The organism is uncultured Arthrobacter sp. (assembly GCF_947495145.1).
Lineage (GTDB): Bacteria > Actinomycetota > Actinomycetes > Actinomycetales > Micrococcaceae > Arthrobacter_D.
This window is the reverse complement of the sequence record NZ_CANLXP010000001.1, coordinates 1-57,671: the sequence shown is the minus strand read 5'-3', so window position 1 is coordinate 57,671 and position 57,671 is coordinate 1. Positions and strand designations below refer to the sequence as shown.

General features: G+C 63.6%; 52 protein-coding genes and 1 tRNA gene (1 of these 53 running past the window's edge). 18 read left to right on the top strand and 35 right to left on the bottom strand.

Going from position 1 to position 57,671, the window contains the following annotated elements; all coding sequences use genetic code 11:
• The 9 genes from mraY to dinB all read right to left on the bottom strand — a co-directional run.
• Positions 1-659 carry the 5' portion of a phospho-N-acetylmuramoyl-pentapeptide-transferase gene (gene mraY, locus Q0877_RS00265; protein WP_299164980.1) on the bottom strand. 445 nt of this gene lie to the left of the window's left edge, so 659 of the gene's 1,104 nt are visible here — the first part of the coding sequence; its start codon is at positions 657-659; its stop codon lies off the left edge, out of view.
• Positions 656-2,179, bottom strand: coding sequence for a UDP-N-acetylmuramoyl-tripeptide--D-alanyl-D-alanine ligase (gene murF, locus Q0877_RS00260; protein WP_299164978.1), 1,524 nt, complete (start codon positions 2,177-2,179; stop codon positions 656-658). The genes mraY and murF overlap by 4 nt, the downstream gene beginning before the upstream one ends.
• A gap of 6 nt (positions 2,180-2,185) precedes the next feature.
• Complete coding sequence (locus Q0877_RS00255) at positions 2,186-3,787, bottom strand: UDP-N-acetylmuramoyl-L-alanyl-D-glutamate--2,6-diaminopimelate ligase (protein WP_299165247.1); 1,602 nt, start codon at positions 3,785-3,787, stop codon at positions 2,186-2,188.
• A gap of 56 nt (positions 3,788-3,843) precedes the next feature.
• Positions 3,844-5,634, bottom strand: coding sequence for a penicillin-binding protein 2 (locus Q0877_RS00250; RefSeq protein WP_299164976.1), 1,791 nt, complete (start codon positions 5,632-5,634; stop codon positions 3,844-3,846).
• 34 nt (positions 5,635-5,668) lie between these two features.
• Positions 5,669-6,415, bottom strand: a complete 747-nt coding sequence (locus tag Q0877_RS00245; protein ID WP_299164975.1) for a hypothetical protein — start codon at positions 6,413-6,415, stop codon at positions 5,669-5,671.
• Positions 6,412-7,416, bottom strand: a complete 1,005-nt coding sequence (gene rsmH, locus Q0877_RS00240; RefSeq protein WP_299164974.1) for a 16S rRNA (cytosine(1402)-N(4))-methyltransferase RsmH — start codon at positions 7,414-7,416, stop codon at positions 6,412-6,414. The genes Q0877_RS00245 and rsmH overlap by 4 nt, the downstream gene beginning before the upstream one ends.
• Before the next feature lie 224 nt (positions 7,417-7,640).
• Complete coding sequence (gene mraZ / locus Q0877_RS00235) at positions 7,641-8,072, bottom strand: division/cell wall cluster transcriptional repressor MraZ (RefSeq protein WP_299164973.1); 432 nt, start codon at positions 8,070-8,072, stop codon at positions 7,641-7,643.
• Between the two features lie 292 nt (positions 8,073-8,364).
• Complete coding sequence (locus tag Q0877_RS00230; protein WP_299165246.1) at positions 8,365-8,742, bottom strand: DUF3040 domain-containing protein; 378 nt, start codon at positions 8,740-8,742, stop codon at positions 8,365-8,367.
• 210 nt (positions 8,743-8,952) lie between these two features.
• Positions 8,953-10,197 carry a DNA polymerase IV gene (gene dinB / locus Q0877_RS00225; protein WP_299164972.1) on the bottom strand — a complete coding sequence of 415 codons (1,245 nt, stop codon included), beginning with the start codon at positions 10,195-10,197 and terminating at the stop codon, positions 8,953-8,955.
• Positions 10,198-10,289: 92 nt separating this feature from the next.
• Between dinB and Q0877_RS00220 the strand changes: the two genes are divergently transcribed.
• On the top strand, positions 10,290-11,399 hold the full coding sequence (locus tag Q0877_RS00220) for a polyprenyl synthetase family protein (RefSeq protein ID WP_299164971.1): 1,110 nt from the start codon (positions 10,290-10,292) through the stop codon (positions 11,397-11,399).
• Positions 11,400-11,407: 8 nt separating this feature from the next.
• Here Q0877_RS00220 and Q0877_RS00215 read toward each other — a convergent pair whose 3' ends face one another.
• Entirely contained in the window at positions 11,408-11,761 is a 354-nt protein-coding gene (locus Q0877_RS00215) for an Rv2175c family DNA-binding protein (protein WP_299164970.1), read from the bottom strand.
• Positions 11,762-12,031: 270 nt separating this feature from the next.
• On the opposite strand from Q0877_RS00215, the gene Q0877_RS00210 reads away from it, so the two are divergent.
• Positions 12,032-13,396 (top strand): LysM peptidoglycan-binding domain-containing protein, encoded by a 1,365-nt coding sequence (locus Q0877_RS00210; protein WP_299164969.1) that lies wholly within the window; start codon positions 12,032-12,034, stop codon positions 13,394-13,396.
• 93 nt (positions 13,397-13,489) lie between these two features.
• On the top strand, positions 13,490-15,601 hold the full coding sequence (gene pknB / locus Q0877_RS00205; protein WP_299164968.1) for a Stk1 family PASTA domain-containing Ser/Thr kinase: 2,112 nt from the start codon (positions 13,490-13,492) through the stop codon (positions 15,599-15,601).
• A gap of 66 nt (positions 15,602-15,667) precedes the next feature.
• Here pknB and Q0877_RS00200 read toward each other — a convergent pair whose 3' ends face one another.
• Both Q0877_RS00200 and Q0877_RS00195 read right to left on the bottom strand, forming a co-directional pair.
• On the bottom strand, positions 15,668-17,038 hold the full coding sequence (locus Q0877_RS00200; protein ID WP_299164966.1) for a class II 3-deoxy-7-phosphoheptulonate synthase: 1,371 nt from the start codon (positions 17,036-17,038) through the stop codon (positions 15,668-15,670).
• 67 nt (positions 17,039-17,105) lie between these two features.
• Entirely contained in the window at positions 17,106-18,074 is a 969-nt protein-coding gene (locus Q0877_RS00195) for a 1-acyl-sn-glycerol-3-phosphate acyltransferase (RefSeq protein WP_299164965.1), read from the bottom strand.
• 153 nt (positions 18,075-18,227) lie between these two features.
• On the opposite strand from Q0877_RS00195, the gene Q0877_RS00190 reads away from it, so the two are divergent.
• Positions 18,228-18,992, top strand: a complete 765-nt coding sequence (locus Q0877_RS00190) for a carboxylesterase (RefSeq protein ID WP_299164964.1) — start codon at positions 18,228-18,230, stop codon at positions 18,990-18,992.
• Positions 18,989-19,447 carry a hypothetical protein gene (locus tag Q0877_RS00185; protein WP_299164962.1) on the top strand — a complete coding sequence of 153 codons (459 nt, stop codon included), beginning with the start codon at positions 18,989-18,991 and terminating at the stop codon, positions 19,445-19,447. The genes Q0877_RS00190 and Q0877_RS00185 overlap by 4 nt, the downstream gene beginning before the upstream one ends.
• Here the strand turns inward: Q0877_RS00185 and Q0877_RS00180 are convergent.
• Positions 19,444-20,664, bottom strand: a complete 1,221-nt coding sequence (locus Q0877_RS00180; protein WP_299164960.1) for an ROK family glucokinase — start codon at positions 20,662-20,664, stop codon at positions 19,444-19,446. The two genes, Q0877_RS00185 and Q0877_RS00180, sit on opposite strands and share 4 nt — an antisense overlap.
• 80 nt (positions 20,665-20,744) lie before the next feature.
• Between Q0877_RS00180 and Q0877_RS00175 the strand changes: the two genes are divergently transcribed.
• Entirely contained in the window at positions 20,745-22,565 is a 1,821-nt protein-coding gene (locus Q0877_RS00175) for a long-chain fatty acid--CoA ligase (RefSeq protein ID WP_299164959.1), read from the top strand.
• Positions 22,566-22,634: 69 nt separating this feature from the next.
• Here the strand turns inward: Q0877_RS00175 and Q0877_RS00170 are convergent, their stop codons facing one another.
• From Q0877_RS00170 to Q0877_RS00160, 3 genes are all read right to left on the bottom strand, one after another.
• Entirely contained in the window at positions 22,635-24,047 is a 1,413-nt protein-coding gene (locus Q0877_RS00170) for a mycothione reductase (RefSeq protein WP_299164958.1), read from the bottom strand.
• 3 nt (positions 24,048-24,050) lie between these two features.
• Positions 24,051-25,490, bottom strand: a complete 1,440-nt coding sequence (locus Q0877_RS00165; protein WP_299164957.1) for a hypothetical protein — start codon at positions 25,488-25,490, stop codon at positions 24,051-24,053.
• 74 nt (positions 25,491-25,564) lie between these two features.
• Positions 25,565-28,978, bottom strand: coding sequence for a pyruvate carboxylase (locus Q0877_RS00160; RefSeq protein ID WP_299164956.1), 3,414 nt, complete (start codon positions 28,976-28,978; stop codon positions 25,565-25,567).
• A 232-nt stretch (positions 28,979-29,210) separates the two neighbouring features.
• On the opposite strand from Q0877_RS00160, the gene Q0877_RS00155 reads away from it, so the two are divergent.
• A complete protein-coding gene (locus Q0877_RS00155) occupies positions 29,211-30,038 on the top strand; it encodes a ParA family protein (RefSeq protein ID WP_299164955.1) in 828 nt (275 codons plus the stop codon).
• 94 nt (positions 30,039-30,132) lie between these two features.
• Here Q0877_RS00155 and Q0877_RS00150 read toward each other — a convergent pair whose 3' ends face one another.
• The 5 genes from Q0877_RS00150 to gcvH form a co-directional block, all read right to left on the bottom strand.
• Positions 30,133-30,726: a MerR family transcriptional regulator gene (locus Q0877_RS00150; RefSeq protein ID WP_299164954.1), complete on the bottom strand. Its 594-nt coding sequence runs from the start codon at positions 30,724-30,726 to the stop codon at positions 30,133-30,135.
• Positions 30,727-30,908: 182 nt separating this feature from the next.
• Entirely contained in the window at positions 30,909-31,412 is a 504-nt protein-coding gene (locus Q0877_RS00145; protein ID WP_299164953.1) for a bifunctional nuclease family protein, read from the bottom strand.
• Between the two features lie 9 nt (positions 31,413-31,421).
• A complete protein-coding gene (locus tag Q0877_RS00140) occupies positions 31,422-32,171 on the bottom strand; it encodes a MerR family transcriptional regulator (RefSeq protein ID WP_299164952.1) in 750 nt (249 codons plus the stop codon).
• An 8-nt stretch (positions 32,172-32,179) separates the two neighbouring features.
• Entirely contained in the window at positions 32,180-32,656 is a 477-nt protein-coding gene (locus Q0877_RS00135; RefSeq protein ID WP_299164951.1) for an FHA domain-containing protein, read from the bottom strand.
• A 76-nt stretch (positions 32,657-32,732) separates the two neighbouring features.
• Positions 32,733-33,119, bottom strand: a complete 387-nt coding sequence (gene gcvH, locus Q0877_RS00130; RefSeq protein ID WP_299164949.1) for a glycine cleavage system protein GcvH — start codon at positions 33,117-33,119, stop codon at positions 32,733-32,735.
• A 214-nt stretch (positions 33,120-33,333) separates the two neighbouring features.
• Between gcvH and Q0877_RS00125 the strand changes: the two genes are divergently transcribed.
• The 3 genes from Q0877_RS00125 to Q0877_RS00115 all read left to right on the top strand — a co-directional run bounded on the left by Q0877_RS00125 (position 33,334) and on the right by Q0877_RS00115 (position 36,094).
• Positions 33,334-34,383: an ATP-dependent DNA ligase gene (locus Q0877_RS00125; RefSeq protein WP_299164948.1), complete on the top strand. Its 1,050-nt coding sequence runs from the start codon at positions 33,334-33,336 to the stop codon at positions 34,381-34,383.
• Between the two features lie 83 nt (positions 34,384-34,466).
• Positions 34,467-35,132: a DUF6318 family protein gene (locus Q0877_RS00120; protein ID WP_367182098.1), complete on the top strand. Its 666-nt coding sequence runs from the start codon at positions 34,467-34,469 to the stop codon at positions 35,130-35,132.
• 5 nt (positions 35,133-35,137) lie between these two features.
• Complete coding sequence (locus tag Q0877_RS00115) at positions 35,138-36,094, top strand: hypothetical protein (protein ID WP_299164946.1); 957 nt, start codon at positions 35,138-35,140, stop codon at positions 36,092-36,094.
• A gap of 3 nt (positions 36,095-36,097) precedes the next feature.
• Here the strand turns inward: Q0877_RS00115 and ligD are convergent, their stop codons facing one another.
• From ligD to Q0877_RS00060, 11 genes are all read right to left on the bottom strand, one after another.
• Entirely contained in the window at positions 36,098-37,120 is a 1,023-nt protein-coding gene (gene ligD / locus Q0877_RS00110; protein ID WP_299164945.1) for a non-homologous end-joining DNA ligase, read from the bottom strand.
• A gap of 61 nt (positions 37,121-37,181) precedes the next feature.
• A complete protein-coding gene (locus Q0877_RS00105; RefSeq protein ID WP_299164944.1) occupies positions 37,182-38,021 on the bottom strand; it encodes a siderophore-interacting protein in 840 nt (279 codons plus the stop codon).
• A gap of 93 nt (positions 38,022-38,114) precedes the next feature.
• Positions 38,115-38,188 (bottom strand) — tRNA-Pro (locus Q0877_RS00100).
• 107 nt (positions 38,189-38,295) lie between these two features.
• Positions 38,296-39,828 (bottom strand): ribosome biogenesis GTPase Der, encoded by a 1,533-nt coding sequence (der, locus tag Q0877_RS00095; RefSeq protein ID WP_299164943.1) that lies wholly within the window; start codon positions 39,826-39,828, stop codon positions 38,296-38,298.
• An 18-nt stretch (positions 39,829-39,846) separates the two neighbouring features.
• A complete protein-coding gene (gene cmk / locus Q0877_RS00090; protein WP_299164942.1) occupies positions 39,847-40,545 on the bottom strand; it encodes a (d)CMP kinase in 699 nt (232 codons plus the stop codon).
• A gap of 32 nt (positions 40,546-40,577) precedes the next feature.
• Positions 40,578-41,690: a prephenate dehydrogenase gene (locus Q0877_RS00085; protein WP_299164941.1), complete on the bottom strand. Its 1,113-nt coding sequence runs from the start codon at positions 41,688-41,690 to the stop codon at positions 40,578-40,580.
• A 3-nt stretch (positions 41,691-41,693) separates the two neighbouring features.
• Entirely contained in the window at positions 41,694-42,812 is a 1,119-nt protein-coding gene (locus tag Q0877_RS00080; RefSeq protein ID WP_299164940.1) for a pseudouridine synthase, read from the bottom strand.
• A gap of 23 nt (positions 42,813-42,835) precedes the next feature.
• Entirely contained in the window at positions 42,836-43,477 is a 642-nt protein-coding gene (gene scpB, locus Q0877_RS00075; RefSeq protein WP_299165245.1) for an SMC-Scp complex subunit ScpB, read from the bottom strand.
• A gap of 4 nt (positions 43,478-43,481) precedes the next feature.
• Positions 43,482-44,405: a ScpA family protein gene (locus tag Q0877_RS00070; RefSeq protein ID WP_299164939.1), complete on the bottom strand. Its 924-nt coding sequence runs from the start codon at positions 44,403-44,405 to the stop codon at positions 43,482-43,484.
• Positions 44,406-44,420: 15 nt separating this feature from the next.
• Positions 44,421-45,308 (bottom strand): ParA family protein, encoded by an 888-nt coding sequence (locus tag Q0877_RS00065; RefSeq protein WP_204535418.1) that lies wholly within the window; start codon positions 45,306-45,308, stop codon positions 44,421-44,423.
• Between the two features lie 231 nt (positions 45,309-45,539).
• Positions 45,540-46,958, bottom strand: a complete 1,419-nt coding sequence (locus tag Q0877_RS00060) for a cation:dicarboxylate symporter family transporter (RefSeq protein WP_299165244.1) — start codon at positions 46,956-46,958, stop codon at positions 45,540-45,542.
• A gap of 177 nt (positions 46,959-47,135) precedes the next feature.
• Between Q0877_RS00060 and Q0877_RS00055 the strand changes: the two genes are divergently transcribed.
• Together Q0877_RS00055 and Q0877_RS00050 are read left to right on the top strand one after the other, a co-directional pair.
• The gene (locus Q0877_RS00055) at positions 47,136-48,779 is read left to right on the top strand and encodes a sensor histidine kinase (RefSeq protein WP_299164938.1); all 1,644 of its coding nucleotides are present in this window, start codon (positions 47,136-47,138) and stop codon (positions 48,777-48,779) included.
• Positions 48,772-49,488 carry a response regulator gene (locus Q0877_RS00050; protein WP_299164937.1) on the top strand — a complete coding sequence of 239 codons (717 nt, stop codon included), beginning with the start codon at positions 48,772-48,774 and terminating at the stop codon, positions 49,486-49,488. Before Q0877_RS00055 ends, Q0877_RS00050 begins: the two co-directional genes overlap by 8 nt.
• 6 nt (positions 49,489-49,494) lie before the next feature.
• Here Q0877_RS00050 and Q0877_RS00045 read toward each other — a convergent pair whose 3' ends face one another.
• Positions 49,495-50,490 carry a sigma-70 family RNA polymerase sigma factor gene (locus tag Q0877_RS00045; protein WP_299164936.1) on the bottom strand — a complete coding sequence of 332 codons (996 nt, stop codon included), beginning with the start codon at positions 50,488-50,490 and terminating at the stop codon, positions 49,495-49,497.
• 159 nt (positions 50,491-50,649) lie between these two features.
• Between Q0877_RS00045 and Q0877_RS00040 the strand changes: the two genes are divergently transcribed.
• From Q0877_RS00040 to Q0877_RS00015, 6 genes are all read left to right on the top strand, one after another.
• A complete protein-coding gene (locus tag Q0877_RS00040) occupies positions 50,650-51,087 on the top strand; it encodes a VOC family protein (RefSeq protein ID WP_299164935.1) in 438 nt (145 codons plus the stop codon).
• A gap of 153 nt (positions 51,088-51,240) precedes the next feature.
• Entirely contained in the window at positions 51,241-51,918 is a 678-nt protein-coding gene (locus tag Q0877_RS00035; protein WP_299164934.1) for a GntR family transcriptional regulator, read from the top strand.
• A complete protein-coding gene (locus Q0877_RS00030) occupies positions 51,911-53,428 on the top strand; it encodes an MmgE/PrpD family protein (protein WP_299164933.1) in 1,518 nt (505 codons plus the stop codon). Before Q0877_RS00035 ends, Q0877_RS00030 begins: the two co-directional genes overlap by 8 nt.
• Positions 53,429-54,334, top strand: coding sequence for a methylisocitrate lyase (prpB, locus tag Q0877_RS00025; protein ID WP_299164932.1), 906 nt, complete (start codon positions 53,429-53,431; stop codon positions 54,332-54,334). It begins immediately after the preceding gene.
• Positions 54,335-54,399: 65 nt separating this feature from the next.
• The gene (locus Q0877_RS00020; protein ID WP_299164930.1) at positions 54,400-55,539 is read left to right on the top strand and encodes a bifunctional 2-methylcitrate synthase/citrate synthase; all 1,140 of its coding nucleotides are present in this window, start codon (positions 54,400-54,402) and stop codon (positions 55,537-55,539) included.
• Positions 55,540-55,615: 76 nt separating this feature from the next.
• Positions 55,616-56,335: an alpha/beta fold hydrolase gene (locus tag Q0877_RS00015; RefSeq protein WP_299164929.1), complete on the top strand. Its 720-nt coding sequence runs from the start codon at positions 55,616-55,618 to the stop codon at positions 56,333-56,335.
• Here the strand turns inward: Q0877_RS00015 and Q0877_RS00010 are convergent.
• Both Q0877_RS00010 and Q0877_RS00005 read right to left on the bottom strand, forming a co-directional pair.
• Positions 56,332-56,808, bottom strand: coding sequence for an 8-oxo-dGTP diphosphatase (locus Q0877_RS00010; RefSeq protein WP_299164928.1), 477 nt, complete (start codon positions 56,806-56,808; stop codon positions 56,332-56,334). The two genes, Q0877_RS00015 and Q0877_RS00010, sit on opposite strands and share 4 nt — an antisense overlap.
• Positions 56,809-56,819: 11 nt before the next feature.
• Entirely contained in the window at positions 56,820-57,563 is a 744-nt protein-coding gene (locus tag Q0877_RS00005; protein ID WP_299164927.1) for a hypothetical protein, read from the bottom strand.
• Positions 57,564-57,671: the final 108 nt, after the last annotated feature.

The window sequence follows — 57,671 nt, the reverse complement described above, 5'->3', positions numbered from 1 at the left end:
CGCTGGTTGAACTGCCAGATGCCCATGAGCATGTAGGCACCAAAGACGAAGACGGAAGCCCCGGTGGCCAAACCGTCGAGGCCGTCGGCGAGGTTCACGCCGTTGGTGGCAGCCGTGATTATCAGATTGGACCACAGCACGAAGAGGATGGCGCCGAGAATCGATCCGGCGAATGCCAGGTCGAATGCGGTGTCCCGGACAAACGAAATGGCGGTCGATGCAGGGGTACGGCCGTTTTCGTCGGGGAAGTTCAGGGCAAGGACGGCGAACAGGATACCCACCACCGTCTGCCCGATGATCTTCGCCGGTGCGCTGAGGCCGAGGCTGCGCTGCTTGGATATCTTGATGTAATCGTCGAAGAATCCCACCACGCCCATGCCGACGGTGACCAAGAGCAGAAGGAGACCGGAGACCGTCGGTCCGTCCGACGCTCCCGCGGCCATCATGATCACGTGCGTGGCGAAGTAAGCCAGGACGACCGAGCCGACAATGACGGCGCCGCCCATGGTGGGTGTTCCGCGTTTGGTGTGATGTGCTGTGGGTCCGTCATCACGGATGAACTGGCCGTAACTCTTGCGTACCAGGAGCCTGATGAACAGCGGGGTTCCGACCAGGGCGAGGAGGAGGGCGGAAGCTGAGGCAATCAGCAGCGAAATCACAGCGAGGGGCCCCCTTGGTTTTTCGGACCGGGTCCAAACGAATCAGCCTGTGACCCAGGATCAGCTACGGGCACCGCCGTGGACTTGTCTGACGCTAATGCTAACCGATCACCCAGATGCCGGAGCCCGGCGCCGTTGGAGGACTTCACCAGGACGAGATCTCCCGGCTGCAGTTCACGTTCAAGGATCCCCTCGGCCTCGGCGACGTCCTTCACGAAGATCGCTTCGTCGCCCCAGGATCCTTCCAGTACGGCGCCGGTGTGAAGCGCCTTGGCGCCGTCTCCGACGACGAGCAGTTTTGAGATGTTGAGCCGGACAGCAACTCTTCCCAGCGCGTCATGGGCAGCGATGGAGTCCTCGCCCAGCTCAAGCATCTCGCCCAGCACAGCCCAGGTGCGGCGGCCGCGGCCGAGCTCGGCGAGCGTTGCAAGCGCTGCGCGCATCGACTCGGGATTGGCGTTGTAAGCGTCGTTGATGACCGTCACCCCGTCCTGCCTGTCAGTGCGCTCCATGCGCCACCGGCTGACCGCGCGGGCACTGCAGAGCCCGGAAGCGATCCGCTCCCCGGGAATCCCGAGCGCATGGGCAGCCGAGGCCGCCGCAAGAAGGTTGGCAACGTGATGCCGCCCGATCAGCAGCGGCCGGACCTCATGACGGCCGCCGTCGGAAAGGACCAGCGAGAAACAGGGGTTGCCCTCGACGGAGAGCGCCACGTCCTCGGCCCGGACGGCGGCGCTGCCGGCGCGGTGGAAGGTCGAGTCCTCAGTGAAGAAGGTCACCCGCGCCCTGGTGTGGTCGGCCATAGCCGTCACTCGCGCATCGTCACCGTTGAGAATGGCGACACCCCCATCCTCCAGGGACCGCGGCAGTTCTCCCTTGGCCTTCGCGATCATCTCCACGCCGCCGAACTCCCCGGCATGCGCGGAGCCCACACAGAGAACAATTCCGATGTCGGGCTTCACCATCGACGCAAGGTATTCGATATGCCCGACGCCGGTGGCTCCCATCTCGATGATCAGATAACGGGTGCCGTACTCGGCTGAGAAAACAGTGAGGGGAACGCCGATCTCGCCGTTGTATGAGCCGATTGGAGCGACAGTAGGACCTTCTTGCCGCAACACTTGCGCCAGTACGTCCTTCGTCGTGGTCTTGCCGGCAGAACCGGTAATGCCGATGACCGTGAGCGGTGAATGGGCGCGGAGGCGGCGTACCACCTCACCGGCAAGCTTGCCCATAGCTTCCACAACGTCAGATACCACCACCGCAGGAAAGTCTCTTCCGCCGTCGTCGGTGACAATCCGTTCAACCAGGGCGAGAACCGCGCCGTTGGCAAAGGCGCTGCCAAGGAAGTGATGGCCGTCGGTGGACTCTCCCGGCTTGGCGATGAAGAGCCCGCCCGGGCGGCTCTCGCGGGAATCGGTGGTGGCCGAATGGACGACCAGCGACGAAGCCTGCCGGGCCGACTCCGAAAGCGTTCCGCCCGTAACTGCCGCGATGTCGGCTGCGCTGAATTCAATCATGACGATCTAGGACTCTATCCTGTTGCCGGAAAGCACAGAGAATCCATGGCGTGTCAACGCGGCGGCCAGCTCAACCCGGTCATCGAGGGGCAGATTCACACCCTTGACCTCCTGCCACACTTCGTGCCCCCGCCCCGCGACCAGCACCACATCGCCCCTGCGGGCAAGGGACACTGCACGATCGATCGCCTTTGCACGCGGAAATACCTCCATGATCTCGCACTCCAGATTTTCAGCTTCGCGTGCCGCGCGGGCACCCTCAAGCACGCTCGCCCGGATACCCGCCTCGTCCTCATCATGGGGGTCGTCATCGGTAACGATCACGACGTCGGCCCGACGTGCGGCCGTGGCGCCCATGATCGGGCGTTTGGAGACGTCCCGCTGGCCGGTGGCACCGAAGACGACAAGCACCCGGGAGTCGGTGCCCGGCACCCGAACCGAATCGAGTGTCAGGGCCAGCGCGTCCGGGTTGTGTGCGAAGTCCACGATCGCCGCCGGGCTCTCGCCGATCAACTGCATGCGTCCGGGCACCTGGGTGGTGAAAGGGTCGTGCTCGTCGGCCGCCCGCTGCAGGTCGGCCGCAGTTATACCCGAAGCGAGAACCATGACAGCGGCCAGGGCGGCGTTGGCCACATTGAAGGTGCCCGGGAGGCCGCAACGGAGGCGCAACTGTTCGTGCTCCGGACCTGTAAGCGTGAAGGTGTGCCCAAGACCGGTCCGCTCGACCTGCGAGACGCGCCAGTGCGCCCCAGCCAGGCCCGATGCCGACACCGTGATGGTTTCCACCCCGGCTTCATCGGCCATTCGGCGGCCCCACTCATCATCCACCATGAGCACCGCGCGGGAGGTACGTTCCGGCCGGAAGAGCGCGGCCTTGGCAGCAAAGTATTCCTCCATACTCCCGTGGAGGTCCAGATGATCCTGGGTCAGGTTGGTGAAGCCCGCAACGTCGAAACGGACTCCGTCGACACGGCGGTACTCGATTGCGTGTGAGGAGACCTCCATCGCGGCCGCATCGATGCCGTGCTCCCGCATGAGAGCGAGGATGCCGTGCACCTGCGGAGATTCCGGCGTGGTCAGCGTGGACGGAATGGCCGTCTCGCCGGCCCGAATCTCGATTGTTCCGATCAAACCGGTGCTCTTCCCCAGCGCGGATTCCAGTGCATTGAGGAAGTAGGTGGTTGTCGTCTTTCCGTTGGTGCCGGTCACGCCATAGAGGACCGGACGATCAGCAGCGGGCTGGCTGTTGAAAACGACGGCGGCGAGCGGCCCCACATAATCCCGCACCGGAGTTGCGAGGAAGAGCGGGACGTCAGAGCCGTCCAGCGCCGTCGTCGCGGCTTTGAGGCCCGATTCGTCAGTGAGCACGGCCGCCGCTCCGCGAGTCACAGCCTGGCCGGTGAAGTCGGCTCCATGACGGCCCGTACCCGGGACAGCGATGTACAGGTCCCCGGTGCGGACCTGCCGTGAATCGATGGTGACGCCCGTGATCGCTGCCTGGCTGCCGCCGTCGTTCCCCAGGTCCACCTGCTGCACGGGGGGCAGATCGGAACCCAGCGCGGCGAGCACCTGGCTCATTGTCCGTGGAAGGACGAAGGCCGGCCGCATGCGGGCGCCGACAGCTGAATGTTCATTTGTGGACACGTTGGGCCTGCTAACGCGGATCAGTACACGACCGGGTAAGTTTCGGGCTTACCGGTCGAGGGCGGGACGCTGTTCGAGTTGAGAACGTACTTCATGACCTTCTGGAAGGACTCCCCCGGAACCAGATAGTACAGGTCTCCCTGGGGCCGCTGCAGGGTCACCACAACGATGTACTGCGGATCCTCCATCGGCGCCATGCCGGCATAGGAAAGCGTGTAGCCGTCGTAACCGCCCTGCGGACTGGGCGCTTCAGCGGTGCCGGTCTTGGAACCTACCCGGTACTCCTCAAGCGCTCCGGATGCACCGGATCCTTCCACCGTGACTGTCTCCAGCATGGTGTGGAGCTCATCTGCGGTTTCCTCGGAAACCACCCTTGTGCCCTCCGCCTGGGGAACCTCGTGCTCAGTGCCGTCGGCGTCGATATAGGCGTCGATGAGCCGGGGCTGCAGCCGGACGCCGTCATTGGCCACAGCCTGGTAAACCATGGCCGTATGCAGCGCGGTCTGGGCCAGGCCCTGTCCGAAAAGCACGGTGTACTGCTGGCGCTCGTCCCAGGAGTCCGGGGTGGGCAGGATGCCCGCAGTCTCGCCATTGAGTCCCACGTTCAGCGGCTCGCCGATTCCGAACTTGCGCAGCCAGTCATAACGCTGCTGATTGCTCAGTTGTTCACCGATCATGACCGTGCCGGTGTTCATTGACTTGGCGAAGATACCCGCCGCCGTCCGCTTCTCGGTTCCGTGCTCGAATGCATCCTTGAAGGTCTGGCCATCGACGGTGTAGGTAGGCGGGGTTTCAAACCTGCTGGTCGGTTTAATGATCCCCTCCTCAAGCGCTGCGGCCATGGTAATCAGCTTGGTGGTGGAGCCCGGCTCGAACGAAGCAGTCACCGAAAGGGGCTTCCAGAATGTAGGGTCGGTAGCCGCGTAATCATTCGGGTCAGGTGTGGTTGACTCGGCCATCGCCTTGATGGCCCCCGTCTTCGCTTCCACGACCACTATGTTGCCCCACTCGGCGTTGTAGTCTTCGACCTGCGCGGCGATAGTCTGCTGCGCGAAGTACTGAAGGTCCTGATCGATAGTCAACCGTACCGATTGACCGTCCTGGGCGGGCACGTCCTCATTGGTCGCGTACGGTATGCGGATGCCGTCGCCGCCGATTTCAAAGGTGCGGCTGCCCGGCGTTCCGGTCAGCTGCTCATCCTGCGTTAGTTCGATGCCGCTCAGGGCGCGTCGGTCGCCGCTCATGAAGCCGAGAATGGATCCCGCGACTGCTCCCGAGGGGTAGGTGCGCAGCGTTGTGGGATCGGCGTAAACCCCCGGCATCCCGACAGCGAGCACCCGGTTCCGCACATCGGGAGTCACGGAGCGCGCAACAAAAGCGAATGAGGCGTCACCGAGGACCGAAGCCTTGAGCGTCGCGACATCCTGTCCGAGGATCGCGGAAAGCTCCTCGAAGCCCTGCTCCAACGGGATGTCCTCGACACGCTCATCTGTCTCCGGGTTGTACCGGTCGAAGGTCTCCCCGCCGCTGAGCCTCTGATCCACCACGATGTCGAAGCGCTGCACGGTGTGCGCAAGTTCATTGCCTTCGTCGTCAAGGATGCTGCCGCGCAGCGCGGGCACCTGCTGGGTGACCAGCCGCTTGTTCAGCCCTGCCTGCGCCATTCCGCCGAGGTCCAGGCCCTGAACCTGAAACAGGCGGACTCCCAGAACCAGCAGCAGAATCAGGACGAACGCGAGCCCGACCCGAAGCCTCGCGGCTCCGAGCGCGACCCGTCGTGTTTCATGCTGGGGGTTGTCGGCTGGTGCCACCGTGGTTCCTCGCTGGTTGTGTACTGCTTATCTCTTACTGTCCGGGCGCGGCCTGGGCGGGTGCCGGGATGGTTCCGCCATTGGCCGGCGCCTCCGCGGGAGCTTCAGCCTCCGCAGGAGCTTCAGCCGGCGCGGCTTCAGCCTCCGCAGGAGCTTCTGCCGGCGCGGCTTCAGCCGGCGCAGCAGCTTCGCTGGACGCTTCAGCTTCGCTGGACGCTTCTGCCTCGCTGGGCGCCACAGGCGCAACAGCTTCACTGGGCACGTTCACTGCTGGTGCCGGTACAAGAACAGGCGGTGCATCGGACTCCTTGGCTGGCTCCGGGCTTCCGGTGACTGCCAACGAATTTACATCAATGGTTCCGAAAGTCGGGGACGCGACCATGTCGAGTTCGTGCGCCGCCACAGCGAGGTTCTGGGGAGCCTTGAGACTCTCCAGCTGCTGCGTCAATGCCTGGTTCTGCTCCGCAAGGGCTACTTCCTCGCCACGCAGCGACACCAGCTTGTACTGGCTGCTCGAGACGGAGATGTTGAGCATGAGGACTACCACCAGTGCGGCGATCAGCGCGGCCATCGAAAATACGGCGAACGGTACCCGGCCACGCGTGGGTGCTGCGGGAACCACCGAGAGCGGGGTCCGGCGTCGTTCGCGTTCAGGTTGTGCGTCAGGACGCGAAATGACCGGATGTTCGAGGGCTCTGGCGGTATTTCCGGCAACTGCGCCGACCGTTGCGTGAGCTCTGCGATGCGCAGACGGCCTCTGCTGCACTGTTTGGCTCATCATGCGTTCCTGTCTGTCGTGCTGGATTCTGTCGTGCTGGATTTGATGCGTTCGACTGCCCTGAGCTTCGCGGATGCGGCGCGCGGGTTCTCGGCGATTTCCTCGTCGGTGGGGGCTTCGGTGCCCCTGGTCAAGGTTTTGAGCCAGGGCTTGTGTTCTTCGAGCTCCACCGGGAATCCGACGGGAGCAGACGAGCGGGTCCCCGCCGTGAACGCGGCTTTCACGATCTTGTCCTCGAGTGAGTGGTAAGACATCACCACCACCCGTCCCCGCACGCCGACCGATCCAAGTGCTGCCGGGATTGCGCGGGTGAGTACCGAAAGCTCTTCGTTGACCTCGATGCGCAGGGCCTGGAAAGTGCGCTTGGCCGGGTGTCCGCCGGTCCTCGCGGCTCCGGCGGGAACAACCGACCGGATCACATCGACCAATTCACCGGTTGAGGCGAAGAGTTTGGTTTGACGCGCCGAGACGATGGCTGACGCAATCCGCCCCGCGAACTTCTCCTCGCCCCAGGTGCGGATGATCCGCCGCAGGTCGTCTTCGGAGTAGGTGTTCACGACGTCTGCAGCGCTCTGCCCTGCGCTCGTGTCCATCCTCATGTCGAGGGGTGCGTCATAGGAGTAGGCGAACCCGCGCTCCCGCTCGTCCAGTTGAAGAGAGGAAACGCCGAGGTCGAACAGAATTCCGTGTACCTGCCCGATGCCGAGGTCCTCGAGCACCGAAGGGATTTCGTCGTACACCGCATGCACGAGGTCAGTGCGGTTCTGATACGGCGCCAGCCGCTCTCCTGCCAGCCGCAGGGCCTGCAGGTCGCGGTCTATTCCCACAAGATGAAGCCCCTCGAACCGCTGAAGCAGCGCCTCGGAGTGGCCTCCCATACCGAGAGTTGCATCGACGACGACGGCGCCGTCACCGGCAGCCTCGATGGCGGGAGCGAGGAGGTTGATGCAGCGGCCCAGCAGTACGGGAATGTGTCGTTCCTGAGTGGGACGCTCCTCCCCCATACGCCCGCTCCTTCCTGCTCGCTCGTTCAGGCTGCTCACCCGAGTGGAATCATTGCGTTGGTTCTTCGATCAGATCCCCATCCGCTCCTGGCTTCCGCCTGCCTGGCTCCGGGGAAGGTGAGCCAGGAAGTCGAAAGCTGGGCGGCTGGAGGTCTCATCCAAGACCCGCTTGCAACTTCGTAATTCTTCTAATGCTGTTGATCCTGCGTGACTGGCAGCGACTGTCAGAGAATTCCCGGCAGCGCATCTTCGTCGGTTTCGGAGAAGGCGGTTTCCTTCTCCTCGAGGTAGGTGCTCCATGCGGTTGCGTCCCAGATTTCGGCGCGGTTTCCTGCACCGATAACTGCCAGCTCGCGATCAAGCCCCGCGTAACTACGCAGCATCGGTGGGATGGTCACCCTGCCTTGCTTGTCCGGGACCTCATCCGAAGCACCGGACAGGAAGACCCGGATGTAGTCCCGAGATTGACGCGATGAGATTGGCGCATCACGCAATTGCTCATGAACCCGTCCGAATTCCTGCTGGCTAAAAACGTAGATGCAGCGCTCCTGCCCCCTGGTCAGAACCAGACCGTCGCTCAGTTCATCGCGAAACTTCGCCGGAAGGATCAACCGCCCCTTCTCGTCCAGCCGCGGCGAGTGTGTTCCGAGGAACATCCGCCACCGCCTGTCAGTCCGGGAGAGCCAAGCGCCACCACTACGCTCTTATAGCCTCCACTTTACTCCACAATCCTCCCCCGTCAATGCAGCTCCGGGTGTTTCGCCGCTTCTTCGCTCTTTCGACCCGCGCAACAGTAAGGAATCGAGGGGTGCGGGCCGGTGGAGGGAAATGGACGAACTTACGGGGAAAGCGGATGGAAACAGCGCGGAACGCTGTCGCAGGAGGATTAAACGCCACAGGGCCTGCCTTTCGGCGGGCCCTGTGGGGGAAAGTGGAGGAAGTGGGGAGCTACGGTTGATCCCGTTTACGCTCGTCCCACTTTTCTTCGAGACTGCTGAGGAAACTGCCCCGGGGAGAGCTGGAGGCCTTGGCTGCTTTGCCGGAACCAGGCACCGCTCCGTCCAGCTTTGATCTGGTGGTGGCGTAGTACACCCCGGCGCCCATGATGAGGAATCCCGCCACTCCCACCGGAATGAACTGATTCCAGATGCCAAGGAGCAGGACCGCCAGGCCGGCGATGGTCACCAGTGATCCAAGCACGATTCGACGCGTGGACATCGACCGGCTGGTACTTGACGCCATGGAGTGCGCAAACTTGGGATCGTCGGCATGAAGCTGTTGTTCCAACTGGTCAAGCAGCCGCTGCTCGTGCTCCGAGAGTGCCATCACTGCCTCCTTGCTACTAATACCGAATCCCTCAAAGCCAACAACGAGTTCAGCCGGGAACTGGTTCCCGGCTGCCGCCGCTGCAGATAGCTGCAGCATGCTGATCTGAGTGGGTCAACACCTGGTTGCTCCCTAGTAATAAGGATAGTTTGCATTCACGCGAAGGGAAAGCCGCAGTCATGGGCTGAGAGGCTGTGCGCAGCGGCGATTTCACGGCGTCGACGGCCCGCTCGACGGGTGACCGTCTCTGGTCTCCGTCCGGGGCCTGAGCAGCCGGGCCGGCATGACCATGGAAGCTCCGAATTTGCCGCTCACCCTGTCGAGGGCCTGCTCGGCGAGCCGCCAGTTGTCGTCCTGCCGATCAATAGTCAGCTGATGGGAGCTGCCGGCTCCGTCTTCGAGCCGCTCTGCACGGATCCCGATGAGCCGCACGCTGAGCGGGCGGGCGCCGACCGATTCCAGAAGCTGGCACGCTGCCATATATAACGCATGCGAGCTGTCAGTCGGCTCGGGAAGACGCCGCGACCGGCTCAGCGTAGTGAAATCCGCATAACGGAGCTTCAATGACAGTCCGCCGGTCCGCAGCTGCGCCGAACGGAGTCGGGAAGCTGTGCGATGCGCGAGGCGAAGCAGCTCGGCATGAAGGACGTCATCGTCGTCGACGTCGGACGCGAAAGTCTCCTCCGCACCAATGCTCTTCTCCTGCCTGCTCACGGTAACCGGACGGGCGTCCTTCCCCCAGGCGAGCTGGTGGACGTGTACACCGGTGGCGCCGAGAGTCCGCTGCAGTACCGGGACCGGCGTGTTCGCGACATCCTCGACCGTTCGAATTCCCAGGCGCGCGAGAACCTCCTGCGTCTTGGCGCCGACTCCCCACAACGCCGACACGGGAAGTGTGTGCAGGTATTCGACGGTTCTTGCCGCCGGAATCAGAAGCAACCCGTCAGGTTTGGCCCGCGTGGAAGCAATTTTCGCGACGAACTTGGTTGAGGCAATACCCACGCTGGCTGTGATGCCGAGTTCCCGATGGATCGTTGTTCGGATCAGCTCGCCGATCGCCCTGGGCTGGCCCAGCCGGCGGATTGATCCGGCAACGTCGAGAAAAGCCTCGTCGACGCTCAACTGCTCAACCATCGGCGTGATGGTGCCGAAAATCTTCATGACGGACGCCGACACCTCTGCATAGAGGTGATGATGCGGTTCGAGGATAACGGCGTGCGGACAGAGCCGCATGGCGGTGGCCATGGGCATTGCTGAGCGGACTCCGAACCGCCGCGCCTCGTAGGAAGCGGACAGCACAACCGACCGGCCCGACGGCGAGCCGGCGATCACGGCCTTGCCCCTGAGCTCAGGGCGTGAGAGCAGCTCCACCGAAACATAAAACGCGTCCATGTCCACGTGGAGGATGGTGCAATCCGCGTCCTCGATTCCCGCGAGGTCGGAACGGTCGGACATAGTGTCCATCCTAGTGCGGTGTACCTTCAGCCGGATGGCTGCACACCTTGCCGGCCCGGCCGGGCGGCGCCATGAGCGCCTAGACTTGCCCTATGACTGACGGTATTGCTGCTCCCTCGACCCCCGCACAGGACGAGCAGGACCGGTTCCGGAAGTCCCTGGATGCAGCGACTTCCAGCTTTTTCTCCGCCCAGCGCACCATCCTCGAATCCGTCTCGACGGACAGCACAATCCTCATCGACGCGATACAACGCCTGGCGGCCGGAGGCAAGAAGATGCGTCCGCTGCTCTGCTACTGGGGCTGGCGGGGTGCCGGCGGCGCAGCCGATGACGCCGGCGTCGTCACTGCGGGCATGTCACTGGAGCTGTTCCAGGCAGCCGCCCTGGTCCATGACGACATTATCGACCGCTCCCATCTGAGGCGTGGTGCGCCGAGCGTGCACAAACAATTCGAGAAGCGTCACGACGACGGGGCGTGGCACCTGGATGCGGGACACTTCGGAACAGGCGCTGCCATTCTTGCCGGAGACCTGTGCCTGTCGCTGAGCGAAGAAGCATTCGCTTCCGTTTCCGGAGCACCGGACAGGACCGCTCGTGCGCGCGCGATCTTCAACAGGATGCGCACGGAAGTCATGGCCGGACAGTATCTCGACCTGCTGGAGGAAGCGGTGGGACCGGATCGGGAGCCAGGTGTTGCGGCGCAGCGCGCGCTGAGCATCGTACGGTTCAAGTCCGCCAAGTACTCCACCGAGCACCCGCTGTGCATCGGTGGTGCTCTCGCTGGGGCGTCGCCGTTGCTGCTTGCGGGGTATTCGGCCTTTGCGCTTCCGTTGGGAGAGGCTTTCCAACTGAGGGATGACCTTCTGGGGGTCTACGGCGATCCCGCGCTTACCGGCAAGCCCGCAGGAGATGACCTGCGGGAGGGAAAGCGAACGGTGCTGATTGCCCTGGCACTGCAGTCGGGCAGCGCAGAGCAGAACAGGCAGCTCAATGCCGGCCTTGGCCGCGACGGCCTAAGCCAGGACGATGTCCTGCACCTTCAAAGCATCATCGATGCGTCGGGGGCCCGGGAAGAGGTCGAAGCGCTGATTTCGGAACGTGCCCGATCAAGTTATGCAGCGCTGGAAGCACTCCCGCTGGACCAACTGTGCAGGGACGCTCTCTCCTCGCTGGCTGATGCAGCGATCACGCGGGTGTCCTGAGAGCAGGGCTACCAGGCCATAGCCTGCGCACGACGACGGATCTCGGTCTTGCGTCCCGCCTTCAGGGCGTCAATGGGCCGGCCAGGCAGTGACTCGTCCTCTGTGAAAAGCCAACGGATGATTTCCTCATCCGAGAATCCGGAGTCGCCCAGGACAACAACCGTGCCCTTGAGGCTCTCAAGCACGTGCCCTTCCGATATGAACTCGGCCGGTACCGACCGGATTTTCCGGTCAGTGACACGCACCGACACCAGGGACCGCTCATTGATGAGGCTGTGTACCTTCGTGATGGACAGATCGAGCGCTTCCGCGACGTCGGGCAGGGCGAGCCAGTCGCCCACAAGGTTCTCCAGTGTATTCACGCCTTAAGCGTGCCATGCCTGAGTGCCCGGCTCCACCTGGAGGCCGACCTGGTGCACTTGACACGCGACACACCAAACCTGCGCAAATACTGAGCCTTTTCCGGCTGTTGTGGTAGACGACTCATGGTGTAGATTCTCATAAGTCACACAAGCAACACTAACAACTTGTGTATCAACTGCACCATGGGGTTCGGGGAATTACGGCGGCATCGGCTGGCGCTCCTTGCCCTGCCACGCGGGCCAGCCCGCCAACATAGATGAGGACAGACCATGACCGCCCAGCGCCCTTCATCGCCGCTGAACGTGCCAGCCGCCTGCACTACGCCTTTCAAGAACCGCGGAATAGGTATCGCGGTTACCTCCGCTGCCATCCCCGCCGTCGTCCTTTCCTCTGTTGCCCTCGCGGCACCGGCGGCTGCGGTCCCGGCGTCCAGCAACATCGCCTACCAGCCGTTGAAGACGATCCCGGCTACTGCCGGTTCCGTCTCCGCCGTCATCCCCGCTGCCCTCGTGGCAACCCAGGTACCGCGGATGGCTCCCATGCAGAACGCACCCACGACGTATGTTGTTCGCGCAGGAGACACGATCAGCGGAATCGCCGCCCGCCACGGGCTGGACATGCACGCCGTCCTCAAAGCCAACGGGCTGACAGTCAACTCGATCATCCACCCGGGAAAGAAGATCAAGCTCGCCGGTTCAGCGGAAGCGCCGGCACCGGCCAAGCAGGACGCCCCCGCCAAAGAGTCGTCGGAAACCTATACGGTGAAGTCAGGCGACACCCTCGGAGCGATTGCCGCACGACACGGCGTCAGCCTTTCCTCGGTGCTGAAGGCAAACGGTCTGTCGATGACCTCCATCATCCACCCGGGCCAGAAGATCAAGCTGGCCGGCGGCTCGAGCGTAGCCGTCCAGACAAGCCCGAAGCCTGCAGCGCCGCAGCCCGCCGCACCGAAGCCCGCCTCGTCGAGCGGCGGCACCTACACCATCAAGGCCGGCGATACCCTGGGCGCCATCGCGGCAAAGCATGGCATCAGCCTGAGTGCACTGCTCTCGGCCAACAATCTCAGTGCCACCACGATCATCTATCCCGGCAAGAAGCTCACCCTCCCCGGTGCATCGAAGGCCACGCCGGAACAGAAGCCGGCTGATCTCGTCCCGTCGACCTTCCTCCACTACACCTACCCGGATGCCGTGGTGGCTGAAGCCAACAAGAACAAGCACACTCTGAACGGATTGCCGGCGCCCTCGCAGGCACAGATGCAGGCGATTGTCGCTGACACAGCACGCAGTATGGGAGTGGATCCGAGCCTGGCCCTGGCCTTCTCCTACCAGGAATCGGGATTCAATCAGCGCGCGGTCTCCCCGGCGAATGCGATCGGCGCCATGCAGGTCATTCCGATGTCCGGCGAATGGGCCTCCGACCTTGTCGGACGAAAGCTGAATCTGCTCGATCCCCATGACAACGCCACCGCCGGCGTGGCGATCATCAAGGCACTCATTCGTAGCAGCCCCAACCTGGACACGGCGATCGCCTCCTACTATCAGGGCCAGTACTCCGTGAAGACGCATGGCATGTTTGCCGACACCAAGAACTACGTCGCGGCGATCAAGGCGCACCAGAAGAGCTTCCGCTAGGAAGCCTTCCCCTCGCACGCCCGAACAGCGGCCGATGCCCCACCGACCTGTGTTGGTACGGGCGCCGGCCGCTGTTTCACTTACTATCGAAGGGTGCGGGAGCGGCCGAAGGACTCACTGGTGGACACCATCGTCGACGGACGTTATCACGTTCGATCGAGGCTGGCGCGAGGTGGAATGTCGACCGTCTACCTTGCTACCGACCAGCGCCTGGAACGTTCCGTGGCGCTCAAAGTGCTTTACCCGCACCTTGCCGAGGACCAGCGTTTCCTTGAGCGGTTCGAGCGTGAGGCCAAGTCCGCGGCCAGGCTTTCGCATCCGCATGTTGTCGGAGTGCTGGACCAGGGAGTGGAGGATGGTCCCGGGCACAGTGTCGCCTATCTGGTCATGGAGTATGTGCCCGGCAAAACCCTTCGGGATCTCCTGAGGGAACGCGGTCGCCTGACGCCGCGGCAGGCGCTCGCCATGCTGGATCCGGTGATTGAGGGGCTTGGCGCTGCGCATGACGCCGGGCTCATCCACCGGGACGTCAAGCCGGAAAATGTGCTGCTCGCCGAACGCGGTGGGATCAAGATTGCCGATTTCGGCCTTGCCCGCGCCGTATCCGCAGCCACCAGCACCGGAACGCTCGTGGGTACGGCGGCCTACCTCCCTCCGGAACTGGTGACGAACGATGCCGCGGACGCGCGCAGTGATATCTACTCTGCCGGCATCATGCTGTTCGAACTCCTTACAGGGGTACAGCCATATACAGGTGAAGCCCCCATTCAGGTTGCGTTCCAGCACGTGAACTCGAGGGTGCCGGCGCCCTCCAGCCTCGTGCCCGGGCTGGCCGAAGACCTCGACGAACTGGTGCTCTGGTGCACCGCCGTCGATCCCGAGAAGCGTCCCATTGACGGTAACGCGCTCCTTGGCGAGCTGCGCCACGTCCGCACAACCCTGAGCGACGAGGAACTCGACTTCGGCAGCGACCGACAGCACATCCCGGCGGCGCGTAACGATACTGCCACAGAGTCGATTAGCGACGACGGCGGCCGCACCGAAATCATCGGCACAGCTTCCCCGGCCACGACGGCGGTGGGATCCCAGCCGACTTCCACGGAGATCATCGGAGGTCAAGAGTTCCCCACCACGGTGTTCGGGAACGGTTCAAACGACACTACTGTCCTGGGTTCCACCCCTGTGGCGGGATCGGTGCCGGAGCGTCAACTGGACGCTGCCGCCCGCGAAAAGCTCGCGGCCAGGGATTTTAAGGCGTACCGGAAGGAGCAGGCGAAGGCGGCGCAGCGCCCGGAGAAAACGTTGCGGCCGGGTAATGGCCGGCGCCGAAGTGCCCTGTTCATCCTTCTGTTGGCGTTGCTTGCCGTGCTGGCCGCAGTGGCCGGCTGGTTCTTCGGTGTGGGACCGGGCGCGCTGGTGGCAGTTCCGGATGTCTCAAGCCGATCAGTCAGCGCCGCGCAGGCCCTTCTTACACAGGCAGGATTGTCCTCGAGCGCAGAACAGGTGTATTCGGATTCCATCGCCGAGGGACTTGTGATCGCCAGCGAGCCGCAAGCCTCCGCAACGGTTCGGCCGTGGGAAGAGATTGAGCTTCTCGTGTCGCTGGGACCCGAGCTCTTTGCTGTGCCCGAGGTAGGCGGTCTGGCGGAGGCAACAGCAGCGGCAACTCTCGTGGCAGCCGGGTTCGAGGTCGGAGAAGTCACGCGCCAGTTCAGCGGTACCGTCGCCGATGGTGAGGTCATTGCCACAGCGCCGGCACCGGGAGAACAAGTTCCGACCGGTACGGCGATCGGCCTGGTGGTTTCCCAGGGCCCTGAACCTGTTACAGTCCCTACGGTCGTTGGCCTGCCGGAGGACGAAGCTGCGAGGGTACTGGGAGATGCCGGCCTAACGGTCGCCATGGCACCTGAGCCCGTCAACGACGTCGGCGTTCCGGCGGGGTCGGTCCTCTCGCAGATTCCGGCAGATGGACAGCTGCGCCCCGGCGCGACAGTGACGTTGACGCTGTCCGCGGGACCCCGAATTCTTCCCGTACCCGACGTATTCTCCGACCGCGAGGCAGACGCCATTGCGACACTGGAAGAGGCCGGGTTCGTGGTTGAAGTGAACTATGCGTTCGGCCGCGCGGTGCTCGGTCTCGTGGCTGGACAGGACCTCACGGGAGAACATCCCGAAGGTTCAACGGTTACCATCACCGTGACCTGACCAGCGACCGGGCACAAAGCGGCAAATCGGTCCGCGCGTCTGTCGACCCGACGCGCGGACCCATTTTCAGCGCCGGGAAAGTGCACCCGCCACGAGGAAGGCCATCTCGAGGGACTGCATGTGGTTCAGGCGCGGGTCGCAGACCGACTCATAACGGTCCAGGAAGGCTTCCTGGTCGATGGGGTCTGCTCCCCCGAGACACTCGGCGACGTCGTCACCGGTCATCTCGACGTGGAGCCCGCCGGGGAAGGTACCAAGCTCGTTGTGCACCTCGAAGAATCCGCGCACTTCATCCATGACGTCGTCGAAGTTGCGGGTCTTGTACCCGTTAGGCGAGGTGACGGTATTGCCGTGCATTGGATCAGTGACCCAGAGAACCTGCGCACCGGAATCTGTGACCTTTGACACGAGATTTGGCAGTTTCTCGCGGATGTTCTTCGCGCCCATGCGGGTGATGAACGTCAGGCGGCCTGGCTCCCGGTCGGGATCCAGCTTGTCAATGAGCGCCAGGGCATCATCCGGCGAGGTACACGGGCCGAGCTTCACGCCGATCGGGTTGCGCACCCTTGACAGGAAATCGATGTGCGCACCGTCGATGTCGCGGGTGCGCTCCCCGATCCAGAGGAAGTGCGCGGAGGTGTCATAGGGCAGCCCGGTGCGGGAATCCGTACGGGTCAGCGCCCGCTCGTATTCCAGCAGCAGCGCCTCGTGGCTGGCAAAGAATTCGACACGGGTCAGCGCGTCGAAATCAGCACCGCAGGCTTCCATGAAACGCACCGCGCGATCGATCTCCCGCGCGAGCGATTCGTAGCGCGAGTGCGCCGGATTGGCTGTGAAACCCTTGTTCCAATGATGGACAAGGCGCAGGTCTGCGAAACCGCCCTGGGTGAAAGCGCGGATGAGATTGAGCGTCGACGCCGAGGTGTGGTAGGCGCGTACCATCCGGGAGGCGTCGTGTCCGCGGCTCTCCGGGGTGAACTCGTATCCGTTCACCATGTCGCCGCGGTAAGCGGGAAGCGTCACTCCCTCGCGGGTTTCATCGTTCGATGAACGCGGCTTCGCGAACTGGCCCGCCATACGCCCCATCTTAATCACCGGCAGCGAAGCGCCGTAGGTGAGTACCACAGCCATCTGGAGGATGGTTTTGACGCGGGCGCTGATTCTGTCAGCGGTGGCACCGTCGAACGTTTCCGCACAGTCGCCTCCCTGCAGCAGGAACGCCTTGCCCTGTGCAGCGGCCGCCAACCGCTCCCGCAGCACATCAACCTCTCCTGCGAAGACGAGCGGCGGCAGTGTGGAAAGTTCCTCGAGCGAAGTCCGGTGCACCGCGGCATCCTGCCAGCTGGGCTGCTGCGAAATTGTCAACTCCCGCCATTTGTCCAGCCCATGGTCGGGTACTGCTGGGAGGGGCGCGGAGGTCACGGTTGTTTCGGTCACTGGTTAAGCCTAATGGCAACACCTGTCGGCGACGGACTCCGCCCGTCATCCAGCGAAGCCTGAATCGTCACATAGCCTGGCTGCTGGGACCGCCGTCGTGCTTCGCCCGCGTCCGTCGGGGGCGGGAAGGAGCAGTTGGCACCTCATCGCCCGATTCTTCGGTCTCGCGCCCGATAGTGCGGACTTCGCCCGGGAGCGGACTCTCGGTGCTGGGCGGCAGCGACGTGTCCGAGGACGGCGGAGGCACGCCTGCCGAGATCGGGTCTGCCGAAGGGGAACCCTCCAGTCGAACCGCTGCCTGGCGGGAGGGATCGGCGGGCCGCTCAGGATGCTTTCCCGCCTTCTTGCCGGTTTTTGCGCTGGCGAGGCGCTCCTTGACGCTGCTCGCGTAGACGTCGACATATTCCTGACCCGAAAGCCTCATCAGGGCGTACATGATTTCGTCCGTTACTGAGCGCTGGATGAAGCGGTCGTCGCTCATTCCGGCGTAGCGCCGGAAATCCATCGGCTCCCCCACAATGATGCCGATGCGGCGGATATTCGGTATGCGCCGCCCGATGGGCTGCACCTTGTCTGTGCCGATCATGGCGACCGGGATAACCGGCACCCCTGTCGCGAGGATCAGCTTGGCGACGCCGGTCTTGCCTCGATAAAGCCGGCCGTCAGGGCTGCGCGTGCCCTCAGGATAGATGCCCAGCAGCTGACCGGATTTCAGTATCTCTTCGCCCGCAGAGAGGGACGTCGCGGAAGCGGCGCCGCCGGAGCGGTCCATGGGCAGCTGGTTGGTCAGTCGGAAGAAGGCAGCGGTCAGCTTCCCTTTGAGGCCCTTGCCCGTGAAGTACTCGGATTTGGCGAGGAAGACCACCGGACGCGGTACCGCCAGCGGAAGGAAGATGGAATCCGAGAAGGACAGGTGGTTGCTCACAATCACAGCTGCACCGGATGCCGGAATGTTGTCCAGTCCCTTGACCCATGGCCTGAACAGGAGATTCACAAGCGGACCGATAAAGATCCGCTTCATGATCCAGTAGAACACTCTGCCAGCCTTCCTGCGTGGATGTTCCGATTATCTGGAAACAGGCAAAAACCATGCGTTCCGCAAACGGGCTTCTTGGAACACTACTCTACGGGCGATCGGTGTGTGGGATGTCACTGGCAGTACGCCGAGAGCGGTGACACCATTGAAATTATGACGGCCGATCCCGCACTCTCAGCGTTCTCTTCGAATGGTTCAGGCAGTAACGCACGTATCGGGGTTGTCCTCAGCCACGGCTTCACCGGTTCCCCCGCTAGCGTGATCGGATGGGCTCGCCATTTGGCGGAGCAGGGGTTCGCTGTGCGGCTTCCACTTCTTGCCGGCCATGGCACTACCTGGCAGGAACTGGCGGGGACGCCGTGGCAGCGATGGTACGAGGGCGTTGAAACCGCTTATCAGGAATTGACCCGGGAGACCGACGCGGTGGTGGTGGCAGGCCTGTCGATGGGCGGTGCCCTTGCCCTGAGGCTGGCCGCGCTTGAGCAGGTGGCCGGCGTCGTCGTTGTGAATCCCGGCCTCACTATCGCGGATCCGCGCGCGCGTTACGTAGCTGTACTGAAATACCTGCTGAAGTCGGTTCCCTCGATCGGTAACGACATTCGGAAAGAGGGCATGGACGAGCGTGCCTATGCGCGCACGCCCGTTGCGGCGGTCCATCAGCTCTCACAACTCTTTCGTGACACCACCGACCGGCTCCCCCAGGTCAGCGCTCCCACGCTGGTGTTCCGCTCCAATGTGGACAGAATTGTGCCTGAAAGCAGCCTCGAAGTTCTGCAGCAGCGCATCGGGAGCGCACACTTGGAGGTAATACGGTTGGAGAACAGCTACCACGTGGCCACCATGGACCACGATCAGGAGCTCATCTTCGAGCGCTCCACAGCATTTATCGAGCACGTGACGGCAGGTACCAGCGCATGAGTCCCCGAGCCCAGGACCCTAACGATTCCACCGACGACGCCGTCTGGCAGGACCTTGTGGCACGGTTGGAAGATACGCCGAGCAGTGAGATCCGCGCCCGGCAGGCTGCCGACCCTGTGCCCTCCGCAGAAGAGCGCGTGCGGGCCATCTTCGACGGTCAGCCCGGGCAGGCTCCTGCCGGACCCCGGGATTACGAGGCAGACGATCACGACGACGGCGGCACTTACCTGCCGCCGGAACCTCCGCCCCTTGGCGTGGGCGACCCCCTCGTGGTGCTGGCCTGGCTGGGTGCGGTCTGCGGACCGATTGCGCTGATGCTCATCGCGATGTTCTGGAGGTCAGCCTCGACCACAGTGATGCTGGGCATCGTCGCGATTTTCATTGCAAGCGTGACTTTCCTGATCTTCCGCCTTCCGAAGACCCGCGATTACGACGACGACGGCGCGGAAGTCTAGCCTCCGAGCCTTCCCGTCCGGCGCCGCTCACTGAAACGCTCCGGCTGCGCTGTGCCGTAGGGCCTGCCAAGCAGTGGCCGGTACCGGATACGCGAAAGGTCGGCCGCGCCGACCAGCCCTGCATCCGCCCCCAGCGCCGCCGAGGCGATGTTTGCCGCCGGCCGGAAGCCGCGTCCGGTCAGGTTGCGTTGGAATGCCCGCCGGGCCGGATCGATCAGGAGTTGACCGGCCGCGCCGAGTCCCCCGCCGATGACGAACGTACCCGGGTCCAGCGCGGCCGCGAGGTTCGCGAGGCCGAGCCCAAGCCATTGGCCGACGTCGTCAATCAGCTCCCGGCACACCGGGTCACCCTGCAGCGCGAGGCGGGTGACCACCGTCCCCGTGATGGCGTCGACGTCGCCATCCACCTCCTGCAGCAGGGTCTGCGCCACCGGGGAGTTCGCCCTCGCCAGCTCCCGTGCCTCGCGGCCAAGCGCATTGCCCGAGGCATACTGCTCCCAGCAGCCGCGGTTGCCGCACTCACAGCGGTGCCCGTTCGGAACCAGGATCTGGTGACCGAACTCCCCCGCTACCCCATGACGGCCGCGCTCCAGCACGCCGTCCATGATCATCGCGCCGCCGATTCCGGTTCCAAGCGTTATGAGGACCAGCCGCGGCTCCCCGCGCCCTGTTCCAAAACGCCATTCGGCCCAGGCGGCAGCATCAGCATCGTTGAGGACGGTAACGCGACGGCGCAGGGCCTTCTCGAGGTTCGTCCTGATGGGCTCGTTGCGCCAGGCAAGGTGAGGACTGAACAGCACGGTTCCATTGGTCAGATCCATCCACCCGGCGGCGCCGATGCCCACAGATCGGATGCGGCGTCCGCGTCCCAGCTCACGTACGAGGTCCACGATGACCGCTTCAACGGCACGTGGGTCCTGGCCGGGGGTTTCCCTTCGCGCGGAGGCGATGATGCTGCCGTAGGGATCGACGACGCCGGCAGCCACTTTTGTGCCACCGATGTCTATCCCGATCGCGAGACCCCGGGCGCGTATGGGCCTGGCCTTCGAGCCCGAGCTTGCAGCGCCGCGGAGCGGCCGGCGGGTGCCCGGCGGATGGCGTATACCGCCCGCCGGCGCGCCCTCTTCGGGTTCCACCTGCATGGGTGCCGGCCTCCCGCCGTCGTTCTGGAACTGCGCCGCCCTGAGGCAACGGTTCACCGTTACCGTTTTGTACATTACTTGAGAGTAAGAGCTGCCGGAAAAGCTATAGGCTAGGGACGTCTCACAGCATGTGACGAAGATCAAAGGAGATTCCCGTGCGCGAATTCAGCGTTCCGGTCAAAGTGCAGGTCCCGCGGGACAACAACACCACCCACCTGGTGGTCAAGCAGGCCGAAAAGGCCAGCAATCCTGCCCTTTTTGCCACCAAGGATGCCTCCGGGCAGTGGTCCGATATCCGCGCGACGGATTTCCTCGCCGATGTCCGCAGGATCGCCAAGGGTTTGATGGCTTCAGGCGTGGGAGCCGGCGACCGCGTAGCGATCATGGCGCGCACACGCTATGAGTGGGCGCTGGTCGACTTTGCTGTCTGGTTTGCAGGCGCGGTATCCGTTCCCATCTATGAAACCTCCTCCCCATCCCAGGTTGCCTGGATTCTCGGCGACTCGGGCGCTGTCGTTGCCTTCGTTGAATCCGCCCGGCACGAGAATGTGGTCCGCCAGGCTGTCTCCTCGGAGAACCTCGATTTCTTCCGCGACGCCTGGCAGTTCGACGGCGGTGGGCTAGACGCACTGCGGGAGGCCGGAACCGGCATCGAAGACGCAGCGCTCGAGGAGCGCCGTTTGATCGCAGGCCTGCATGATGTGGCAACCATCATCTACACCTCGGGGACAACCGGGAAGCCGAAAGGCTGCGAACTGACCCATGGCAACTTCGTCGAACTGTCGGAAAACGCCGCGGCTGCACTGCCCGAAGTGGCGCATGAGGGTGCACAGACCATCATGTTCCTCCCCCTGGCGCATGTCTTCGCGCGCTTCATCTCCGTGCTTTGCGTCGCAGCAGGCGCCACTGTAGCGCACACCCCGGATGTGAAGAACCTGCTTCCGGATCTGCAGAGTTACAAGCCGACCTTTATTCTTGCCGTACCGCGCGTTTTCGAGAAGGTCTACAACAACTCGATGCTCAAGGCCGAAGACAACGGCAAGGGGAAAATCTTCCATGCCGGTGCCGACGTGGCAATCGCCTGGTCCAAGGCTGAGCAGGCCGGCAAGGTGGGTCTCGGCTTGAAGGTGAAGCACGCCATCTTCGACAAGCTGCTCTACGGCAAGATCCGGACAGCCATGGGAGGCAGGGTGCAGCACGCCGTGTCCGGCGGCGCACCTCTGGGCGACCGCCTGGGTCACTTCTTCCATGGCATTGGCCTGATGGTGCTCGAGGGGTACGGGTTGACCGAAACCACCGCACCGATTTCTGTGAGCACGCCGCAGAGAATCAAGATCGGCACCGTGGGTGCGCCGCTGCCCGGCAATGCAGTCAAGATCGCTGACGACGGCGAGATCCTCGCCAAGGGTGTGTGTGTGCTGAAGGGCTACTTCAAGCGCCCCGATCTCACTGAGGAAGCCTTCACTGACGGCTGGTTCCACACCGGCGACATTGGTCAGCTGGACGAGGACGGCTTCCTGAGCATCACCGGCCGCAAGAAGGAAATCATCGTAACGGCCAGCGGCAAGAACGTCATTCCGGCACAGCTGGAGGACACCATCCGCGCGAACGCCCTCGTGTCCCAGTGCGTTGTCGTCGGGGACCAACGGCCGTTCATCTCGGCGCTGATCACCCTGGATGAGGAAGCGCTACCCGGCTGGCTCGAGCGGCATGACCTTCCCGCGGCCACCACGATGGCCGAAGCGGCCCGTCACCCGGCGGTCCAGGCCGAAATCCAGGCACTGGTGGATTCAGCGAACGAGTCGGTCTCCCAGGCGGAGGCGATCAAGGTCTTCCGCGTCGTCGAGCGGGACTTCACAGAGGCAAGCGGGCATCTGACGCCGTCCATGAAGATCAAGCGCGCACAGGTGCTTTCGGACTACTCCACCGTGGTCGAGGAGATTTATTCACAGCCTCGCGTGCAACAGGCCGGCTAAGCAACGGGTTTCCGCCGCGGGTCCCGCGTCCGGGATCAAGGGTCCGGATTCAAGATCAGGTGTTCGGAATCAGGTGGAGGGCGCCTTCAGCGAGAGCAGGGCGTTCTCCACCACCTCGCTGAGTGCAGGGTGGATCCAGTATTGGCCGCGCGCCATGGTGAACGCATCCAGCCCGAAGTGCATGGCCTGAATGATTGGCTGGATCAGGTTGGAGGCTTCGTGCCCCATGATGTGGGCGCCGAGAATAATCCCGCTGTCTTCCTCCGCGATAACTTTCACCATCCCGGTGGTGTCCTCCATGGCCCAGCCGTACGCCGTTGAGCCGTATTGCTGGACCGCTACTGCAACGCGTGAACCGGTCTTTTCCGCTCGTTCCAGCGCCTGTTCCTCCGTCAGGCCGACCGTCGCGATCTGCGGCCGGGTAAAGACAGCCGCGGGGACATAGCGGTGGTCGCTGGCGTGCAGTTCGTCCGGGTGAAGCAGATTGTGGGAAACGACGCGGGCTTCATGATTGGCAACGTGCTTGAGCTGGAAAGGGCTCGAGATATCTCCAAGCGCCCACACGCCCGGTACCGGCTCGCCTTTCCGCAACACCCGCTGGAAAGCATCAACCGCAACCCTGCCGTCGTCGGTCAAATCAAACCCGGCCGCAGCCGCGCCCACACGGTCGCTGTTCGGCATTCGTCCGGTCGCAACGAGAACGACGTCGGCTCTCACCTGCAGCTGCGTTCCATCTGGCCCGGCCAGGGCGGCGGTGACCGAGCCGTCGGCGTTGCTGTCCAGTCTGCTCACCTGGTGTTCGGTCAGCACGTTCCACTGCGACCGCGCGCTCTCGGTGAAGCGTTCGGACACAGTGTCGTCCAGGGACCGCAGCATCTGGCCCGACCGCACGGCAAGAGTGACCTCGGTGCCTAACGAAGAGAAGATGTGCGCAAACTCAGCGGCAATGTAACCGCCGCCGATGATCAGCATCCGCCTGGGCTGTTCGCTCAGCCGCATGACGGTATCGGACGTGTGCACCTGCGGGAGGTCGAGTCCGGGGATATCCGGCACCACTGCGCGTGAGCCGGCCGCTATTACCACCTGATCGGCTGTAATTTCCGCGCCGGTTGTCGTGAGTAGGGTGCGGTCATCGCTGAAACGGACGTCGTCCTCGAAGAGGTCCACGCGCTCAAGCTCGTCCGCCCGGTACACCCGCCCCGCTTCGGAGATGCTGTCAATGCGGGTGAAGATGCGGTCCCGCAGTTCCGTCCAGCGTGTCCCGGTGTGCTGCAGGTCGACACCCAGCCGGCCGGCATCGTCGGCTGCGCGGGCAAGTTCCGCTGGGTGAACGAGCATCTTGGTTGGAATACAGCCCACATTCAGGCAAGTTCCGCCGAACGTCCCGCCCTCGATGATTGCGATCTTTTTGTCATCCCATTCGGGCGTGACGAGAGTGTTCCCGGAGCCCGAACCAATGATCGCGAGGTCGTAGTGCGTCACGGATCAGTGAAGCTGGTCGACGACGAGCGCAGCGAGCTCAACGACGGCGTCACGGGTTTTCGGCTGTAGCTTTGCGAGGTCCACCCGGGAACCTTCGGCGAGGTGCCGGTCATAAGGGATGCGCACCACGGTGCTGACCCGTGAACGGAAGTGTTCCTCGATCTCATTGACGTTGACCTCGGTGCGGTTCCCCGAAGACATATTGACGACAACGATCGCTTTCGCCACCAGATCATGCCGGCCGTGCGCTTCAAGCCAGGAGAGCGTCTCCGACGCGAGTCGCGCCTCGTCCACACTGCCTCCGGAAACGAGTACAACGGCGTCGGCTTTCTCCAGGGTGCCCTTCATAACGGAGTGCACCATGCCGGTGCCGGAGTCGGTGAGAACAATCGAGTAGTACCGGCCGAGAATGTCGGTGACGGCGCGGTAGTCAGCGTCATCGAAGGCCTGGGCGATGGCCGGGTCCGTGTCCGAAGCAAGAACGTGAAGCCGGGACCCTTCACGGGCCACGTAGCTGGACAGCTGCGCGAAGGAGTCCACCATGAACCGGTTCTGCACCAGCTGGCGGGCGGTGAAGTCGGCTTTGCCGGGTGAACGGTCCGAGAGGGTTCCACGATCGGGATTGGCGTCCATGGCGATGATCCGGTCCTCGCGGATGTCTGCCAGCGCCATCCCCAGCAGGGTGGTCACGGTTGTCTTGCCGACTCCGCCTTTGCGGGACAGGACCGGGACGTAGCGGGTCCGTTCCCCCAGCCGGACGCTCACCCGATGCTCAAGTGAGCGACGGATACGGACCGCGTCGGAATCGCCAAGGTTCAGGTAACCAAAGCTCGCCTTGTACAGCCACAGACGCCAGCCCCCGATGGGTGCGCGCTGCTGCGAAGTCAGGAGCCGATCCGCTGTCAGGGACGACGCCGGCTCAGGGCCTTCTTCCTTGACGCGGCGGGCGCTTCGGTCGGCAGCTGTCGGAGTCGATGTCTGCGGTGTCTGAGGTACCTCAGTCGAGCGGCCGGCTGAAGGCATCCAACCTCTCGCCTCCTCATCATCCGCGAGCCGGATGTCGCTGTCTGCCAGCGTGAGATCGGACGAGTCGGTGGGATGCTGGCCGGGGCGCTGACCGTTTGTGGCGGGCGTGACACCGATGTGCGGCAGGCGGTCCGGGAGCGGAGCCTGGACCACGGCAGGACCGGACAGATCGGCGCTGCCCGGCATACCGCCGTCGTCCTTCCCGTCAGCCTCGGAGCTCAGCGTGTACTCGCCGCCGACTTCCGGCGCCGCGTCCGGGTTCTCGGCTGCTGGTAACTCATCCGGCCCCGCCGGGGCGGCCCCGTTCGGGGAAACCTCAACGGCGGGCTGGCCGTGGGTGCTTACGGCCTCGCCGGACTCCTGCGGTGCTCCGCCCTCATCCGTGGACGATGCTGCCGGGTTCTTCTCGTTCGCCATGATTCCTCACGCTCGCATAACAACCGCAGCAGGTGCTGCAGGTGGATTCTGCATCACCTTAGCGCAGGCGCGCCTCAGGACGGGTCAATGACGAGGAGGAGGTCTCCGCCCTGTACCTGTCCGATGCCGCTGATGGCGAGGCGTTTGATGGTTCCTCCGACGGTGGTGGTGATGCCTGCTTCCATTTTCATCGCTTCGATGGTCGCAACGGTGTCACCGGCCTGGACCGTGTCGCCTTCTGCCACGCTGAGGGTGACGGCGCCCGCGAAGGGTGCGGCGACGTGCCCGGCCTGGGCGGGATCGGCTTTCTCTGCGGCTTTGACGTCGCTGTGGACGCTGCGGTCACGTACGACGACGGGACGCATTTGCCCGTTGAGGGTACACATGACGGTGCGCATGCCCTTTTCGTCGGCGTCGGAAACCGCTTCGAGGGTGGCGATGAGGCGCACGCCCTTCTCGAGTTCGATGACGTGCTCGCTCCCCTGCTGCAGGCCGTAGAGGTAGTCGCGGGTGTCCAGGACAGACACATCCCCGAAGGTTTCGCGGGTGGTCTGGAAGTCCTTGGTGGGCCCGGCGAACAGCAGCCGGTTCAGCGTGGCGCGGCGGGTAGCGGAATCACCGCCCAGGGCTTGCTGGTCCTCGGGTGCCAGATCCGCGTCGCGAACCTTGACGGTGCGGCCCTGCAGCGCTTTGGTGCGGAACGGCTCAGGCCAGCCTCCGGGCGGGTCGCCGAGCTCACCGCTGAGGAAACCGATCACCGAATCGGGAATGTCGTAGCTTTGCGGGTTCTCCTCGAACGCTGCCGGGTCCACGTTGGAGCCCACGAGCTGCAGTGCGAGATCCCCGACGACCTTGGAGGACGGAGTGACCTTCACCAGCCGGCCGAGCATCCGGTCAGCGGCGGTGTACATGTCCTCAACTGCTTCGAACCGCTCGCCGAGGCCGAGGGCGATGGCCTGCTGACGGAGGTTCGAGAGTTGTCCGCCCGGGATCTCGTGGCGGTAAACCCGGCCCGTGGGCCCGGGCAGGCCGGACTCGAACGGGGCGTAGACCCGCCGCACGGCTTCCCAGTACGGCTCGAGGGAGCTGACTGCTTCAAGGGACATACCCGTGTCACGTTCGGTGTGCGCAAGGGCCGCGACCAGGGCGGAGGCGGAGGGCTGGCTGGTGGTTCCGGCGAGGGAAGCGCTGGCGACGTCCACGGCGTCGACCCCGGCGTTGGAAGCCGCCAGCAGGGTGGCGAGCTGGCCGCCGGCGGTGTCATGCGTGTGCAGGTGGACCGGGAGATCGAACCGTTCACGCAAGGCGGTGACGAGTTTCGCCGCCGCTGCGGGGCGTAGCAGGCCTGCCATGTCCTTGATCGCGAGGATGTGGGCGCCGGCGTCGACGATGCGCTGCGCCAGGTCCAGATAGTAATCAAGGGTGTAAAGCGTCTCCGCAGGATCCAGCATGTCCGAGGTGTAGCACAGGGCGACTTCGGCAACGGCGGTGCCCGTTTCCCGGACTGCGCGGATCGCCGGTTCCATCTGCGAGACGTCGTTGAGGGCATCGAAGATCCGGAAGATATCGATCCCGGTCGCTGCCGCTTCCTGCACGAATGCCGCGGTGACCGCTTCGGGGTACGGGGTATAGCCGACGGTGTTGCGGCCACGCAGGAGCATCTGCAGACACACGTTCGGCAGCTCGGCACGCAGGGCGGCCAGCCGCTCCCACGGGTCCTCGCCCAGGAACCGCAGAGCCACGTCGTAGGTCGCTCCGCCCCAGGCCTCGACCGAGAGCAGTTCCGGCATCTTCGCCGAGACGGCCTTACCTGCCGCCACGAGATCACGGGTGCGTACCCGCGTGGCCAGCAGCGACTGGTGCGCGTCTCGGAACGTGGTGTCGGTAACCGCCAACGCCGTCTGGGCGCGCAGCTCCGCCGCGAAGCCCTCCGGCCCCAGCTCCTGAAGCCGCTGCCTACTGCCCGGCCGCTGCGCCGTGCCCTGCTCCGACTCGGAAATCTCCGGAAGTTTCTCCGCCGGGTCAAGCTCCACAGTCAGCTCACCATTGGGTTTGTTCACCGTGACATCGGCGAGCCAGTTCAGCAGCTTCGTGCCGCGGTCCGCGGACACCCGGGCGGTCAGCAGTTCCGGGCGTTCGTCGATGAACGAGGTGGCGACGTTGCCGGCGATGAAGTCCGGATCCTCCAGTACCGCCTGCAGGAATGAAATGTTGGTGGACACCCCGCGCACCCGGAACTCCGCCAACGCACGGCGCGCCCGGCGGACTGCGGACTCGTAGTCCCGGCCGCGGCAGGTGAGCTTGACCAGCATTGAGTCGAAGTGCGGGCTGATCTCAGCACCCGCATAGACGGTTCCGCCGTCCAGGCGTACGCCGGCTCCGCCTGCCGACCGGTACGCCGTGATCTTGCCGACGTCGGGACGGAAACCGTTCGCAGGGTCCTCAGTGGTGATGCGGGACTGCAGCGCGGCGCCCCGAAGCCGCACGGAGTCCTGCGACAGGCCAAGATCCGCCAGCGTCTCCCCCGCCGCGATGCGCAGCTGGGACTGGACCAGATCGACGTCGGTGACTTCCTCCGTGACCGTATGCTCGACCTGGATACGGGGATTCATCTCGATGAAGACATGCTGCCCGGCCCGCTCCCCGACGGTGTCGACGAGGAACTCCACCGTGCCCGCGTTGACGTAATTCAGAGCCTTCGCGAACGCCACAGCGTCGCGGTACAACGCCTGCCGGATGTTCTCATCCAGATTCGGTGCCGGCGCGATCTCAATGACCTTCTGATGACGGCGCTGCAGCGAGCAATCCCGCTCGAACAGGTGCATCACGTTGCCCTCGGCGTCCGCGAGGATCTGCACCTCAATGTGCCGCGGCCGCAGCACGGCCTGCTCAAGGAACATCGTCGGATCCCCGAACGCCGAATCCGCCTCACGCATCGCCGCTTCAAGTGCCGGGCGCAGGTCCTCACGACTATCAACCCGCCGCATACCGCGGCCACCGCCGCCTGCCACGGCCTTGGCGAAGATCGGGAAACCGATCTCATCAGCCGCCGCTACCAGCTCCTCCAGATCAGCGGAAGGCTGGGAGGACTTCAGGACCGGGATGCCCGCCTGGCGCGCCGCTTCCAGCGCACGGACCTTGTTTCCAGCCAGTTCCAACACATCAGCCGGCGGACCAACAAAGGTGATGCCGGCGTCGGCAGCTGCCCGTGCCAGGTTCGGGTTCTCCGAAAGGAAACCGTAGCCAGGATAAATGGCGTCGCAGCCAGCTTCCTTTGCAACCCGGACAATCTCGTCCACATCCAGATACGCGCGAACCGGGTGGCCTTCCTCACCGATGAGGTACGCCTCGTCAGCCTTCTGCCGGTGAATCGAATTCCGGTCCTCGTGCGGAAAAACCGCAACAGTCTTGGCGCCGGTTTCAAAACCCGCCCGAAATGCACGAATGGCGATTTCGCCACGGTTAGCTACCAGAATCTTCGAGAACATTGCTCTCCTGCGCTCTTGCGGGTTCGATGGAACGAGAACTTAGCGTGCCCAGCCTACATTTGGTCTTTCTGGTCACAGTAATTTGGCGTTCACGAGGCAGTAACTTCTCGTCTCGCTTCCCTCCGCCGAGCCGAGTTCGTTCGATCTATGGGTCCACCTATGATGAGTAGGTGTGCGGGCACTCAAAACCCTGCGATCCAAGGCCTCTCAACGTTAGGTATCGGTTCAACAAGTGCAAGTAGTGAGCATCAGCAGCCTCAAAGGTGGGGTCGGCAAGACCTCGGTCACCCTGGGACTGGCATCCGCGGCGTTGTCTGCCGGGATACCCACACTTGTTGTAGATCTCGATCCGCACGCAGACGCCACCACCGGGCTGGGCGTGCAGGCGAACGACCAGATTGATATCGGCCGCCTGCTGAAGAATGCCCGCCGGGGTGACCTTGCGGCCAACGTTGTGCCGAGCGGCTGGGTGGGTAACGCAGTCAAGCGAAGCCCCGCCAGTACTGCGCCGGTGCTCGATGTTGCGATGGGGTCCGCCTACTCGGGCATCTACGATCGCCCGGACCTTGGCAAGCGTGACCTGCGCCGCCTGGCCATGCTGCTGGAGCGGGTTGAGGGCTACCGGCTCGTTCTGGTCGATTGCCCGCCTTCCCTCAACGGGCTTACACGCATGGCGTGGACGGCGAGCAACCGGGTGCTGCTGGTTGCCGAGCCGGGCCTGTTCTCCGTTGCCGGCACCGAACGGACCATGCGCGCCATTGAACTTTTCAAGAATGAGTTCGCGCCGGACCTCGCGCCGGCGGGGATTGTGGCCAACCGCGTGCGCACCGGCTCAAATGAGCACAGCTTCAGGTTGAACGAGATGAAACAGATGTTCGGCGATCTATTGCTCAGCCCCACCATTTCGGAACAGGCGAACTGGCAGCAAATCCAGGGCGCCGCCCACGCCGTACATCATTGGCCGGGCGAGTCGGCAAAGCAGGCCGCGGGGTACTTCGACGATCTGCTGCGCGCCCTGCTCGATTCCGGTCGGATGCGCAACCGCGTGGCCCGCCGCTAGCTCTCGGGTGGCGCGAGCAAACCGGACATTGACCTGAGCAAACCGGAGAAACAAAAATGCCCCGCTCCGGGCGGGGCACAATGCTCGATCCTCGTCAGCTGATTTTGCGTGCTGCCCGTCGCTTGCTTAGTTCGTCATCCGGGAAATCCTGATCGGCTGCGTGCTCACTTGGCAACGCTGCGAGACTTCCTTCGACTTCCCGCCATACACGCCCGACGGCGATGCCAAAGACTCCCTGACCGCCCTGCACAAGGTCAATCACTTCGTCCGCTGAGGTACATTCATAGACGCTGGCGCCATCGCTCATCAAAGTGATTTGCGCGAGGTCCTCGACGCCGCGTTCACGCAGGTGCTCCACCGCGCTGCGGATCTGCTGAAGGGAGACCCCGGTATCCAACAGGCGCTTGACGACCTTGAGCACCAGGATGTCCCGGAAACCATAGAGCCGCTGTGACCCTGACCCGGATGCCCCGCGAACGGCGGGCTCAACGAGACCGGTGCGTGCCCAGTAATCGAGTTGACGGTAGGTGATCCCTGCAGCCTTACAGGCAGTGGGTCCGCGATACCCCGCGTCCTCATCCAGCACAGGAAGGTCTTCGGTGAAGAGCAGGCCCTGTGCGCTGGCGGGTACCGGTGTACCCGTAACGGCCGCGTTGGAACCCGTACCGGCGTCGCCTTTCGGACTCACGTGTTGCCTCCTCGTTCTGGTTCCCGGGGGGAAGTGGCACAAGCCGAGGTCCACAGGGGTAATTGAATGTCTGCCCTGAGTTTACAGCTAGTGCAAAGGGAACTGTATGCTTCGACGTTAGATCCCCGGGTACCCGAGGTCAAAGACGCCGCCCATAACAATCTAAGCGTGTCGCCCTTCAACTACTTCTCGAAGTCTTCGGGCTCGACGTCGGCAAGGAACTCGCGGAACTGCTTCAACTCACGCTCAGCGTTGGCTTGGCCTTCCGCGGAGGTGGCGTCGCCGTCGTCTGACTCTGCAATCTCCACGCCGGTGTCTTCCATGACCTGCGGCGCGCAGTAGATGGGGCACGGCACACGCAGCGCGATGGCTATGGCATCTGATGCACGGGAACTGACCGTGGTTCCGTCCTCGAACACCACCTCAGCATGGAACACCGTGTCCTCAACCCGAACGATTCGGACCTCGGTGACGGTGTGGTTGAGTGCTGCCACCATGCTGACCAGGAGGTCATGGGTCATGGGTCGCGGAGGGATAATGCCCTGCTGGACGAACGCGATGGCACTTGCTTCCGGCGCGCCGATCCAGATGGGAATATGGCGGGTGCCTGCGGCTTCCTTGAGCAGCACGAGGGGCTGGTTGGACGGCAGTTCGATACGAACGCCCACAACATCCATCTCGATCATGTCTGCCTCCTAGTTTTCCATCCGTGCGATCTGGCCCTGGACGAGGGCGCTGTGCAGGTTGAGGCAAAGCTCACTGATTTCGCGAGCAGTTTCTGCCGCCCGGGCCTTGGATGCAACGTCACGGCGGGAGGCAACCGGGGCGACGACGCTCTCAACAAGACCAAGTTCACGGTCCGCTGCAGCGCGGAAGGGACGAAGGTGGCGTGGCTCGATTCCGTGAGACTCCAGCTGGACGCACGCACGCGTGATCTTTAGGGCATGCTCGTCGAAGCGACCCTCCACTTCGGCGATGAGGCCGAAAGCCATGAGGTCGCGGACAAGTTCGGGGCGTGCACCGGCTTCGGCTGCGAGGGTCTCGCGGGTAAGGCGGCGGGCATGCGATCCCAGCTCACGGGCGAGCTGGTCCGAAACCATCCGCGGAGCCAGTGTGAGCCCGCCGGGCAGGTTCTCCGGGCGCTCTCCCCGGTCGATCGCGTCAAGGTAGTCCTTGATGACTTTCAGCGGTAGATACTGGTCCCGCTGGAGGGCAAGAACAAAACGCAGGCGTTCGACGTCGACCGGCGTGTATTTCCGATAGCCCGCCCGGGTGCGCTGCGGAGTGATCAGCCCTTTTTCCTCAAGAAACCGGATTTTTGATGCGCTGATCTGCGGGAAGTCCCCGGTCAGCTCGGTGAGGACCTCCCCGATGTTCAGGACGTTCCCGCTCACACGCTCCGGGACAACACCCACGGGTCGCCGGGACGGCTGGGAGGAGGGCATGAAAGTGCCTAGACCTGACCCTGCGACTGCGACACGCTCCCGGCGGCATAGAAAGTGAGGCGGAACTTTCCGATCTGTACCTCATGACCGTTTCGCAGCACGACGCTGTCCACGCGGTCGTTATTCACATAGGTCCCGTTGAGGCTGCGCGCATCTACAACCTGGAATCCTTCGGGGCCGCGGCGGAACTCGGCATGCTTACGGGACACCGTTACGTCGTCGAGAAAGATATCCGCATTGGGGTGGCGCCCGGCCGTGGTGACGTCTTCATCCAGGAGGAAACGTGCGCCAGCGTTCGGTCCAGAGTGCGCGATCAGCAGGGCGGACCCGGCTGGGAGCGCTGCAACGGCCGCAAGTTCCTCGCGCGTCAGACGCGGCTCAACGGATGCGGACGTCTGCGGCGGCAGTCCGATCGTGGTGGTCTCAGGCGAAGGAACATGCGATCCCGAAGCGTCCTGCGCGGCTGCGTTGTTCTCGCCAACCATTGAAAATTCCTTCCCCAAAACACGTGGCCAACCGGTTACCCGGCTGGCCACCATCTGGTTGCCTGGGCCGGTGACTCTAGCCTACCTGCTGTGAGTATTCCGAAGAACTGAGAAGCTCCTCGACCACCGAGCTGTCCTCAACCTTGACTTCGAAGAGCCAGCCATCACCGTACGGGTCAGTGTTGATCAGGGCAGGATCGCCGTCGAGCGCTTCGTTGCGGTTCACGACCTCGCCCGTGAGCGGCGCGTAGATGTCGCTGACGCTCTTGGTGGACTCCACTTCGCCTACGACATCGGAAGAACCTACTTTCGAGCCGGCCTCCGGCATCTGGACATATACGACATCGCCGAGCGCGTCCTGGGCGAAGTCGGTGATGCCGACACGGACAACTCCATTGTTGTCGGGCGCTGTAACCCATTCGTGTTCGGCGGTGTAGTAAAGGTCTTCGGGAATGTTGCTCATTGTCGGCCTTTCGTGGGCACCGGACGGATGATTCCTGGCATGCGGTGAATAAGCGGCGGCCCCTTTTCTTCCGATCGGGGGCCTTAGCAACGAGTATAGGCACAGTGCCCGTGCCGCGCGTCACCCCATGCGGCGCTAGGTTTTCGGCTCGCCTGCGGGCGGCGTCCGCGTGCCGCCCATGGCAATCCGGTTACTCATGAGACAGGATCGACCTATGACTGACCTGCCTTTCCCTATCCAGCCGATGCTCGCCAAAGCCGTGGACGCAGTGCCTGATGCAGACAGCGTTGCCGGCGGTCTGATCTATGAACCGAAATGGGACGGCTTCCGGGCAGTCATCCGGGTGAAGAACGGCGAGTGTGAGATTGGGAGCCGTGGATCGAAGACTCTCACCCGCTACTTCCCTGAACTTGTGGAGGCGCTGCTTGAGAACCTTCCGGAACGATGCGTTGTTGACGGAGAGATAGTCGTTCGCCGGGGTGAATCGGGCGCTGAGCGCCTCGACTGGGAAGCCCTCTCGCAGCGAATCCACCCGGCCGACAGCAGGGTGCGACTGCTGGCCAAGGAGACACCGGCGTCGTTCATAGCGTTCGATCTGCTCGGTCTCGACGAACACAACCTGCTCGAGGTCCCTTTTGCGGAGCGGCGGAAAGCGCTGGAAGGGATTGCTGAGACCTTTTCGGCGCCGGTGCACCTTTCACAGGTGACGGACGACGTCGAACTGGCGCGGCGCTGGCTGGTTGAGTTTGAGGGTGCCGGCCTGGATGGTGTGGTGGCGAAACCGCTCGCCGCGGCGTATGAGCCGAACAAGCGGCGCATGCTCAAGGTCAAGCACAAGCGCACTGCCGACGCAGTGGTGCTGGGCTATCGGGTGCACAAGAGCGGTCAGGGCGTCGGTTCACTTCTGCTTGGCCTGTACGACGACGGCGGTGAACTGCGTAATGTCGGCGGCGCCTCCGCTTTCTCGGACAAGCGGCGACTGGAACTGGTCGATGAGCTCGAGCCCGACGTCATACGCGACGAGGACGGCGAGATTGTTCGCGGTGAGACGGATCGGAGCCGGTTCGCTTCGGCGAAGGACGTGTCATACGTCCGGTTACATCCGCGTCGGGTTGTTGAGGTGCGGTACGACCAGATGGAAGGCGACCGGTTCCGGCACACCGTTCAGTTCGAGCGGTGGCGCCCGGACCGGGAGGCGCGGTCCTGCACGTTCGAGCAGCTCGAGATCCCAGCGGCGTATGACCTCAGTGAGGTACTTGCCTAGCAATGTTACCGTCCGGCTTGTGGATAACTCGTGGATCGGCAATCGCCTCTGGTTAGGATGGTTGGCAGTTCACACGTAATCACATGGTCGGGGAATTCATGGCTCAGTCTCGCCTGGCGTGCGCTCTAGCGGGCGCCGCCGTCTCAGTTCTTGCTCTAACCGGCTGCGCCGGCGGTGACCCGGGGGCTGCCCAGACGCCGCCGGACTCTCCTTCAGCGTCTGCATCCGCCCCGGCGTCAGTCCCGCCCTCAGCGACGCCAACCCCCACACCGTCCCCTGCCTCCGCGGACGGACCGGCGGTGAACATTCCCGTGCCTGAGAAGCCCGCGCTTGCCGACGAGAACACGGTGGAGGGGCTGGAGGCGTTCACGGAGTGGTGGTTTGAGCTGGGCAATTATGCAGTCATCACAGGCAACTCTGCTCCCTGGATTGCAGAAACTGACCCCGGTTGTAAAAACTGTTCCGCTTTGGTCGACTCGGTGAATCGATCTCATGCAGACGGTGGATGGGTGGTCGGCGGTAGCGTCACGGTCGAGACATTTGACAGCAAATTTAGAGAGACAACGCAAGGTTCCGTTGCTTCCTTTGTGACTATGTCTCAGGATGCGTCTGCTTATTACAGCTCAGAGGGAAATCTGATCGAGGAGCTTCCCGCGCGAGAAGAGCAAGTGGTCCGGCAGACCTTCGCCGAGCACAACGGCGAACGCTGGATCATGCTCGATTTTGGCTCTCCCAATACTGGCAGTTGAGCCTGATGCGGACTCCAATTCATGCACACCGGCTCTTCACGTTCTTCGCATTCAGCTTGCTCTTTTTTCTCGGACCGATTACGTCGGCTAACGGGCAAGGAGTAGGAGTTGACTGGTTCGACGGGTCTGACCCGAGCGTCGTGAACTCGGACATCACTGGTGATGAAGATGCTGATGAGCAGACATCATCGTTACCCCGCGATGACCCTGGCGGCGCAGTAGCGTCCGTAACCTCGATCACCTATACCTACGAGCGCGTTTGCCTGCAAGGCGTCGGCAGCTTTCTGGACCGAGGCGACTGTGTACGCATAGACGCTGCGTGTGATTCTGAGCCAGATGGCGTCATGGTCGAGTGGATTGCCATTGACAGTTCCACCACACCGCCAACTGAGACTCCGACAGGAGATACTTCCTGCCTTTACCCCGGCTCCCCCGCGCCGGAGCCGCCGAACGGCGGTGAAGCGGCAGAACCCGCGGTTGTGATCACCCTGGAGGACTTCCAGAGTCAGCCGATCATCGCCGCCTCGGTGATCTCGGAGCCGAACAACTTCGGCCTGCTGGGCGGGCACAACAACTTCTGGGCCGAGGCAGACGAGCAGGAGTTCACCTTTGAAACCCTGGGCGACCAGGTCACCATCCGCGCCTGGCCCGTCGCGTACGACTGGAACTACGGCGACGGCACGACCAGGACCACGCAAACAGCAGGGAACGCCGTCCCGGAGTCAGACTGGCTCTTGGTGGAAACTCCCACAAGCCATGTTTACGGCGCTACCGGTGACTACAACGTGGTCCTGACCACGCGCTTCAACGGCGACTATTCAGTCAATGGCGGACCCTGGATTCCGATCGCAGGACAAGCTGCAGTCGAATCAGAACCGCACTTCATCAGCGTCTGGCGTTCCGATAACCGACTGGTGGACGGCACCTGCGCCGAGAACCCATCCGCATGGGGTTGCAAGTAGCGCCTACTTGTCCTTCTTTGCGCGGCTGGGCTGGACCCTCGGCGGCTCCCCCGGCATCTTCGGATAATCAGGCGGGAACGGCAGTTCCCCAAGACCAGAATCCAGATCACGCTGCCACCATTCGAGGAGGGTGTCGATAGTCCCCGGCGTCTCGTGGAAGTTGGCCCACGGATCACCGACGGTCCGCAGACGCTCCGGCACGGTGAGGATCGTAAAGTCTTTCGGGTGAACCTTCTCGAGTTCTTCCCATGAGATGGGGCACGAAACCGGCGCATGCGCCAGCGCCCGGGGACTGTACGCACCTGCGATAGTGCGGTCGCGATTCGCCTGGTTGAAGTCGACGAACACCCGTTCCCCGCGCTCCTCTTTCCACCAGGACGTTGTCACCTGTTTCGGCATGCGACGCTCAAGTTCCCGAGCAGCAGCGATCACGGCATGCCGGACATCCAGGAACTCACGCACCGGATTGATCGGTGCGTACACATGGATACCCCGGTTACCGGACGTCTTCAGGAAAGCGTTGAGCCCTGCCTCCTCAAGCACCTTCCGCAACTCGATCGCAGCCGGTACGGCGTCGTCGAAATCTGTGCCGGGCTGCGGGTCAAGGTCAATCCTCAACTGGTCAGGATTGTCCGAATTGTCGGCGCGGGACGGCCAGGGGTGAAATACCACCGTATTCATCTGGGCGGCCCATACAGCTGCAGCCGGTTCGTCAATCACCAGCTGCGGGTGAGACCGCGCGCTCGGATACTCCACCTTCACCGAACGGATGTAGTCAGGTGCACCTTTCGGCGGGTTCTTTGAGAAGAACTGGTCACCGTCGATGTTGTCTCCGAAGCGCTGCAACGCAAGCGGCCGGTCGCCGTTCGCCGCGATGAACGCATCGCCGACATCAACCAGATACTTGGCCAGATCAAGCTTGGTCAGCCCAAGCGCCGGCCACATGACGCGGCTGGGACTCGAGATACGTACTTCGCGGGTGCCGTGCGGCCCATCAACGGATAAGACTGTCGCCTCGGATGCCATGCGTCCAAACATACTCTGCAGAACCACAACCACACCCGGCGCGGCACGCCGCCACGCCTGCTTACGAGGGAAGAACCATTCCGATTGGCTCCCGCTTCTCAGCCTGGAATCTGTCTTCGGTTCGGCCGGCAGCCCAGTAACCCGACAGAGAGAGCTGATCCTTGCTCAATCCACGCTCCTTCAGGAACACGTCACGGAGCGCCTTCATCGACTCCCGCTCACCGTGCGCAAAAACCTGCGCCCTGCCCGTTGGCCACTGATGGGCGGACACGGCGGCGGCGAGCAACAACTTCGTTGTGTCATCCCGGCTGCCACGATGAATCCACCTAACTTCCACACCCGACGGTTTGGCCAGCTCGATGACGTCGTCATGTCCTCCGCACTCGAGGAAAGCGAAGCCGGTTGCCTCCGCGGGCAGTGCCTCAAGTGCTGCAGCGATGGCAGGCAGCGCAGATTCGTCGCCCGCAAGCAGATGCCAGTCCGCAGAAGGATCCGGAGCGAAGGCTCCACCCGGCCCCATGAGTGCGATCCGGTCTCCCGGCTTGGCGCGAGCAGCCCAGGGACCAGCCAGTCCCTCATCTCCGTGCACGACGAAATCAATGTCGATGGTTCGATCAGCCGAATTGACTCCCCGCACGGTGTAGGTGCGCGTAACGGGAACATCGTCGGGCGGCAACTGCTCGCGCAGCGCTACGAGGTCGTAGGGCGGCTCAAGCCCGAGTTCCGGCTTCGCGAACAGCAGCTTCACGTAGCTGTCGGTCGCGTCTTTGGGCTGGAATTGCTCGAAGGCCGGTCCTCCCAAGGTCACCCGCACCATATGCGGTGTGACCTGTGCAGTACGGATAACGACGAAGGTGAGCTGAGGCCGGGCCGGCCGGGCCGGACGTTGCGTGGCTTCCATATACTCCAACTTCTGCAGAGTGATGAGGCTGTGATCCGTCGAATGAAACAGCACAGCCCCGGCAAGAGACCTGCTCTTACCGGGGCTAATCTGTCGGGATGACAGGATTTGAACCTGCGACCCCCTGACCCCCAGTCAGGTGCGCTACCAAGCTGCGCCACATCCCGATCGGCACGGACATTCCGTCCGAACCACCTGAAGAATCCTATCCTATCGATACCCTGACCAGCGAACCGGATCTGCGAGCCGGACAGGTTGAATGAACAGGCTAGAACTACTTTTTGCGCCCGCGCTTCTCACGGACACGCATGCTGACCTCAATGGGCGTTCCTTCGAAACCGAAGGTCTCGCGGAGCCGGCGCGTGATGAACCGGCGGTACCCGGGATCGAGGAACCCCGTCGTGAAGAGGACAAAACGGGGTGGACGTGATGACGCCTGTGTACCGAACAGGATTCGGGGCTGCTTCCCGCCCCGCAGGGGGTGCGGATGCGCTGCCACCAGTTCACCGAGGAACGCGTTCAGCTTGCCGGTGGGAATCCGCTTGTCCCAAGACTCCAGCGCACGGTCGAGTGCGGGAACCAGGCGGTCCTTGTGCCAACCCGTCTTCGCCGAGATGTTAACCCGCGGTGCCCACTCCACATGCGCCAGATCCTGCTCAATTTCGCGTTCCAGGTAGCGGCGGCGTTCGTCGTCGAGCAGGTCCCACTTGTTGAAGGCGAGAACCAGGGCACGACCGGATTCGATCGCCAGGTTCAGAATGCGCACATCCTGCTCGCTCAGTACTTCGTCAACGGCGAGGAGGACGACGGCGACCTCCGCCTTCTCGAGTGCTGACTGCGTACGCAGGGACGCGTAGAAGTCCGCGCCCTGCTGCATGTGCACGCGGCGACGGATGCCTGCGGTGTCAACGAACCGCCACACCCGCCCGCCGAGCTCGATCATCTCGTCGACGGGGTCGCGGGTGGTGCCGGCCAATGGGTCAACAACAACCCGCTCGGATCCGGCCAACTGGTTCAGCAGCGAGGACTTTCCAACGTTCGGGCGCCCGATCAAAGCGACGCGACGGGGGCCTCCTGAGCGTTCCAGCCCACCATGCTCGGAAAACTCCGGCATGATTTCGACGGCGCGGTCCAGCATGTCCGCCGTACCACGGCCGTGCAGCGCCGACACCGGCATCGGCTCCCCGAAGCCGAGCGCCCAGAGCGCTGCGGCGTCGGCCTCATTCTGGATGTCGTCAACCTTGTTCGCGACGAGGATGACCGGCTTCTTCTTGCGCCGAAGCATGCGCACCACAGCCTCATCGGTTGCGGTGGCGCCCACTGTTGCATCGACGACCAGCAGCACGGCGTCTGCAAGGTCGACGGCTGCCTCCGCCTGGTCCGCAACCCGTGCGTGGATGCCGCGGGCGTCATGCTCCCAACCGCCGGTATCAACCAGCGTGAAGTTGGTAGCGTTCCAGGTGGCCGAGTACATGACGCGGTCGCGTGTGACGCCGGGGGTATCCTCCACGACTGCTTCACGGCGCCCGAGGATGCGGTTCACCAGGGTGGACTTACCCACATTCGGACGTCCGATGATGGCAAGAACCGGATCCAACCGAACCGGTGCATCGTCGTCGTAATCACCAAGCTCCTGCGCGAGGAGGGCTGCGTCTTCCTCGTCCAGCTCATAGTCCTCAAGACCGGCCCGCAGCGATTCAGCGCGGCGTTCAGCCTCCGCATCGTCCAGGGCATGGATCTGCTCGGCTACGGAGTCCTCGCCCGCGGGCTCATACTCTTCCTCAAGTCCGGTCTGATTCTCGCTCATATTCGCGATCCTTCGTTTTTATTGGTGGGCGACAGTGCGAACAACGTCGAGCACCGCCGTCACTGTCTGCTCGAAATCCAGGTCCGATGAATCAACGGTAACCACACCGTTCGCGGCCTGCTGAAAGTTGACCACCGAGGAGTCCTTCGCATCACGCGCCAGGACCTGCTGCTTCAGCTGCTCAGCGGTCTGGGTACCGCCCAACTGATCGCCGCGCCGCCGCAGCCGCGCTTCCTCGCTCGCGGTCAGGAGGATGCGCACCTCGGCATCGGGCGCGACGACGGTGGTGATGTCCCTGCCCTCTGCAACGATGCGGTGGTGGCAGTCGGCGATGATCTGGCGTTGGCGGCGAATCAGCTCGCTGCGCGCACCGAGCGTGGTGGCGACGGCGCTGACTGCCTGCGAAACGTGAGGCTCCCGAATGGCCGCTGTGACGTCAATCCCGCTGATCAGTACGGACTCGGTATCCGGCCGGGTACTGATGGACAGATCGAGTTCACGCGAGGCGCGTTCCACTGCACCGGCGTCGGACAAGTCCACACCCTTCTCCAGGCAGTGGAGTGTCACTGCACGGTACATTGCACCGGTGTCCAGGTATGCGGCGTGGAGCCGGCGCGCGGTCTCCCGGCTGACGCTGGACTTACCCGAACCGGACGGTCCGTCAATGGCCACTACGAGCGACTTGCCCAATCGGAACTGCGCGAGAGTCGCAGACACTACAGGAGACACTAAGGGAGACGCTGAGTGAGTCACTGGACCACCTTCCATCCGCGTGTCGTGAGGAAATCAGTGAGCTCGTGCCGTTTGCCCGGCAGCACCGAAATTTCAGCCATGCCCACCTGGCGTTCGGGCGAATGCTCCAGCCTCAGGTCCTCCAGGTTGATTCCGGTGTCTCCGATTTCCGTGAGCAACCGGGCAATTTGTCCGGGGACGTCGTCGACCAGGACAGTGAGCCTCGCGAATGCCTCCGGCGGTGTGCCGTGCTTCCCGGGAATACGTGCCTGCCCGATATTCCCCTCGGCCATCAGCTGCGCCATGTCCAGGCGTGCGCCCTCCCCCAGCGGGTTCTCAAGCGTCCCGATCAGGCGGTTGAGGTCTTCACGGACGCCGTAGAGAATTTCCACGAGCCGACCGGCATTCGCGGACAGGATCTGAACCCACAACCGCGGATCGCTCGCGGCGATGCGCGTTACGTCCCGCAGGCCGTTCCCCGCGAGGGAAAGCGCATGCGCAGGTGTGTCCTGCAACCGGCTCGCCAGCAGGGATGACAGTACCTGAGGCAGGTGCGAGATGACTGCAACGGACTGGTCATGCTCCTCTGCCGACATTCGCGACACGACTGCCCCGAGATCGATCGCCAGCGCCTCCGCAATGCGTACCGCTTCCGGAGCGCTGTGCTCGGATGCGCAGATCACCCAGGGCATGGAGGTGAACAGCTCTCCGCGGGCCGCCACCGGCCCGGACTTCTCGCGCCCCGCCATCGGGTGGGTACCCACGTAACGCGGAAGGGCGGCGTCGTGCGCTGTTTCCGAAACCGACTTCAGCACGGCGTCCTTGACGCTTGCAATATCTACGACGACGGCGGCAGGGTAGGTTGCCAGCGACTCAAGGACCAACCCGGCGGTGACATCAGGCGGAGCCGCGACGACCACGAGTTCCGGAGCGAAGGCGGAATCGGCCGGGTCGAGGGACCTGCCGGCGCCGATGTCCTGTGCCACAGCCTGCGTGGACGGGGAGATGTCGGAAAGGACGACGTCGATTCCCCGGGCGCGCAAACCAAGGCCGATGCTCGTTCCGAGCAGGCCGGTGCCGACTATGAGCACGGGCCCGGACAGGTGCGTGCCGCCGTTGGTTACGGTCATGGACTACATCTCCACAGCGGCCAGGAGGTGCCCAACTTCCTGACGGCCGAGAACGCGGATGCTCCCCTGGCGCTGGTCACCAACGCGGATGGGACCGAATTGGGTGCGAACCAGGCGCTCGACGGGGTGTCCGATGGCGTCGAACAACCGGCGGACGACGCGGTTGCGGCCGGAGTGAAGGACAACCTCCACGAGTACGTGGCCGGGAGTGGAATCTACGAGTTTGAAGGAATCGACCCTGGCGATGCCGTCCTCCAGTTCGATGCCCTCCTTCATCTGCGCACCGATGCCCTGGGCCATCGGCCCGCGCACCTGTACGAGGTAGGTCTTGGGCACCTCGAAGGACGGGTGGGTGAGGCGGTTGGTGAGTTCGCCGTCGTTGGTCAGCAGCAGCAGACCCTCAGTGGCAACATCCAGGCGGCCGATGTGGAAGAGGCGCTCACCCTTGCGGTTCTTCAGGAAGTCGCTGATGCACGGCCGGCCCTCCGGGTCCTCCATAGTGGAGACGACTCCCTTGGGCTTGTTGAACGCGTAGTACATCATGGTCTCGTTGAGCTGGAGACGAATTCCGTCGACATGGATCGCTGCGGTTGATGCGTCGACGCGCACGCCAAGGTCAGTCACTATTGTGCCGTCGACCTCCACGCGGCCGTCACGAATCATGTCCTCGCACACCCGGCGCGATGCGACGCCCGCAGACGCCATGATCTTCTGCAGACGGACGCCTTCAGGATTGTGCACGTCCAGCCGGTCAACGGGTGGAGCCTTCGGGCGGCGGGGCCGGTGCACGGGGCCGAGGTTACGGCCGAACCGCTCTTTGCCGAAGGGTGCCGCGCCCGCGGATCCGCCCTTCTGGCCGCTGCGGGGAGCCTTGGGAGCACCTTTGCCGGCTCCCTTGGGAGCACCCGCGCCCCTAGGAGCACCCGCGCCCCTAGGAGCACCCGCGCCCTTAGGAGCGCCGGCGCTCCTGGGACCGTCCGTGCCCTTGGCGCCGTCGTATCCCCTGCCTCCGCGGGCAGGCTTTGCGTCACCGGCATCTCTTCGGGACCTACCCCCAGAGTCGGGAGCAGGGTTACGGCCGTCGCGGTTCCTTCCGGATCCGGAGCGGGGCGCCTGTGTCATTGATAGTCCTTAGCTGTTGTACGTCAGTACGTGGTGTCGTCGAAGTCCTGCAGGTTTTCCAGTCCGGGCAGGTGGGGCGAAAGCCTGGGCAGGTCGGCAACGGTGCCAATGCCCAATCTTTCCAGAAAAAGCGGTGTTGTTCCGTAGAGCACTGCGCCGGTCTCGGGATCTGTGGCTACATCGGCGATGAGTCCACGTTGAACGAGGGTGCGGACCACCGAGTCCACATTCACTCCGCGGATGGCCGACACCCGCGAACGCGCAACCGGCTGCCGATAAGCGATGACGGCGAGTGTTTCCAGAGCTGCCTGTGAAAGCCGCGCGCTCTGACCGTCAAGGACAAACCGTCCGACGACGGCGGCGAACTCGCTGCGCGTAAAGAACCGCCAGCCGCCGGCTACATTTCGGAGCTCGATGCCCCTAAGCCGGGTTGGTCCGGTTTCCGGGCCCTGACCAGTATAGCCGTCATACTCGGCCTTCAGTTCCGCCAGTGCTTCCTGCACCTGATCGAGAGGGACCTCCAGCGCAGCTGCCAACTGCATCTCGGTCACCGGTTCCTCGACGACAAGAAGCACGGCCTCGACGGCTGCCTGCACTCCCCCGGGTATTGACGGGACGTCGGGAGCCGGTGCCGCCTCCGCTGCAGCGTTGAAACTTCCGTGCATCTTCTCAGTTCGCTCGCCCACGGGCACCTCCTTCTACGCTGCCGGCGGGAGCCGGCAGCTCCTCGCCTTCGTGCGCCGCGTCGTATTCCTCGCTGATGCTGTCGGCAGTCCATTCTCGTTCGCCCGCTGACCATCGGACGGTCAGCTCACCCAACGGCGCAGCCTGCTCCATGGTGATGACCATGTCACGGAACATCTCAAGCAGGGCCAGGAAGCGGGCGACCACGACGACGAGTGAATCCGCATCAGCCGTGAGTTGCCGGAAGGACAGGACGCCCTGTTCCTGCAGCCGGTGTCCGATAATGTCCGCCTGTTCCCGCACACTGACCGCCGGAGCGTGCAGGTGGCCGATCCCGACTTCCGTGGGCGCCGGTTCCCTGGGTTCCAACGCTTTCGCGGCGATCGCGGCGAAGTCCGCCGGCGACATCCGCCACGTGAGCTCCGGCATGATTGCGGCAAACTGGGGTTCCAGCGCGACCTCCCGGGGGAACCGTGCGCTCTCCTCGGAGAGCCGTTCATCCAGCTGGCGGGCTATTTCCTTGAACGCCTTGTACTGCAGCAAGCGGGCGAAAAGAAGGTCGCGGGCCTCGAGCAGGGCGATATCTTCCTCGTCCTCCACGTCACCCGAGGGCAGCAGGCGGGCAGCCTTCAAGTCCAGCAGGGTTGCGGCGATGACCAGGAACTCACTCGCCTCGTCCAGGGAGAAGCTGTCGCCGGCAGCGCTGAAGGCACGGATGTACGCGATGAACTCATCTGTGACTTTGGCCAGCGCAATTTCGGTGATGTTCAGTTCGTGCTTGGAAATGAGGCTCAGCAGCAGGTCGAAGGGGCCGTTGAAGTTCTCGAGCCGAACTTCGAACCGTCCCGCTTTTTCGGGCTCCGGCAGCGGAAGGTGGGCGCCGCCGTCGTCGTGAGCGTCCTGCGCCATCAGGCGAGATGCCTGCTAGGGCGCGCCGCCGCGGGAGATAAGTTCCCGGGCGAGGTTGCGGTAGGCATCCGCTCCGGAGTGGTTGCCGGCGTAGGTGGTGATGGGCTCAGCCGCGACAGTGGCGTCAGCGAATTTGATGGTGCGCTTGATGACTGTCTCGAAGACCTTGTCGCCGAAGGCTTCGACGAGGCGGGCGATGACTTCGCGGCTGTGGAGGGTCCGCGCGTCATACATGGTCGCCAGCACGCCGTCCACCTGCAGGCGCGGATTGAGGCGGTCCTGCACTTTCTCAATGGTTTCGACCAGGAGCGCAACAGCCCGGAGCGCGAAGAACTCGCAGATCAGCGGAATGATCACGCCGTGCGCGGCGGTCAGCGCGTTGACTGTCAGCAGACCAAGCGAGGGCTGGCAGTCGATGAGGATGACGTCGTAGTTGTCCTCGACCTTGCGAAGGGCGCGGTCCAGCACCTGCTCACGGGCCACCTCGTTGACCAGCTGCACCTCAGCCGCCGAAAGGTCGATGTTGGCGGGCAGGAGGTCGATATTCTCGACGCCGGTGTGCTGGATGGCGTCCTCGATATTGACTTTGCGGTCCATCAGGACGTTGTAGACGGTGACGTCGAGCTCGTGGGGATTGGTTCCGAGGCCCGCTGAAAGTGCGCCCTGCGGATCGAAGTCAACGAGGAGGACGCGGCGGCCGGCTTCGGCGAGCGCGGCACCCAGGTTGATGGTGGACGTGGTCTTGCCTACGCCGCCCTTCTGGTTCACCATGGCGATGACGCGTGCCGGCCCGTGGGAGGCCAGCACCGGCGGTTCGGGAAACTCCGTGACCGGGCGTCCGGTGGGGCCGATCTCTGAGTCGGTTGCGTCCTTCAGAGTTGTGGAACCCTGTTCGCTACTCACGTATCTATCCACGCTTCCGTCTAGTGCTTGTCCAGTAACAAGTTACTGCTCGCTTGCTTCCCAACGTTACAACCGCTGCCCTGTTGATCAGTGGAAATACCCGGTAGCCGGACCGCGAGCCTTTAGTCTCAACCTGAGCTTCAACGTTGACTCCCCCGGGCGTTGAAATGGCAAGACACGCCCCTTTTGATGGTGCATAAGGGGCGTGTCCTGCCAACTCAACGTGGGGAATCAGCGGGTGGCGCCGACCCTTTCCTCTTCGCGGCCGGTGATGTGGGCTTCGGCGATGTCGGTCTTGGTCTCTGCGCCGTCCTCGGCGGTGTCTGCTTTGGCATCCTCGAAGTGACCGGCGGTCATGGTCGACTCATCAAAGGGCAGTCGACCGGCAAGCACCTCGTCCACCTGGCCCCGCTCGATTTCCTTGGTCCAGGTGCCGATCAGCACGGTGGCGACGGCGTTGCCGGTGAAGTTGGTCAGCGCACGTGCTTCGGACATGAATCGGTCGATGCCGACGATGAGGCCGACGCCGTCCACCAGGTCGGGGCGGTGCGACTGCAGGCCGCCGGCCAGGGTGGCCAGGCCTGCGCCGGTGACACCGGCAGCGCCCTTGGACGCGATGATCATGAAGATCAGCAGCGAGATCTGCTCACCGAGCGCCAGCGGAGTGCCGAGGGCGGACGCGACGAAGAGCGATGCCATGGTCAGGTAGATCGCGGTGCCGTCGAGGTTGAACGAGTAACCGGTGGGAACCGTGACGCCGACAACCGGCTTGGAGACACCCAGGTGCTCCATCTTCGCGATCAAACGGGGCAGGGCTGCCTCGGAGGACGAGGTCGAGAAGATCAGCAGGTATTCGCGGCCCAGGTACTTCATCAGCTTGAAGATGTTGATGCCGGTGACGATCTTAAGAAGCCCACCAAGGATCACGACGATGAAGACGATGCAGGTGACGTAGAACGCGGCCATCAGGGTGAACATGCTCACGATCGCCTGAACGCCGGTCTCACCGACGACGGCGGCGATAGCACCGAACGCTCCCACCGGAGCCAGCCACATGATCATGATGAGGATGCGGAAGACGAGCGCCTGGATGTGGCCGATGCCGCGGAGGATCGGCTTGCCTGCGGTTCCCATCTTCTGGAGGGCGAAGCCGACCAGCAGGGCGACGAACAGGGTCTGGAGGATGCTGGTGCCGGTCAGCGAGGACAGCAGTGTGTCCGGGATGATGCCGAGCAGGAAGTCAACGGTGCCTTCGGATTTCTCGCTGTCAGCCTCATAGGTTGCACCGGAGATGTCGAGTCCGGAACCGGGCTTGACGATGTTTCCCACGACCAGGCCGATGCCCAGCGCGAACGTGGACATGAGCATGAAGTACCCGAGCGCCAGCCCTCCGACCTTGCCTACCGTGGCGGCCTTCGCGATGGAACCGATGCCGAGCACGATGGTGCAGAAAATGATCGGGGCGATCATCATCTTGATCAGCCCGATGAACGCAGTGCCGAGCGGCTTGAGGGACTTGGCCACCTCCGGCGCAAGGAGACCCAGGACAGCGCCGACGATGACGGCGGCGATGACCGCAATGTAGAGGAAGTGGGTCCTGTCCACTCTCTTGCGGGGCTTGTCGACCGAAGCGGCAGACTGTGCAGGCATCTTCGCCATGCTGTTTACTCCTTATGCTGGTAGGCGGCCCAATGGCGGGTTCCTATCCATCGTGGGCGTTACAGTGATGTCGGTCACCATTGCGTTCATACTGTTCGCCGGTTCGGGCAGGAAAGTAATACCGCTGAAGAACAGGACGTTGCCATAGGCGAAAGGAGCGCGGGACGAGTGAGGAATTGGAGTCTGGCACGCCAGTTCTTCGTCGGCCAGCTGGTTTTCGTCCTCGCGCTGACCTCCACCATCTCCTGGGTGCTCTATCTGGATGCCGAGGACAACACCTTCGACTCCGCTTCCCAGCGCATGCTCGCGGTCGCCACGACTTTCGCGAACGATCCCTATGTCCTTGAAGCAGTCCAGTCGCCCGACCCCACCGCACTGCTGCAGCCCTATGCGGCGGAAGTGATGGATGAGCTCGGGGTCGATTTCGTGACGATCATGGACACCGACCGCACGCGGTATACGCATCGGAACACCAGCGAGATCGGTGGCCAGTACATCGGCTCAACTGAGCGCGCCCTCGCCGGGGAACCGCACGTGGAGGTGTTCACCGGGACGCTGGGGCCGTCGGTACGTGCAATCGTGCCGGTGTTTACAGCGGACGACGACGTTACAGCCCTGGTCTCGGCCGGCGTCACCGTTGATACGGTATCCATTGCCCGCAATGCGCAGCTGCCGCTCGTCTGGCTCATCGCTGCCGGTGCACTTACGGCAGGCACGATTGTTTCCCTGGTGCTGAGCCGCCACCTCCGCCGGGCGACACTCGGCCTGGGCACGGAGGAGCTCTCCCGGATGTTCGTGTTCTACGACTCGGTGCTGCACTCTGTGCGTGACGGTCTTGTGCTGACCAACCTCCGGGGCGACCTTGTGCTGTACAACGACCAGGCAGCAGCGCTGCTCAATCTCCCGCCGTCGGCGCCGGGCGAGCCGAAGCCGGCTTCCGACGTCGGTCTCTCCCCCTCCGTCAGGGAGCTGTTGGCAGGCGGCCGCCGGGCAGTCGACGAGATCCATGTCACGGATGATCGCGTACTGGTGGTCAATCAGGAGCCAGCCATACCGGCGTCGGGCACCAAAGCCTTGGGCACGGTAACCACGATCCGCGACCACACGGAACTCGAGGCACTCTCGGATGAAGTCCAGACCATGCGTACGCTGACCGAAGCGCTGCGGGCACAGACGCACGAGCATGCTAACCGGCTGCACACAATCGTGTCCCTGATCGAACTCGACCGCCGCTCCGAAGCGCTTGAATTCGCAACCCGTGACCTCCAGCAGTCGCAGCAACTCACCGATGAGGTAGTGGCGGCCATCGATGAACCGTTCATTACGGCGCTCCTGATCGGTAAGGCGGCGCAGGCCCATGAACGCGGGCTGCACCTGCAGATCGATGTAGCCGGCACTCTCGAGACCCGCGGTATGGATCCGAGGGATCTCGTCACGATCATCGGGAACCTGCTGGACAACGCGTTCGACGCCGCTGTCCCCTCTGCGGATCGACACGTCGGTCTGTCCATTCACCCGGCGAGCGACAACGGCGACGCCGTTGTCATCGAGGTCAGCGACAGCGGACCAGGGCTGAGCGACACACAGCTTGGCAGTGTCTTCACCCTGGGCACCAGCTCAAAGGGCGCAGCAGGCACCCGCGGCCTCGGGCTGGCACTGGTCCGTCAGGCAGTGCACCGCCTTGGCGGCACCATCGCCGTCGCCAACGACGGCGGCGCGCGCTTCACCGTACGCCTCCCGGCAGGTCCGTCCTCACCGGAAGACGCGCACATTGACGGCCTGCGAGCGCACGGGGAGACCTTCCGTGGCTGATGAATCGGGCAACCGGCCCATCCGGGTACTGGTGGTGGAGGATGACCCCATCGCCGCCGAAGCGCACGCGCTGTATGTGAAGCGCCTCGACGGGTTCGAACTCGCCGGCATTGCCGGCACCGGATCCGATGCGCTCTCCATACTGCGCCGGCAGTCGGATTCAGGAGGCGGCGTCGTCGATCTGGTATTGCTCGACATGAACCTGCCCGACCTGCACGGCCTGGACATCATCCGCAGGATCCGCGGTTCGGGCAGCAGCGTGGACATCATTGCCATTACGGCGGTCCGGGAACTGGGTGTGGTCCGCTCCGCGATCTCGTCCGGCATTGTGCAGTACCTGATCAAGCCGTTCACCTACTCGGCGTTCAGCGAGAAGATGAACAACTACCGGCATTTTCGTGAAAACCTGCATGCGCAGGCCTCCTCCACAACCCAATCGGAGGTGGACAACGCTTTCGCTGCCCTTCGTCCGCCTTCGCAGGGTAGTTTGCCGAAGGGTCTGTCCGAGGAGACACTTCGCGCCGTCGTTTCGTTCCTGTCTGCCGCACCGGCACCGGTCTCGGCGGTGGAGGTTGCGTCTTCGCTGGAACTGTCCCGGGTCACCGCACGGCGGTACCTGGAGCACCTCGCGGACAGCGGCTCAGCCCGCCGGATGCCCCGCTATGGCACGCGCGGTCGGCCTGAGCTCGAGTACACCTGGAACCGTTAACGGGACTTACCGTTCGTCAACCCTGTCCGGGAGACCGAAGGCGTTGAAGAGCTCCGGGTAGAGGAAGTTGTGATGCCCTACGATGCGGCCATCCCGAGTTTCGATGACCTGGATGGCGAACGGCTCCCATACCCCGGGCGCCACCGAGTGGTACGCGCCGAAGCCGGCTGTTCCGTTCACCATCACCGGGATAAGGCGGCTGTCCTTGCACACGATCCCCTGGCCCAGAAACCACGCCGCGCAGTTGTCCGGGCCGGTTAGCCAGAGGTTGAACGGCGGCATCGAGAGGACAACGTCCTGGCGCAGCAGCGAGACCAGCCGGTCGATGTTGTAGCTTTCGAACGCTTCGACGTACTGCTCAAGAAGAGCGGTATGCCTGCTGTCCATGGTGGACATGAGCGCCGGTTCCCTACGTGCGGCAAGCGTCTTCCGCGCCCGCTGCAGCGCGCTGTTCACAGCTGCCACGGTCTGTTCCAGCAGCGCGGCGGCTTCGCTCGCCTTCCACGCGAGCACTTCGCAGAGGATGAGGACGGAGCGCTGCAGAGGCGGCAAGTGCTGCAGAGCCGCCACGAAGGCAAGCCGAATGGATTCCCTCGCGAGCGCGACGTCGGCAGGGTCTGCGGTGAGGTCGATGACCTTGCTATCCGCGATGGGTTGCACAAACGCGTTCTCGGGAAGCGGCGCCCCGAGTACTGCTTCGGAGGTCGGCGTCGCCGGCCCCAGTTCCATCGGCCGCGCACGCCGCTGCGGGCTGCGGAGCATGTCGATGCAGACGTTGTGCGCGATCTTGTACAGCCAGGTCCGGGCTGAGGACCGTCTGTTGAAGTCCCGGCGGCCGTTCCAGGCCTTGATCATTGTTTCCTGGACCGCATCCTCCGCTTCGGATCCGGAACCCAGCATTCGGTAGCAGTAGCCGGTCAGCTCCCGTCGGTACGCTTCGAGACCCTGCGCCGTCACCTCGTTGGACTGGTCCGTCCGTTCCGTTTCCATTGCGGAGTGCATGGCACAAAAGCGTACCGGCGGCCCGGTTGGTTGCGGCGCCAAGTTAGCCGAAAATTTTCACCATCTTTCCTTTGGAACCGATGATTCTCGGGCAGTTGCCACGTCTACTGGGTATGCGAGCATTTCCTGCCGCTGAAAACCCGCTAGAAGGAGAGCACCGTGACCAGCGTCTTCATCAACCTTCCCGTCAAGGACCTGCAAAAGTCCAAGGATTTCTACACCAGCTTTGGATGGACCCTGAACCCGGCGTTCAGCGACGACAACGCCGGCTCGATCGTCATCAGCGACACGATTTACGTCATGCTGCTGACCCACGATCACTACAAGCAGTTCACTGACAAGCAGATCGCCGACACCTCGACCACGTCGGCGGTTCTGAACGCGATCAGCGTGGACTCGCCCGAGGAGATTGACCAGCTCGTCGACCAGGCGCTGGCCGCCGGAGCCACCGAGGGTAACCCGCAGGACTACGGCTTCATGCGGTCCCGTACCTTCTCGGATCCGGACGGTCACTCGTGGGAGGTGCTTTGGATGGACCCGATTGCCGAGACCGGCGATTGGGCTGCGGTGCAGGAGAAGTACCCGCAGCAGGCCTGAGCGAGCCACATCCGAAATGACGACGGGGGCACCTGGCCAGGTACCGCCGTCGTCGTTGTTTGTATACAGAAGACGCTCCAAGGAGCCGGAACATTGCCCGAAGGTCCGGTTCTGTATACATTGGGATGGTGCGAAAAGCGAGGGAGCAGGCGGATGCGGGCAAGTGACCGCGCCTATCAGGCTTTGCGCGCTGACATCATCGAATGGCGGTTGGGGCCGGGCACGGTACTCGGTGAAGTCGAACAGTCAGCCCGGCTCGGTATCTCCCGAACACCCCTGCGCGAAGCCCTTTCACGGTTGACCGCTGAAGGGCTGACGGCCCCGCAGCCCGGGCGCGGCGTCATCGTCAGTGAGGTGACGCTCGAGAAGATCACCGGATTGTTCGATGTGCGCATCTCGCTCGACTGCACGGCTGCCGCCCTCGCTGCGGCGCATCCGGACCAGCGGACCTTCCAGCAATTGACCCGCCGTTTTGAATCGGCGTCCTCGCTGATTCGGGAGTCCGACGGCTGCCAACACGAGTACTACGAACTGGTCGCCGAACTGGACGCAGCAATCGACGAAGCCGCCGCGAACCCATACCTCCTTCAAGCCCAGCGGCAGTTGCGCACGCACCTGAGCCGGGTGCGCCGGTTGGCCCAGGATGACGTGGCGCGCCTGACGGCATCGGCCGCCGAGCATGCGCAGATAGCCCGGTCCATCGCGCAGGCCAACGCTGACCTGGCCGTTGCGTCCACCAAGGTTCACCTTCACAACAGCCTGCAGTACCTGTTGGCTGCCCGAGCAAACAGCAACGCGAGAATTACCCGAGAGGAAGTACCCAATGGTTGAACTACACCCCGTCCGAGTGCACCGCAGCGAGGAAAACCTGCCTCGAACCGGTCAGCTCGCGTGGAAAATCGCCGAGGTGGCCGCCGATCCCGTCGGAGTCGACGGTGACGTGACCGACATGGTGATCAACCGCATCATCGACAACGCCTCGGTTGCCGTCGCGTCCCTTTCCCGCGCGCCCATCGTGGCCGCCCGTGCCCAGGCGCTGAGCCACCCCGTCTCAGTCAACGGACGCGGTGCAACGATCTTCGGGATCGACGGAAAATCCTCGCCCGAGTGGGCCGCCTGGGCCAACGGAGTCGCCGTCCGCGAGCTGGATTATCACGACACCTTCCTCGCCGCCGACTACTCCCATCCAGGAGACAACATCCCGCCGATTCTCGCCGTCGCGCAGCACACAGGGGCAACAGGCGCTGACCTGCTGCGCGGCATCGCCACCGGATACGAGATCCAGGTGGACCTGGTGAAGGCTATCTGCCTGCACAAGCACAAGATCGACCACGTTGCACACCTCGGTCCGTCCGCAGCCGCCGGGATCGGCACCCTGCTCAGCCTCGATGTCGAGACGATCTTCCAGGCGATAGGGCAGGCGCTGCATACGACGACGGCAACCCGCCAGTCACGCAAGGGTGAGATCTCGACGTGGAAGGCACACGCACCGGCCTTCGCTGGCAAGATGGCCGTCGAAGCCGTGGACCGGGCTATGCGGGGACAGACCTCCCCCACGCCGATCTACGAGGGTGAGGACGGCGTGATCGCGTGGATGCTCGACGGCCCGGACGCGAGGTACGAAGTACCGCTGCCGCACGCTGATGAGCCGAAGCGCGCCATCCTGGACACGTACACCAAGGAGCACTCGGCCGAGTACCAGGCGCAGGCGTGGATCGATCTGGCGCGCCGACTGCATGGCGCCCACCCTGAAGTAACCGATCCTGGGAAGGTTGAGTCCGTCCGGATCCACACCTCGCACCACACGCATTACGTGATCGGCTCGGGTGCGAATGACCCGCAGAAGTACGATCCAACGGCGTCCCGTGAGACGCTCGACCACTCGATCCCGTACATTTTCACCGTCGCACTGCAGGACGGGCGCTGGCACCACGTCGACTCCTATACGCCGGAACGCGCTTCGCGCGCCGACACCGTTCAGCTCTGGCACAAAGTCACCACGGTTGAGGACGCCGAATGGACGCGCCGCTATCACTCCCTGGACATCAACGAGAAGGCGTTCGGCGGTCGAGTAGAAATCACCCTCACCGACGGAACCGTCATTACGGATGAGATTGCCGTCGCTGACGCCCACCCATTGGGAGCGCGCCCGTTCGCCCGCGAGCAGTACATCGGCAAGTTGCGCACCTTGGCTGCTGGCGTAGTGGAGGACGCAGAGGTGGACCGGTTCCTCGATGCCGTCCAGCGGCTCCCTCACCTCGCCTCGGGCGAGCTTGACCAGCTGAACCTGGCTGCCGCCGTCGGCGTCCTTTCCGCAGAAGCACCGAAGGGGCTGTTCTAGATGTTGTATTCGGCCATCACACCCGAAAAGAAGCGCGAGGCACTTCGCGCAGGCTTGGCCTCAGGCCGCATCCAACAGTTCCCGGGGGCGTTCAATCCGCTGTCTGCCCGCCTGATCGAAGACAAGGCGTTCGACGGCGTCTATATCTCCGGAGCTGTCCTCGCCAACGACCTCGGGTTGCCCGATATCGGGCTCACAACACTGACCGAAGTTGCCACGCGCGCCGGCCAGATAGCCCGCATGACGGATTTACCGGCGCTGGTTGACGCCGACACGGGCTTCGGTGAACCCATGAACGTCGCGAGGACGGTCCAGGAGCTCGAAAACGCAGGCTTGGCCGGCTGCCACATAGAAGATCAATTCAACCCGAAACGCTGCGGTCATCTCGACGGCAAGAACGTGGTTGACACGGACACTGCCACCAAACGCATCCGGGCAGCTGCCGATGCACGACGGGACCGGAATTTTCTGATCATGGCGAGGACGGACATCCGCGGTACGGACTCCCTCGATGCCGCCCAGGACCGGGCGAAAGCGCTGGTCGACGCCGGTGCGGACGCCATTTTCCCGGAAGCCATGAGGGACCTGTCGGAGTTCGATGCCATCCGCAAGGCCGTCGGGGTGCCGATCCTGGCGAACATGACCGAGTTCGGGAAGAGCGAGCTTTTCTCCATCGCCGACCTCGAATCCGTCGGCGTCAACATGGTGATCTACCCCGTAACGCTGCTGCGTAGTGCGATGGGGGCGGCGGAGCGTACGCTGGAAACGATCAAGGCCGACGGCACCCAACAGGGCGCCGTTACATCCATGCAGACGCGCGCGCGACTTTATGAGCTGGTCGACTACGAAGCGTATAACCAGTTCGACACCTCAGTGTTCAACTTCCGGGTGCCCGGCGAACACTGAACCGATCCCGGCACCCGGCCCGAAACGGCACCCGACGAACCACCACCGACGAAGGAGTCAAAGGCATGACCGAACCTCAGATCTACAAGGGCCTCGCCGGCGTCACCGCAGACACCACCGCAATCTCGAAGGTCAACCCCGACACCAACTCGCTGCTCTACCGCGGCTACCCTGTCCAGGAGCTGGCTGCTGCAGTGGGTTTCGAGGACGTTGCCTGGCTGTTGTGGCACGGCGAGCTCCCCACCGAGTCGGAGGCACGTGAATTCCGCACGCGCGAACGCTCGTCCCGCGCCCTCGCAGCCAATGTGAAGGCAGCGATCGACCTGCTGCCGCTCAGCTGCCACCCGATGGATGTCGGCCGCACCGCTGTCTCGGTCATCGGCGCAAACCACCCGAAAGCCGGGGATTCGTCACCGGAAGCCGAGCTTGAGAAAGCGGTGGAGCTGTTCGCTGCCTTCCCCGCCGTCGTCGCGTATGACCAGCGGCGCCGCCGCGGGCTGGAACCGGTAGAACCCCGGAATGATCTGGACTACTCGGCCAACTTCCTGTGGATGACTTTCGGTGAGGAGGCCGCGCCGGAGGTGGTGGAGGCCTTCAATACCTCGATGATCCTGTACGCAGAACACTCCTTCAACGCCTCGACCTTCACCGCGCGCGTCATCACCTCCACGCTGGCTGACCTGCACTCCGCGGTCACCGGAGCAATCGGAGCGCTCAAGGGTCCGCTGCACGGCGGTGCAAACGAGGCCGTCATGCATACCTTCGAGGAGATCGGCATCCGCGAAGAGGAGACCGCCGAGGAGGCAACGGCGCGTGCCAGGGCGTGGATGAATGATGCCCTCGCCCAAAAGAAGAAGATCATGGGCTTCGGGCACCGCGTCTACAAGAACGGTGACTCACGGGTGCCCACCATGAAAGCGGCCCTCGATGGCATGATCAAGCATTACGGACGGCCGGAAATCCTCGGGCTGTACGAGGGGCTTGAGACGGCCATGCAGGAGGCCAAGGGAATCAAGCCGAACCTCGACTACCCGGGCGGTCCCGTCTACCACCTCATGGGCTTCGACACCGAGATGTTCACCCCGCTCTTCATCGCCGCTCGTATCACCGGCTGGACTGCACACATAATGGAGCAGCGTGCGGCAAACTCGCTGATCCGGCCGCTGGCCGCGTACAACGGCCCGGAGGAACGCCACCTCTCCTGAGCCGCGGACCGAATCTGTCCTGAATGTCCGTTTCAACCGTTCACCCGAAACCGATGAACGGGTAGGGTTCCGAGGCATGGACATCATCCTGGTTCCCGGTTTTTGGTTGGATGCTTCGTCGTGGTCCGAGGTCACACCGCCGCTCAGCGCTGCCGGCCACCGCGTCCATCCGTTGACTCTTCCCGGATTGGAAGGTGCGGATGCACCGCGGGCCGGCATCGGTCTGCAAACCCACATTGACGCCGTCGTCTCTGTAGTGGATGGTCTGGCTGATCCGGTGGTGCTTGTGGGGCACTCCGGCGGCGGTGCAATCATCCACGGCGTGGCCGACGCCCGCCCGGATCGTGTTGCGCGGGCTATCTATGTGGACAGCGGCCCCCTCGGCGAAGGCGGCGTGATCAACGACGAGCTTCCCGCGGAAGGTGACGGGATACCGCTGCCGCCGTGGGAGATGTTCGATGAGGAGGATCTCGTCGATCTGGACGATGACCTGCGGGCTGACTTCCGTCGGCGGGCCATCCCTCAGCCGCGCGGTGTCGCCGCTGATCCTCAAGAGCTTGGCAACGAGCAGCGCTACGACGTGCCGGCCACCGTCATCGCGTGTGAGTTCCCGTCGGCCCAGTTGCAGGAGTGGGTTGCCCAGGGCCATCCGTACGTGGCGGAGCTCAGCCGGATGAGAGACGTGGAGTACGTCGATCTACCAACCGGGCACTGGCCGCAGTTCACACGGCCCCAAGAGCTCGCCGAAGTGATTCTGGCTGCCGTGGACGGCCCACGGCGGGCTGTAGTGGGCTAGGCGAAGTCCGCAGTCCGCACGGTCTCGTTGTCGGTATTGAGGGTGACGGTCACGTCCAGCGGCTGGCTGCGAAGCACGTGACCGAGCCAGTGCCTGGCGTCGTCCCACATCCCGTCCCAGGGCACCTGCTCCACTGGATACCAGCAGGGGTCGATCTCATCCGTGACGGCCGGTTCGCCATGAAAGCGGTCGGTGGAGAAGACAATCGCGTCCATATCAAGCACGGGCTTCACCGGGAAACGCCACCGCACCGGGCCCAGTTCCACAAGGTCCCCGACGTCAACCAGCATGCCTGATTCTTCCCGGACTTCACGTGCAGCAGCTTCTCCTGCGGATTCTCCCGGTTCGATGCCGCCGCCGAGGGCAACAATCCGGCCCGTACCGAAACCGGAGCGCTTCATGCCGAGCAGCACTTCGCGGCCGGCGGGAGTTTGCCGGAACAGAAAGCAGAGAGCAACACGGCGTGGGGTCATAGGACTCAACTTTAGTTGCGCTGCGTAGCCGGCGTCGTCTCGGCCGCGGTCGCGCCGTGCGGATCGGTGCGCCGCCGGTCGTCCTCGCGAAGGAAGAATGCGCCCAGCGAACCCGCCAGGGTAGCGAAGACGCCGATCGAGTAGATTGCGAGCACAACCTGCATGACGCGGGCGAAGCCGGTCTGTGGCGTGATACCGCTGCCGGTGATGGTGGCCATCGCAGTTTCGAAGAGAGCCTGGCCATAGCTGGTATGGGTTCCGGTCGCATAAAACAGCTGGCTCGTCGCGAGAATAACGACGGCGGTCACCGCCGCCATCCAGCCAATGCGGCTGGAGAGCAGCCGACCTGCCGACCGCGATCCCCGGATACCGGCAGAGAGGATTCCGCCCACCCGCGCCACTCGTGTCAGACGCAGAAGACGTACCGCCTGCAGCGCGCGGAAGAACCGGAGGAACGGCACGAGCAGGAAGATCACCTGCCACCAGTTCTTCTTCCAGAACGCCTTGCTGCACCCAGCGATGTAGGCACGCAGAAGGAACTCGGCGACAAACACCGCCCAGAAGACCCAGCCGGCGATGCTGAGGGCAAGGACCAGTGTCGGGTTGGTTGCCAGGAGCTGGCCCAGGACCACGAAGAGGAAGACCAGTCCGAGCACGCCCATCGGCCGGTCGAGTCGGCGGGCGAGCAGTTCGGCGGCGCTGAGGCCGTCCTCTGCAGTGGGCGGTTCGGAGGAGGATGGCTTGGAGTCGGTCACCTCGCCAATCTTTCCACGCCGTGATGGTGAAGTGAACCGCACCGGGTTTGATGGAGACATCGATTACCCGGAGGATGATTTCATGGCAGCACAGCGGAAGTACCCGAT

What these genes read in the sequence shown, in the direction of transcription:
- murF (WP_299164978.1), bottom strand. Translation starts at nt 2,179, where the DNA reads ATGATTGAATTCAGCGCAGCCGACATCGCGGCAGTTACGGGCGGAACG.
- Q0877_RS00255 (WP_299165247.1), bottom strand. Translation starts at nt 3,787, where the DNA reads ATGCGGCCGGCCTTCGTCCTTCCACGGACAATGAGCCAGGTGCTCGCC.
- Q0877_RS00245 (WP_299164975.1), bottom strand. Translation starts at nt 6,415, where the DNA reads ATGATGAGCCAAACAGTGCAGCAGAGGCCGTCTGCGCATCGCAGAGCT.
- rsmH (WP_299164974.1), bottom strand. Translation starts at nt 7,416, where the DNA reads ATGGGGGAGGAGCGTCCCACTCAGGAACGACACATTCCCGTACTGCTG.
- mraZ (WP_299164973.1), bottom strand. Translation starts at nt 8,072, where the DNA reads ATGTTCCTCGGAACACACTCGCCGCGGCTGGACGAGAAGGGGCGGTTG.
- Q0877_RS00230 (WP_299165246.1), bottom strand. Translation starts at nt 8,742, where the DNA reads ATGGCACTCTCGGAGCACGAGCAGCGGCTGCTTGACCAGTTGGAACAA.
- dinB (WP_299164972.1), bottom strand. Translation starts at nt 10,197, where the DNA reads ATGTCCGACCGTTCCGACCTCGCGGGAATCGAGGACGCGGATTGCACC.
- Q0877_RS00220 (WP_299164971.1), top strand. Translation starts at nt 10,290, where the DNA reads ATGACTGACGGTATTGCTGCTCCCTCGACCCCCGCACAGGACGAGCAG.
- Q0877_RS00210 (WP_299164969.1), top strand. Translation starts at nt 12,032, where the DNA reads ATGACCGCCCAGCGCCCTTCATCGCCGCTGAACGTGCCAGCCGCCTGC.
- Q0877_RS00190 (WP_299164964.1), top strand. Translation starts at nt 18,228, where the DNA reads ATGACGGCCGATCCCGCACTCTCAGCGTTCTCTTCGAATGGTTCAGGC.
- Q0877_RS00185 (WP_299164962.1), top strand. Translation starts at nt 18,989, where the DNA reads ATGAGTCCCCGAGCCCAGGACCCTAACGATTCCACCGACGACGCCGTC.
- Q0877_RS00180 (WP_299164960.1), bottom strand. Translation starts at nt 20,664, where the DNA reads ATGTACAAAACGGTAACGGTGAACCGTTGCCTCAGGGCGGCGCAGTTC.
- Q0877_RS00165 (WP_299164957.1), bottom strand. Translation starts at nt 25,490, where the DNA reads ATGGCGAACGAGAAGAACCCGGCAGCATCGTCCACGGATGAGGGCGGA.
- Q0877_RS00160 (WP_299164956.1), bottom strand. Translation starts at nt 28,978, where the DNA reads ATGTTCTCGAAGATTCTGGTAGCTAACCGTGGCGAAATCGCCATTCGT.
- Q0877_RS00145 (WP_299164953.1), bottom strand. Translation starts at nt 31,412, where the DNA reads ATGATCGAGATGGATGTTGTGGGCGTTCGTATCGAACTGCCGTCCAAC.
- Q0877_RS00140 (WP_299164952.1), bottom strand. Translation starts at nt 32,171, where the DNA reads ATGCCCTCCTCCCAGCCGTCCCGGCGACCCGTGGGTGTTGTCCCGGAG.
- Q0877_RS00135 (WP_299164951.1), bottom strand. Translation starts at nt 32,656, where the DNA reads ATGGTTGGCGAGAACAACGCAGCCGCGCAGGACGCTTCGGGATCGCAT.
- gcvH (WP_299164949.1), bottom strand. Translation starts at nt 33,119, where the DNA reads ATGAGCAACATTCCCGAAGACCTTTACTACACCGCCGAACACGAATGG.
- Q0877_RS00125 (WP_299164948.1), top strand. Translation starts at nt 33,334, where the DNA reads ATGACTGACCTGCCTTTCCCTATCCAGCCGATGCTCGCCAAAGCCGTG.
- Q0877_RS00120 (WP_367182098.1), top strand. Translation starts at nt 34,467, where the DNA reads ATGGTCGGGGAATTCATGGCTCAGTCTCGCCTGGCGTGCGCTCTAGCG.
- Q0877_RS00115 (WP_299164946.1), top strand. Translation starts at nt 35,138, where the DNA reads ATGCGGACTCCAATTCATGCACACCGGCTCTTCACGTTCTTCGCATTC.
- ligD (WP_299164945.1), bottom strand. Translation starts at nt 37,120, where the DNA reads ATGGCATCCGAGGCGACAGTCTTATCCGTTGATGGGCCGCACGGCACC.
- Q0877_RS00105 (WP_299164944.1), bottom strand. Translation starts at nt 38,021, where the DNA reads ATGGAAGCCACGCAACGTCCGGCCCGGCCGGCCCGGCCTCAGCTCACC.
- der (WP_299164943.1), bottom strand. Translation starts at nt 39,828, where the DNA reads ATGAGCGAGAATCAGACCGGACTTGAGGAAGAGTATGAGCCCGCGGGC.
- Q0877_RS00085 (WP_299164941.1), bottom strand. Translation starts at nt 41,690, where the DNA reads ATGACCGTAACCAACGGCGGCACGCACCTGTCCGGGCCCGTGCTCATA.
- Q0877_RS00080 (WP_299164940.1), bottom strand. Translation starts at nt 42,812, where the DNA reads ATGACACAGGCGCCCCGCTCCGGATCCGGAAGGAACCGCGACGGCCGT.
- scpB (WP_299165245.1), bottom strand. Translation starts at nt 43,477, where the DNA reads ATGCACGGAAGTTTCAACGCTGCAGCGGAGGCGGCACCGGCTCCCGAC.
- Q0877_RS00070 (WP_299164939.1), bottom strand. Translation starts at nt 44,405, where the DNA reads ATGGCGCAGGACGCTCACGACGACGGCGGCGCCCACCTTCCGCTGCCG.
- Q0877_RS00060 (WP_299165244.1), bottom strand. Translation starts at nt 46,958, where the DNA reads ATGCCTGCACAGTCTGCCGCTTCGGTCGACAAGCCCCGCAAGAGAGTG.
- Q0877_RS00045 (WP_299164936.1), bottom strand. Translation starts at nt 50,490, where the DNA reads ATGCACTCCGCAATGGAAACGGAACGGACGGACCAGTCCAACGAGGTG.
- Q0877_RS00035 (WP_299164934.1), top strand. Translation starts at nt 51,241, where the DNA reads ATGCGGGCAAGTGACCGCGCCTATCAGGCTTTGCGCGCTGACATCATC.
- Q0877_RS00030 (WP_299164933.1), top strand. Translation starts at nt 51,911, where the DNA reads ATGGTTGAACTACACCCCGTCCGAGTGCACCGCAGCGAGGAAAACCTG.
- prpB (WP_299164932.1), top strand. Translation starts at nt 53,429, where the DNA reads ATGTTGTATTCGGCCATCACACCCGAAAAGAAGCGCGAGGCACTTCGC.
- Q0877_RS00020 (WP_299164930.1), top strand. Translation starts at nt 54,400, where the DNA reads ATGACCGAACCTCAGATCTACAAGGGCCTCGCCGGCGTCACCGCAGAC.
- Q0877_RS00015 (WP_299164929.1), top strand. Translation starts at nt 55,616, where the DNA reads ATGGACATCATCCTGGTTCCCGGTTTTTGGTTGGATGCTTCGTCGTGG.
- Q0877_RS00010 (WP_299164928.1), bottom strand. Translation starts at nt 56,808, where the DNA reads ATGACCCCACGCCGTGTTGCTCTCTGCTTTCTGTTCCGGCAAACTCCC.